We start from the raw sequence: 57671 nt of genomic DNA, 5'->3' as shown, positions 1-57671 counted from the left end.
GTATATGCAGCAGTTGATTGATAATCAAGATAAATATAATGTACCGCAAGTAACAAATGATTATTTAATTCAACACGCACCAAAGTCGTTAACTGAAGTGAAAAACGAAATTGTGGATGTAGCAAATATAAAAGGTGCAAAAATTACAAAATATGAGTCGCAATTCTTTAATACATTTACCGTGGAAGGCAAGTACACAGGTGGTACATCAAAAGGTGAGTCTGAAGATTGGAAAACGATGAGTAAACAAGTAAATCGAACTTTGGAGCAGTTATCCCAAAAAGGTTGGAGTGGTTATAAAACAGTTACAGCCTATTTTGTAAACTATCGTGTGAATGCAGCTAACCAGTTTGAATATGATATTGTTTTTCATGGTGTTGCAACAGAGGAAAAGGAAAAAACAAATACTATAGTAAATATGAATGGACCATACAGCGGGATAGTAAATGAAGAGATTCAATTTCATAGTGATGGTACAAAAAGTGAAAATGGAAAAGTTATTTCTTATCTATGGAACTTTGGAGATGGTACAACAAGTACAGAAGCAAACCCTACCCATGTATATGGAGAAAAAGGAACATACACTGTGGAACTAACAGTAAAAGATAGTAGGGGAAAAGAAAGCAAAGAACAAACAAAAGTTACTGTAAAACAAGATCCGCAAACAGGTGAATCCCATGAAGAGGAGAAGGTACTCCCGTTTAATACGCTTGTAAAAGGAAATCTGATTACTCCTGATCAAACAGATGTTTATACGTTTAATGTTACAGATCCAAAAGAAGTAGATATTTCTGTGGTAAATGAACAAAATATTGGGATGACATGGGTACTTTATCATGAATCAGACATGCAAAATTATGTAGCTTGTGGTGAAGATGAAGGAAATACTATAAAGGGGAAATTCGTAGCGAAACCAGGCAAATATTATTTGAATGTTTATAAATTTGATGATAAAAATGGTGAATATTCATTATTTGTAAAATAAATTCATATCCGATATGTATAAATGCTTATCAAAAAACAGTTACTGTAATTAAAAAGGACAGTTGAATGAAATAAGACCGTTCCTAATTATAGGAACGGTTATAAACTTATCATGTGCTGGAGGTCAATCCGAATGGCATGGAATACCTTCTCTAAACAGTATAGACATGAAAATTAATGAGTATACGTAATGATGACAAACAACAAAACGAAACGGTTACGCTATATAAAAGCGTAACCGTTTCGTTTTGTGACAGTGGCTCATTTATTACATGATATAGGATCTCGTTCCTGAGGCTCTATTTTTTTAGTATAAATGAAACTCAAAAGAAAATGATGTAGTTGGATTAACGATTGCAGAGTTTTTACCATGTGGTGCTATTAATCTAAAGAACATATTATGTAAGTTAGATATTTTTAAATAATAGATAGAAATGGATCTATTTTTAAGCAGCTCTATTTTTATTTTCTAGATTTTTAAGTTGAGTTTTTTTGCCGTGAATTAACAGAAGGACAAACGCACATTATCTTTTTTACTTTTATGAATTCAAAATAATCTATTTAAAATATTTTTTAACATCATATATATATGAAATTGATCCCCATATAACACATTATTTTTCAGTAAACACTAAAAATTCACTCTTATGTAAATTTTTAGTGTTTATTATTTTTCTCAATTCTATAACTTTATTTTTGAATTATACTTAATGCGTAATCCAAAAATTAGGAAAGGAGCTTTGGAATAGGAAATTTATCTTAAATGTTTATTTAGAGGAGTGTTTTAAGAAATCAATGCAGGTAATGTGGTTCTAGATTAATTAGAAATAGATTTTGAAGTGTTACTATGCCTTTTTTGTATTCATCCAAAAATATGAGCAGCATTGTTTAAAATAAGTGTGCATTTAATAAATCTCTTTTTGACATGTGTGAGAAAACTGATATTTCGTATGTAAGTAATAACGAATTTGAACGAAAGGACTGATTTATATGAACAGAAGAAAGAATGATAGATTACAAAAAACAATAAAGGTGTTTGCGACATCTACTATTTTAGCAACCACGTTATTTGCACCTATTATGTCAAACAATTTAGAGGTACATGCTGAAACTGCACAAACTGTAACTCAATATGAACAAAGAGAGTTCGACCTTCCAGGTACAGGAAGTTTTTGGGATGAAGCAAAAAGAGAAAAAAGAAGTGAGCAAAAAAATTATATGCCAACAGGCATATATGTGAAACCTAATGAACAGGTTACTATTACAGTATCAGGAACGCAAAAAATTAGAGCCATTATTGGGACACATCAATATGATAAAGAATGGGGAAAAGAAATTGATCTTTCTCCTGGCTCTAATACTATTTCTTCACCAAACGGCGGCGTATTAGGGTTAGATAATTTTCAGAACACAGGAACAGTTAAGGTGCAGGTAACGCAAGGCGGTAGTCCTATTCCTTTCTTTGTATTAGGGAAACACACAAAAGAAGACTGGATTGCCATGATGAACAACTATCCAAATGCACATGCGGTACAATTGAAATCAGAACGAGCAGTACTAACTGTAACTCGTGATAGTGCCAATAAATATATTGTAAATCAAGATCCTGTGCCTCTATTAAATAAATATGATGAAATGATTCGGTCGCAAGACAAGTTAGCGGGGCTATCTGAGACAGATCCTAATCCTTTACATCGTTCAACTCGTCGTATTTGGGCCTTTGTAGAAAATCCTAACGCACAAAGTTGGGGCATGTATGCAAGTTGGGATGGAGCCGTCTTTACGACTGCTGGTGAAGCTATCAAAAGTACGTTAAATGTCAATGAGTTTGGATGGGGACAAATGCATGAAGCGGGACATGCACGACAACAATATCCATGGACGTGGAATGATTTAAGAGGTATGGGTGAAGTAACTAATAATCTATATTCTTTAGTTGCTGATAAGAAAATATACCCAAATAAACCAACACGTTTAGAATCAGAGGGCGATTATAATAGAGCCTTTGCGTATTTAAAACAAACGAATAAAGAATATAAAAATATTGACGACTTGTTTGTAAAACTTGTTATGCTTTGGCAGCTTCATTTAGCATATGGGGATGATTTTTATCCAAATCTTCACAAATTATATCGAGAGACACCAGAGGATCAACTTCCCAAAACAGATGAAGATAAAATACAAACATTTATTTACAATACATCGAAAATAGCAAAACAAAATGTACTACCATTTTTTGATCAATGGGGATTGAAAGCAACCCAAGAAACAAGACAAAAAGTAGAAGCTTTAAACAATCCAAAATTAATTGCACCTTTATGGGAAGCGACGGATACTAAACCTGTTAAACCACTTGCTGCATTGTCAAAAAAAATAATGAAGGCAAGTGCAAATAGTGAAGAATCATGGCGTGATCCAGCAAGTAACGCAATTGATGACAATCCAAATACAATTTGGCATACCCAATGGAGCGCACCAAATCAATATCCATACAATTTAACGTTAGATCTGGGTAAAACACAAACTATCACCCAAGTAGCATATCTTCCAAGACAAGATTGGTCAGAAAATGGTATTATTTTCAACTACAATATTTATACAAGCACGGATGGTTCTAACTATAAAAAAGTTACGTCTGGAACATGGGAAAATAATAGGACGAAAAAATTCGCAACATTCGACCCTATTTCTGCAAAATATGTAAAACTGGAAGTAACGAACGGATTTAATGGGTTTGCTTCAGCAGCTGAAGTAGATATTTTAGGATATTAATCATTTACACAAATGGCTGGAAGATTATAGCACATCGCTATCAAACTAAACAAGTGTATCTTTAAAACAAAAAACGCTATTCTTTTTGTAGAAATATACAGAAAGGATGGTGTTTTGTATGGATTCATCGGTTCAAGGTGAGGTTCATTTGCTCACCAAAGTACTGCAGCGATATCTAGCTTCAAATATTCTTCAACAACTTGCACAAAATATAGGTTTTGGAAACAGTGAAAGTTATTATGGCGCACAAGATTTAACAGTTTTATAATTTTACAACTATTCACTGGGCTATACCCCTACATGCACCTTGAGGCAGGGGTCTTCTTGGCTAAAATGATAAAGTCAGAGCATGCTTTGAACAGTCAGCATTATAGAGGTATAACAGACGACATTCATTTTAAAATCATATAATCGGATTCACTTTTATCTTTAATGTTGAAATACAAAAATAAACAGGGTCAGAAAAATAATAGATAAAACTTATCTGCATAATTTTTCCTAACCAAATTTTATATTTATTAATATTTAAAGACAACCTTTATAATCGAATATACATATCGAATAATATAATTAACTATTCTGAATCCTTTTGATAAATATGTTATAGCAGTCACCTTTTATTACCTAATGTGTTAATATATTTATATACAATTTATTAAATGTATTTGATAGGGGTGGAAATATGATTAAACTCAAGAAATTATCTACATTATTACTTGCAAGCGCTTTATTGATACTACCTACAAGTGCAAGTGCAGCAAATCTGTATGGTGTTGTGAGTAATAAATGGGATGGAATTGGCACTATTCAGGAAGCTGTAGGTATCGATGGGGATACTATTTTTGTTGGTAATTCTACTGATTTAGCTGTATTAAGCACTGAATCTGGTGGATCAATGGTTTCACATGAAAAGAACAAACCTTCTTTTCCTACAAAAGGCATTGTAAAAACATCTGATGGTAACTTTTTTATTGCGGGTACATCAGGAAAATGGAAAGTTGTAGATTCATCTGCAGGTTTAGTTGAACAAGGGCAACTATCGGATAAACGTAATCCGAGATTTGTTAAGAAACTATTGGATGGAAGGCTTTTATTAGTTTACGATAAAGGTTATTATACTATCCTTGATGGTGATTCTTATGGCGTAACACGAACAGGAAAATGGCCAAATGATTGGAATATTAACGATTCAATTCAGTTATGTGGACACCTGATCTTGATGGTAGGTGATAAAGGGAAATATCAAGTCATGTCACTAACAAATGGAAACGTCATCAACTTTGGGGATTGGGGATCAACAAAACATGATATTAAGTCAATTGACAGACTTTCTGATGGTACTATAATAGCTGTTGGAGAGGGTGCAAAATTCGCACTTTTTAATAAAGAAGGGGAAAAGATTGAGAGTTCAGAACTGACTGATCAAGAAAGTAAAAATTATAAATGGAATAAAGTGGTGGCCCTCAAGGATAAACATGCAATAGTAATTAGTTCCACTGGTCAGATGCTTTTGGTTCAGATTGATGGAAATAATAAAATTTCTGTTAAAGCAAAAACAAAATTAAATAATTATACTTCTAACGGCACTGTAGTAAAAATTAAAGAGAATCAAGTATTCGTTACCCTTGCTAGTGGTCGATATATGGTTTATCAAGCAGATTTATAAAAATTCGAATTCAATAGTAAAACATTTGAAATACAACAACTGTATTATTTATATAATCTAATTAAAACATAAAAATAACCAGGGGGATTATTTTGAAAAAAATATACTTATTTGTTGGTTTTTTGATGGGGTTTATAGTATTTAATTTGGATGGTATTAAAGTTGAAGCTGCTGAGTTAAATGTAGAACAAATAAAACATTTAGAGTCTTTAGGTTTCACTAAAGAAGAAATTTCGGACATGCCTGAAATGGAAATAATGAAAAACTTAGAAATTGATGGCCAAGTTGTAGCTACCAAAGAAAAGTTTATTAAAGTTACTGAAAATGGAGTTAATAATTCAAGTAAAGAAATTGAAATTGATAAGAACACGTATTTAAATGAAGTTCAACTAGAAGAAGCAAATAGAGTACAAAAAAGCAATGGTGTGGCAAAACTTTCTAGCGATACGAATACCACATCTTATAAAAAGGTTACAACTAATATTGTCTCTTTAAAAGCAAAACAAAAGTACAGGGTAAAAACTTCAATAGAATGGAGTGTTATGCCTAGTAATAGAAAAATAGATGTTATAGGTACAGGTGTTAACAGTTCTTTTTGGGCTCCTTCTCCAGGATCACAATATGGACAACAAAAATGGAAACTAAAGTATGATTGTAATAAAACTAAATCTAAGAATGCAACTTATACCAAGGACAGCAACAAATGGTCAAAAGGCCCTTCTGGCTATGCTTTAAATATTGATTTACCTAATAATGTTACTAAATCCTATGCTTGTTATAACGAAAAAGTACTAACTTTATCCGCATTCTCTTATTATACAGTTGATAAATTAGCATCTACTACCCAGATAGATGCTTATGGTAAGTACTTGCATCAAGAAACAACATTCCAAGTTTCTCCGTCTATATCGTTTTCACCTCTTACGTTTGGAGTTTCAGCTAGTCAATCTGATAAATTTACAGAAACTACTACACATGCACAAGTGAAATTCTAAAAACTTTTAAAAAGATTAGCATATATTGCAAGGAGTACGAGGTACAGCTCCTATAGAAAACAGAATGAAAGAAGTACGAAAATCTAGTTAACTTTCTGAACAAAGTTTTAGTTTTGTTTCAAATACTTAACTGAATTTGAAACAAAACTAAATAATAAAAAAAGAGAGCTATGCTCTCTTTTTTAGTGCCCAGAAAAACCTTATTAAATTTGGAGTATAACTAAAATGTAATTTAATTCTACATAAGTAACAAAAGATATTCATGAAGGATCTACTTTCTCGTCTAAATTGTTTAGAGATCCATGTCTTTGTACTTAGGGGTAGTGAAAATTCTTAAGTTGATGGGCATGTATAGTGCCCCCTATTATTAGATTCTCCAAAATAAATATCAAATCAATTATTTGTTGCGTCCCTTTTACAATTTACATCTCCCATGTCTTCTACTACAAATGTATTCTTTACAGTACCATTAGGTATACCAAGAGCTCTATTTGTATTGATAATAGTCCCTCTTGGAAATCTAGTCCAGAGTAAACAAGGCTCATATAGATGGATGTACTGCAGCAGTATTATATTGACGCGGTGTTTGTGAATCCCTTAGGAAATACAAATGTTAAAATTTGCGTGCTACTCCCTATATTAAAACCCTATAAATGTTAATATATATTATATATGGTATATATTCGCTTTATGAAAAAGGGGGAATATTATGACTGAAACAAACAAATCTTCAGGAATCTATTTAAAAGAAGCTGTGAAATTTTCTATTATAATCCCTGCACACAATGAGGAAAAGTATATTAGAAAATGTTTAGATTCGATTGCAAAAGCATCAGAAGCATATAAAGATCAAACGGAAGTTATAGTTGCTTTAAATCGTTGCACAGATAAAACAGAAGAAATAGCAAAGTCTTATAACTGTATTATATTAAACAACAACGATAAAAACTTATCCAAAATTCGAAATGCAGGAGCCGAAATAGCCAGTGGAGAAATAATCATTACTATAGACGCTGATACCCTAATGACAGAATCTATGTTGTCTAATGTAGATAAATATTTAGCTTCAGGTAAATACATTGGCGGTGGGGTAACTGGGAAGTTTGAAAGAATATCTTTAGGAATATTCGTTTCCGCAATGTTAAAAATAATCCCCTTACTTTTAATGTATGGAGCTGTAACTGTAGGGATTTTTTTGTGCTATAGAAAAGACTTTATGGCAATCAATGGATTTAATGAAAATATGCTTATGGCAGAAGATGCAGATTTTGCTAAACGATTAAAAAAATGGGGGAAACAAAATAATAAGAAATTCGGTACCATTAAAAATGGAATGATAACTTCATGCAGAAGATTTGATATATATGGTGATTGGGCTTTACTTAAAAATCCAAAAATAATCTTAGCCTATCTAAGAGGAAATGATAAAAAATACGCAGATAAAACATATTATGATAACCAAGAAAGATAAAGGCGGAGAATAACAAACAAATCATCGTCAAGTGAACTAGTAAACTAAAATAAATAAAATTCAGCCAAACTAAAAGAATCTTATTTATTTAGGATTCTTTTAGTTTGGTTGAGTGTAGATCATTAACCATATGCTGAAGGTATCAAAAATAAAGGTGTGAAAGAATTATGAAACAGTACGCTAATGCTGAAGAATTAATTAAATCAATCGATAAAGCTTATAAGAAATTTATTGAAGAATTTAAGGTGATTCCTGAAAATTTGAGGGGTAAACGTATCTCTGAAGTGGACAAAACTCCTTCTGAAATCCTTTCTTATCAATTGGGGTGGATTAACTTGTTATTATCATGGGAAAAAGACGAACAATGTGGACTTGACGTACAAACACCTACTCCGGACTACAAATGGAATAACTTAGGTGGGCTTTATCAATCTTTTTATGAGCAATACGGTAAGTTAACCTTAAAACAGCAAGAGGAAGAATTAACAAAGTTAGTTCAAATGTTAATTGATTGGATAAACAATCTTTCTGAAGTAGAATTATTTCAACCAGAACAAAGAAAATGGGCCACAACAAAAGCAAAGTGGCCTATTTGGAAATGGATGCATATCAATACGGTTGCTCCATTTACGAATTTCAGAACTAAAATACGAAAATGGAAAAAAACAGTCTTATAAGTGATTTAAGCAAAGTAGATATCCAGACATTTAGACGAAAGATAATAAAGTCTATTTCTTATATATGGGTTAGCTTCAGAAAAATGTGGATTTACAACGTTAAGGAAATTCTAATATAAAAAAGCCTAACTTCTCAATTTAATGTGAAGAAATAGGCTTTTTTTATTTAGTGATGAAACCCATTATCACATTTCGTATCATGTGGTATAGGCCCATCCAGGGAATCCAGAAAGGCAACAGTCTGTTTGAGGTTTCTCAAAAATAAATGCGCAAGATCCATGGAAAATCCATTTCGAACCACAACTCGCATAATTGTCACCGCTTCCATATCTGGAGGCAATGGATAGGCGGGTACTTGCCAACCGAACACACGCAATTGTCGAGATAAATCATAAAGATTCCAGTTTGATGTGTAGCCATCTTTCAGTCGCCAAGCGAAAACCGGAATATCCGACCCATCGGACAAAAGTTCAAACGGTTCCATCTTCTGAATGGCCTTGCTTAGAAAAAGAGCGACTTTCTGAGAAGCCTTTTGGACATCATAGTACCCACTTTTCCCTAAACGCAAGTAATTGTAATATTGCAGGAGCACTTGTGCGCCAGGACGAGAGAAATTCAGGGCAAAGGTCGGCATATTCCCGCCCAAATAGGAAACGCGAAAGATTAGATCCTCAGGGAGATCTTCAGCTTCCCGCCAAATTATCCAACCCAACCCAGGATAGACTAATCCATATTTATGTCCGGATACATTGATGGACTTTACCCTTGGTAATTGAAAATCCCAGACTAAATCTGGTTGAAGAAACGGTGCTATAAATCCTCCCGAAGCTGCATCCACATGCATGGGAATGTCAAGACCAGTCTTCGCCTGTAAATCATCCAATGCTTTCGCAATTGCAGCAACCGGTTCGTAAAGACCGGTATAAGTCTCACCGAGAATCGGTACCACACCAATCGTATTTTCATCCACGGCTGCGAGGACCCCCTGAGGATCCAATTGAGGATGTTCAGGGCTAATCTTCACATAGCGTGGTTCAATCTCCCAATAATTCGCGAATTTTTCCCAAACGACCTGAACAGCAGAACTAAACACAATATTAGGACGATCCACCGGCTTCCCTTCGCTTTTACGTGCATTTTGCCATCGTCGCTTTAAAGCAAGCCCACCGAGCATACATGCTTCTGACGATCCAGTTGTTGAAACGCCCATAGTCGTAAGGGGGCTTGGCGAATGCCAGAGGTTGGCTAAGATACGGACACACCGCTCCTCAATTTCAGCTGTCTGTGGATATTCGTCCTTGTCAATCATGTTCTTGTCGAATGATTTTGCATATAATTTCTCTGCGGCAGGCTCCATCCATGTACTAACGAATGTTGCAAGATTCAGGCGGGCGTTGCCATCAAGAGCAATTTCATCATGGACAATCTGATACGCTGTTTCTGGTAGCATGCCTTCATGAGACATATGAAAGCGTGGAACGACGGATTCTCCTTCGCGGGCAAACAGAGGATTTACAGAAAATTCGTGAGGCAGCTCTTTTTGAATGTGATGCGGTAGAGACAGTGGATTATCTGGCATGATCTCTTTTCCTTCGTATGCATCGTTTTGAACCGCTGCTTTTCGATCCCGTGGCATATAAGCACCCCTTAATTAATTGTTTAATAAACATATTATTTACAAAAAATCATTTGTTAAACCAAGGGGACAATTCTATTGAACGACTTAACACACTACCTACTTTAGCTTGGTTTTCGCAACTTCGGCAAGTGAGGGGCGATAGAACGTTGAAGATTTTACGGTTGCAACGTTTTTCTGCAACCAAGCTCATATCTTTAGTTTTCGAATAGCAATCTGTACAAGTAAATGATAGTAAACATGTTGGCCTATGCCAATTGACATACATAAACCGTTACTTCACTATCTATTACTTTTAAAAACAAAAAGAAGAAGACCATCCGTCAGTCCCATAAGCGTGTTCATCATAAAGAGCTTGAATCAGTTCTTTTACCTCGCATTTGAATCAGGATGATTGATTTAGTGTATCAATTAAAAGATAATGCAAAAATGTTTTTTATGGTTACTATTATATATGCCGTTTCTTTCACTGCAGTGGGGACTTGTATGGGATTAGGAAATTCATCCATAGCTGAATCGGATAGCCCTTTTGCATTTTCTTATCACTCTTATAATAATAACCATTTAGAAAAAGAACATTTTAAAAAAAATAGAAAGCGAACTCCATGGTGGTGAGTTTAATTTCAAACAGGTGACTTATTCAATAAAATAAATTCAAGATACTCTCTATAACAGTAATATATTATCAACCGTTATAAAATTAAGTGATTATAATAAGTTAGCTAAGGCATTTGGTTTTGAAAAAGAAAGCTTAAAAAATGAAAATGATAGTCTTGTCATACCTTCAAAAAAAGTTGCTAATTCAAAATCGAATCAAAATAGCTTTCAATTGTTGTATAGAGATATAAAAAAAGATATGCATGTAAATAAAATATTTACTCTGAAAGAATTACAAGATACAAGAGTAACGATAATTATTGTACCAGACGCTGTATATAATCAAATGATAGTGGATCCAGAGAATTATTATTTTGAATACATTATTAATGGTTTTATTGTGAAAGATTGGGAGAAAACAAAAAAAGTTGCGGAAAATATTGTAGCTGCTTTTCATAAGGATAATAAAGGTATAAATGAGCATATAATAGACAACGAAAAATATACATTTTCGACTTTAATTCTTACATGGATAGGGATGAAACAAGGTTTTGGACTTGCATCCATTATGAGTGTATTAATAGGCATTGTTTTCTTTACATTTGCTGCAAGTTTTTTATATTTCCGATTATACACAGACTTAGAACGAAATCAGCAGCAATATAAAATGATAGTAAAAGTTGGTTTAAGTAAACTCGAATTAAAGAAAATTGTGTCACGTCAACTTGTATTACTATTCTTTTTACCCATTGTAATAGCAATTACACATAGTGTCGTAGCTTTTATGGCCTTGCAAAAGTTAGCTGATTTTTCAGTCTTGGGTAGTTCCGTTATAGTATTGGTTTGTTTCTTAGTTTTACAAATTATATACTTCTACTTTGTTCGTGCTCAATATTTGAAAAAATGTATAAAACAATCATTTAATTCAATTCAAAAAAATAAAAATAAGGAGAATATAGAATGAAAAAAAGTTTTGGGTTATTAATAGTAGCTGGTATTTCGATTACCGTGTTAGGAGCCTGTTCATTATTTAGTACAAAAGACTCTCCAGCAAATGGAATTTCAATAGAAGTAGGAGCGATAAACGAACAAACAAGAAGCTCTATAATTGACTCATACAAAGATATAACAAGCTCACAAGACCTATATCAATTAAAAGAAGGGACGATAATAATAACAAGCTCGACATAAAGCTACCGACTAATTTGGGGGATTCTATGGATACTGCTACTAGTAATTTACTACTTATTAGTAGAACAACTGCTGAAAAAATGAATAAAAAGGGGCTTATACGCGAAAGAGATAATAACGAGGGGCTTACATCATCAGTCCCTATTGGTTCGTTACCAAAAATAGAAAAAGATGAAACTATCTTATTTGCAAATAAAGAATATAAAGACTTGAAAAAACTAACATTTGATCAGAAAAAAATGAATGTTCAATATGAAGGGGATGTATGGCTATCTCCGCATCGTGGTGGATCCAATGTAATCCTATTAATTGTAGAGGATACATTATTCAAAGAAATAAATGGGAAAGAAAAAACTAGACAGATTCTATTTTTTAATAAATCTTTTGGAAATCTTAATTTAGTCAATCAAGGGAAAGCACCAGAATTAAGTAAGGAAATAGCTAAAGTGAATACGACGTTAGGTACTGAGGACAAGAGAGCCGTGAATTTTATAAATATTACAGAAAAGTAAAAAAGTCTATATGGGTAGAATCGCATCACCATTAAATTAAGAAAAACAAATCTAACTATTAACGACTCGAAGTGATGAAAATAACACTTATACCCTAAGTAATTTTTGATATTTATTGATATAGAATCCTTATTATTAGGATTCTATTTTTTGTATCAAAAATCTATAAAGAAAAAAGGGAAAATCGGCGAAAACGAACTAAAAGGTATTTTAAATGTATTTTTTCAAAACACCACTTATTAATGATAACGTTTGCTAAATATATGCGCTTCTTAAGCTTGTAAGAAGCTTACAAACCTCCTTCTTCCAATGCAACTTAAGCGTAAATTAATTTTTTTTATAAATATGGAACAATGTCATTACTTACACTGTCTATTAAACGTTAAAACATTTTTTTATTTAATAAATTAAGAAAGGAATCATCATTTTTAACTAAGGGAGAAGATTGAATTGAAAAAATTATGGATGCTGCTTTTCTTTTGTTTTGCAGTTATCTTGGTAGGATGTAATAAAAACGAATCGCCAAAACAAGCATTTGAAGAATATATAAATTTATGGAATGATAGAAAATTTGCAAATATGTATGATTATTTATCAGATCATGCAAAAAAAACGATTTCTAAAAAAGAATTCACAGAAAAATATCAAAAAATCTATGAGGGGATTGGAGCTAAGAATTTAAAAGTTAAAATGAAAGGAGAGAATGCTAAAGATAAAGAAGTTTTTCTTTTTGAAGTTAAGATGGATACGGATGGAGGACCAGCTTCATTTATCCATGAAGCAAAACTTGTGAAAGAAAAAGAATCTTGGAAAATAGATTGGAAACCAGATTTCATTTTTCCAGGTATGAAAAAAGATTATAAAGTACGTATGCAAATAGAACAAGGAAAACGTGGGGAAATATACGATCGAAATGGGAAAGGTCTAGCAACGAATGGTAAAGCGACTGAGGTTGGGATTATTCCAGAGAAGTTAGGTGAAACGGCGGCGCAAACAAAAGAAATAGTTGCACAATTACTTGATATGTCTACGGAAGAGGTCGAACAGAAACTCACAGCGAAATGGATAAAACCAGACTCCTTTGTACCAATTGGTATTTTAAAAGAGGGAACTAGACAGAATGATTATATTGAATTAGAAGGAGTTTCATCTCGACCAGTAAATATTCGGACGTATCCATTAGGTGAAGCAGCGGCACACTTAACGGGATATATAGGAAAGGTGAATGCAGAAGAGCTAAAATCGCTTCAAAAAAAAGGTTATCAAGCAGATGAATTAATGGGTAAGACCGGTTTAGAGAAAGTATTAGAGAAAAAATTGCGTGGTGAAAAGGGTGGACGCGTATTTATAGAAGATGAGAGTGGAAAAGAGATTAAAAACGTAGCAAAAAAAGAAGCGAAGGCAGGGGAAAATGTTACGTTAACAATTGATGCTGCAATTCAAGAAAAAATCTATAATGAGATGAAAAATGAAGCAGGCTCTAGTGCAGCGGTCAATCCTAAAACAGGTGAAACAATCGCGCTTGTAAGTAGCCCTGCTTATAATCCAAATACAATAGTTAGAGGAGCATCAAAGGTCCAACGAGAAGCATGGAATAACGACTCGAAACTACCAATGATGAATCGCTTCACACAAGCATTTGTACCAGGTTCCGTATTTAAAACGATTACGGGTGCAATTGGTTTGGAAACAAACACAATAAAACCTAAGGAAGAATTTAATATTCAAGGATTAAAGTGGACAAAAGATTCCTCTTGGGGGAATTATTATGTAACACGTGTGAAGGATGCAAGTCCAATTGATTTTGACAAGGCAATGAAGTACTCTGATAATATTTATTTTGCTCAACAAGCTTTGAAAATGGGAAAAGATAAGTATGTAAACGAATTTAAGAAATACGGATTTCATGAAAAATTACCAATTGAATATGAATTTCCTATTTCAATCATTGCAAGAGACGGGATAAAAAATGATATTCAATTAGCAGACACGGGATATGGACAAGGACAAGTATTAATGACACCACTTCATTTAGCACTAACATATGCACCGATTGTGAATGAAGGAAATATCCCGTCGCCTCATCTATTAAAAGAAACAAAGGTAGCGGGAAATTGGAAAGAAAATGTGGTTTCTAAAAAGAATCAAGACATAGTAAAGAGTGCATTAATAAAAGTCATTAATGACTCTGATGGCGCAGGGAGAGTTGCAAAGGTTGATGGTATAACTCTTGCTGGTAAAACTGGTACTGCAGAACTGAAAGAGTCAAAAGAAGCAGACGGAAAAGAATTGGGATGGTTTGCAGCTTTTGATGCAAATGAGCCAGACATGATTGTAACCATGATGATTGAAGATGTAAAAGGAAGAGGAGGGAGCAATGTTCCAGGCGAAAAAGTAAAACATGTTTTTCAGAGATAATACCTTATTATAAGGTGAAATCTTCTAGTAAATTCACTATATGTTTGCTTAGCTCAAAGGTATAAATTGTGTGAAATATAGAACAAATATATTTAAAAAAGCATTCTTGCTAATCGAGAATGCTTTTTTACTGTGGTTAGAGAAAGTTGAGAACTCATCATTATTTGACATTGCTAATAGTAAATAGAAGAGTAAAACAAATTGAAATGGACAAGTTTTAAAATTGAACAAAACAGTTATTTAGTAAAACATAAATAGAGCACACAAATAAGCATGCTCTAAGAAAAAATGTGATATAAGTGGAGTGTTGCGTGAAATGCACAAATAATAATCAGATTTTTATGAGTGTATTTTTAACATTGTATGCTTTACTTGTTTTTTAGGAGCCTGTCATGTAAGAGAATTTTTCTATAAAAAAAGATAAACAATGGAACAAATGAAACTTGTATCTTGTCTATATATTGAAACCATAATAAAAGTGAGGGTAGTTTTACGTTTATTCAAATAAGTTTGAGGTGTGGAAATGGAACAGACGTTTATTGAAAAGTGTAATCATGATGAGCTGGACGATGTTATAAAAGACTATTGGCAAGATGTATGGAATTATTCATTTATTATTACGAGAGATCCACACTTATCAGATGATATTACGCAAGATGTATTTATAAAGGTATTTAAAAATTGGAATTCATTTCGAAAGGAGTCATCTATTAAAACGTGGATATTAAAAATTACAAGAAATACTGCAATAAACTATTTGAAATCATCTTATTTTAAAAGAATATCTTTAATAGGTTTTTTTAGTGACGATAAGCAATCCCAGTCGGCAGAACAAGAATTTTTTAAGCAAGAAGAAATGAATGATGTGTGGAAGGTTGTATTAAAGCTACCAAAAAAGCACCGTGAAATAATAATATTGGATGCAAAATATGAATTATCTTATGAAGAAATGGCTGAAACGTTAGGAGTATCCATTGGAACTGTAAAATCTAGATTAAGCCGAGCAAGAAGTAAGGTTTCAAAATTAATAGGGGAGGGTAGTAGTGATGAAAAGTAAAAAAAATCCTGACTGGTATAGTAAATTAAAGAACGGCCCAATGGAACACCGTAAAGATGAAGATGAATATGTTTATAAAATAAAGCAATCTATATATGAAAGTAATGAGGTAGGTTCTCCAAAACATACAAGACCATTTCGTAAAAAAGCATTGCCAATTGTAGTGGTTTTAGCTTGTACATTTTTATTTTTTATTGTTCAACAACCTTGGCTTGATGATAATAAATCACCGGTACAAAGTAGTACACAAATTAAGCCTAAAACAAAAGATGAGTCTGCTCAAGATCCATCATTAAAACAATTTATGAATGAACTATATCTAAGTACGAGCTCAAAAAATGAAAATGACCTGTACAAAGCGTTAAATGATGAAGTTCTATTTAAAGGGAAGAGTTATAAGAAGGATGAATTGAAGTTTGATGAAGATATTTTTCATGAGTTGCAAGTCGCTCTTACAATGGGGGGAGAGTTTGCAAATGATACAAAACAAGTATACAAAGTACCAAGTGGTTTGACAGAAAGTAACCAACCAAAGCAAGCTCATTTTATTTATGCAACGGTTACTGGAAATAAAACAAAAATTTTAGCTGAACCAAAGCGAGAATCACAAGTTTTATATGAAGTATCAAATGAAATGGTAAAAGCTTGGATTCCAGAAAAAGTACAGAATGATGGATATATAAAAATATCGACAATTAACGGTAATACTGGATATGTACAAAAAGAGTATGTTTTAACTGATATTAAATATTCATTTATGCTTGAAAAGAATAATGAAGGTATATGGAAAATTATTAATATAGATTCTATATGGTAAAAGAGGAAGGTTCACTTTAATGAACCTTCCTCTTTGTTTATATTTTCTTTTTGAAGAGTATTCCAGGACTTTAATATTTCTGATGTAACGAGAGCAGCAATGTTTTTTTCTGAATTACTACCAGGAATAACGACAGAAACTGCAATTTGCGGATCTTCGGTAGGAGCATATGCAATGAAAAGAGAATGATTTATCATTCTTTCTTGCTCATTCGGAAAACCTGTAATACCTGTTTTACCCGCGACGTCAAAGGGCAACTTTTTAATCTCCTCTATATTTTGACTCATTCCTCCTTGCACGACACTCCAATAGTTCATTGGATAACGATTTGAACTTTCTAAAATTGGTTTAAAATTTTTTGTTTCCTTACCATCTTGACCGATAATAGCACTTACGATTTGAGGTTTATATTTATCACCTTTACTTGCCAAAGTTGCTGCATATTGAGCAAGTTGAAGAGGAGTATGCACTTCATTTCCTCCCCAAGAGGCATTTAATAAAGCGGAGATTCCATTTTCAAAATTATTAGAAGGATGGAATTCATATTGTCCGTCTTCTTCAAAGGGTAAATCAATCCCAGTTTTAGAACGTAGGCCAAACTGCATTAAATAATCAGTCCATATATGTGCTACTTTTTCTATATTTCCATTATTTTGGTTGAACAAGGGTAGAGCTACTTTTGCTGTCATAAATGTGTTAGATGAATTAATAATAGCCTGCCTCGGTGTAATCTCACCTGTGGGCGTTCCAGGTGCATTCGTAATGTTATTTTGATTATCATACTCAAAAGTACCTTTATCTAAATACGTATCTTCAGGTTGAAAAAGTTTTTCGTTTAATCCAATTAAAATAGTAAGTGGCTTTATAGTAGAAGCCATATTTACATAAGATTCACCATACTTTAATTTTTGAATTGCTTTATTTTGCGAAAGTGATTTTAAGTTATCTATTTTAGTTGATACATGAGTATGTAATATATTTGGATCAAAAACTGCTGAGTTGGCCATAGTTAAAATTGCGCCAGTTTTTGCATCACTCACTACAGCATAACCACCTTTAGCATCAGGTGTTTTCTTAATTTGAGATCTTAATGCTTCCTCTGTTTTTTGCTGCAATTCAGTGTCTAAAGCTAGCCGGACATCTTTTCCTTTTTGTACTTTTTGAATGTTCCATAAGAACTTTTTATTATTCAATTTAAAAATAAGAGTTTTACCTGGTTTTCCTTTTAAATCATTTTCATATTGCAACTCAATCCCGCTTTTTCCAACAGCTATATGCTTTGAATTAAGGTCATGTTCTATATACCCAATTACTTGTGAACCAGTTTCGTGTTTAGGATAATATCGAATCAATTCATCTTTGATTATTACATTATTGGGTTTGTTTTTGTTTATGAATGCAAGTTCATTCTCAGTTATGTCAGAGTATAACGGTATATCATTCATAGTCTTATTTTTACAAGATTGTTGTAATTGCGATTTTATAGCCTCTGTAGAAATATCATGCTGAAACTCGTTTGAAAATTGATTGAAAAAAGCTAATGTGTTTGATGTATCTTGATTCGATAAATTTTCATAATTAGAAGTGCAATAAAGAGACTTAACTTTCTTATTTGTAGCTAGTATTACACCATTTTGATCAAAGATTTTTCCTCTTTCGGCTGAAGAAGTTGCGATAGTAACTGAAATGAAGTTGATTTTAAATAAAATTAGTAAAATCAAACCTAGAATAGAAAGAACCGCAAAAAATCTCCATTTTTTTATTTTTATATGTAACATAAAACCCTCCCTTTTGTAGCCTATTTCATCTTATAGTTAATTATTTTTTTTGTAAATGTGGAACAACTTTATTATTTAGGTTGTCTATTAAGTATTACAGCATGAAGAAAGGAATAATCAGTATGAAAAGTTACTAGCAAGCCTATGTGTAAAATATAATATGAGTCACATTGCAAGCGACAAAAAACTAGAGAGAAAAGGAAGGGAGATTTATCAATTACGCGGCTATACCAAAAGGAATGGATGCTTACAAAGATTTAGGAAAAAAGATAAGACATTATTTATAATCGAATAATGGTTTCTAATATATAGGGAACGTTTAAGTATTAGTGAGAAGTTCCGGAAGAATTATATGGAGGATTTATGAAAGAACAAAAAGGAAAGAAACAGAAGACATATATATCTATTCGATTAAATATAATGTTCCTTTTCATATTTTTACTATTCTCAGCTATTATTATGCAGCTAGGGAAAGTACAAATCGTTGAGGGAGAGGCTTATAAGAACCAAGTGGAAAACAGTCAAAATGCAACAACTAGCATTCCAGTTCCGCGTGGACAAATTTTAGATCGAGAAGGGAAAACAGTCGTTAATAATAAATCTCTTCGCACGATTACGTATACAAGGGTAAAGGGGATTACGGGTGAAGATATTTTAAAAACAGCAAAGGACTTGGCGAAAGTACTTGAAATGCCCGAACAAGATATAAATAAGTTAACCGATATTGATAAAAAGGATTTCTGGATGCAGTTAAATACGAAACGTACGGAGACAAAGATTACTAAAAAAGATATAGAAACGTTTAAAGAAAAGGGAATTGAGGGAAAAGAGTTAGATAAAAAAATTGAAGATTTAAGACGAAGTCGCGTTACAGAAGCTGAATTGGCAGAATTAACAACACAAGACTTAAAGGTATTAGCTATTAAAAGTAAAATGAGTTCAGGTTATCAACTGACACCACAAATTATTAAAAAAGATGTAACAGATGAAGAGTATGCGCGGATAAGTGAAAAACTTGCGGATTTTCCAGGGGTAGATGCAACTGTTGATTGGGAACGTAATTATGTAAATGGTAATTTATTTCGTTCTGTATTAGGAAATATTACGAGTAGTGAAGAAGGATTACCGAAAGAAAATTTAGATTCTTATTTGGTACGTGGATATAACCGTAATGATCGTGTCGGAAAAAGTTATATTGAACAACGATATGAAGATGTATTACACGGCACAAAAGAAGAAGTGAAAAATATTACAGATAAATCAGGAAACATTATAAACACAGAAATCATCTCTAAAGGAAAAAGTGGTAATAGTTTAACATTAACGATTGATATGGAATTACAAAAGAAAGTGGAAGAAAGTATAGAGAAAAACTTGAGAGCTTTTAAGAGCTCAGAGCCACTGTTAGACCGAGCTTTTGTTGTCATGACGAATCCAAATAACGGACAGATTTTGTCTATGGCAGGCAAAAAGATTGTAGAAAAGGAAGGGGGAATAGAGATTGAGGATTTGGCATTAGGTAACATGACAACTTCGTACGAGCTAGGTTCAGCTGTAAAAGGTGCCACTTTATTAACTGGATATGAGACAGGAGCAATACAGCCAGGAGATCAATTTTATGATGCGCCGATGAAATTTAAAGGTACACAAGCTAAGAAATCGTGGAATGTATCTGGATTTGGTAATATTAATGATTTACGAGCTCTACAAGTATCTTCGAATGTATACATGTTTCAGACAGCTTTAAAAATTGCGGGAGTTAATTACGTACCAAATGGATCGTTGGATATTAAACAAGGGGCATTTGATACGATGCGCTATTATTTTAAACAATTTGGTTTAGGTGTCCCAACAGGTATTGATTTACCGAACGAAATAATTGGACAAACTAGAAAAGTAGATAGTCAACCTGGATTTTTACTAGACTTTTCCATCGGTCAGTATGATACGTATACGCCGTTGCAATTGGCACAATATATTTCAACGATTGCGAATGGTGGATATAGAATGCAACCTCAAATTGTACAAGAAATACGAGAACAATCAATAAAAGAAGAGGTTGGCAAAGTTATACGCTCCATAGAGCCTGTCGTATTAAATCGAGTTGATATGAAGACAGAACATATTGATCGGATAAAAGAAGGGTTTAGATGGGTATTCCAAGAAGGTGATGGAACTGGCGTAAAGCATTTCAAAAATGCTCCATATAAACCAGCAGGAAAGACAGGGACAGCCCAAACTGTGTATGGTGGAGATGATCCAATTGGTAGAAATGCAAAAGGAGAACGTATGGAATGTTACAACTTAACGTTAGTTGGATACGCTCCATATGATAATCCAGAAGTAGCATTCTCAGTAGTAGTTCCGTGGCTTCATAATGATAAAAGTGGAATTAATTCTATAATTGGAAAGGAAGTTTTAGATGCATATTTTGATTTAAAACAGCAACGTATACATGGTGAGGGTGCTAGTACAGATAGTCCTAATCAAAATTAGTGAAATTTGATTACTTTTCTCAGGGGAAGAGACCCTATTTTATATAAAGCATTTATAAGTAAAAAGATGAGGTGTGAAATAAGGGGTAGCGTCGATCATAGTTGCTACTCTTTATTTTGTTAATAACACCGATATTAGTTATAAAGTTTTTTAAGATAATGGAACAAATTTATTTCGGTGATTGTCTATTATATGTAAGTAAAAAAAGTGTTAAGAACTTGAAAGGAATGATGATTTTGAAAAACAAGAGGATGCTAAAAATAGGAATATGCGTTGGTATATTAGGTTTAAGTCTTACAAGCCTAGAAGCTTTTACAGGAGGATCACTGCAAGTTGAAGCGAAAGAAAAGAAAGGACAAATAAAACATAAAAATCAGGCGACGCATAAAGAGTTCTCTCAACTTGAGAAAAAATTTGATGCTCGATTAGGTGTATATGCGATTGATACTGGTACCAATCAAACAATTTCTTATCGACCTAACGAAAGATTTGCCTTTGCATCAACTTACAAGGCTTTAGCGGCAGGGGTATTACTGCAACAAAACTCTACTAAGAAATTAGATGAAGTTATTACTTATAAGAAAGAAGACTTAGTGGATTATTCACCTGTTACAGAGAAACATGTAGATACTGGAATGACAATAGGACAAATTGCGGAGGCTGCTGTTCGTTACAGTGATAATACTGCAGGGAACATTTTATTTCATCAAATAGGCGGACCGAAAGGATATGAAAAAGCGCTTAGACAGATGGGTGATCGGGTTACTATGTCTGATCGCTTTGAAACAGAGTTAAACGAGGCTATTCCAGGAGACATTCGTGACACTAGTACAGCGAAAACAATTGCTACGAATCTTAAAGCTTTTACGGTCGGAAATGCACTTCCAGCTGAAAAACGTAAAATTCTTACAGAGTGGATGAAAGGAAATGCTACAGGAGACAAACTTATTCGTGCAGGCGTGCCAACTGACTGGGTAGTTGCAGATAAATCAGGTGCAGGAAGTTACGGGACACGAAATGATATTGCGATCGTTTGGCCACCAAATAGAGCACCCATTATCATCGCAATTTTATCTAGTAAAGATGAAAAAGGGGCTACCTATGATAATCAACTCATTGCAGAGGCGGCTGAAGTTGTCGTTAATGCTTTTTAGTGATAATCTCTCAATTCTCTATGTAATGTAATTGAAAATATGAACTTGGAAAGCGATTCTTTTTAATGTGAAAAGAATCGCTTTTTTGTATTCCTAATACATTTATAATCCAGGTAACAAAAGAATTAAATATATTATATGTAGTATTACCAATAGCTATACTGGTTAAGATTCCTATGAAGGCGCTTTATCAGTAAGAGAAATATGTAATTATACATATTTCTTTTTTATAATGTTTTTATATGCAAAATCCTTTACATATGCATTATTGATTATATTCAAAATGTCACAGGCCTTGATATGTCTGTAAAAACGTATCAAAACTTTACTTTAAGACACACGGTATATAAATTTTTGATTGGGCAAATTCCTCTTTTTCAGGAAGAGTAAAAACACCTACTATAAAAATTTTCACAACAGAGCCAGATAACGTGATAAAGTATTTATTGCTGTGCATGTAAATATCAAAAAAAGCCTTACAAAATGATGTGGTAATAGTTTAGCTTATACGATTTTAGGAAATTAATAGCATTTTATGACGTTATTATTAACCTAGTTTTCAAGAAATAGAGGTGAATGTAGGATGACTAAACCTTTTAAAAAAAATAGTCGTTATATGGTAGGGTTGGACAGTCTAAGGGGTCTAGCTATACTAGGTGTTATTTTGTATCATATTAATTTTAATTGGATGCCTGGAGGGTTTTTAGGAGTTACAGTATTTTTTGTACTTTCAGGTTATTTAATTACAGATATTCTAGCCATGGAGTGGAAGAGAAATAAGAGAATTGATTTGAAAAAATTCTGGCTTAGTAGGGCAAGAAGATTGCTTCCAGGAATGCTTGTTATGCTCGTTATAACATTGGCATGGATTACGATTTTTCATAGCTCTTTACTTGAAAAGATGCGTGGAGATTCATTAGCAGCATTATTTTATGTTAGTAACTGGTGGTATATTTATCATAAATTATCGTACTTTGATAATTTTAACCAGATTTTGCCATTAAATCATTTTTGGTCGTTAGCAGTCGAGGAACAATTCTATGTTGTCTGGCCGTTTATTATTAGTTTAGGACTTTACTACATAAAAAAACAATCCCGTATGATTTTATTGATTTGTCTAGGAGCATTTGCTTCAGCTTTAGCAATGGCAATTTTGTATGAACCTGGAGTTGATCCGAGCAGAATATATTATGGTACAGATACGAGGGCCTTTTCATTACTTATCGGAGCGGTACTTGCCTTAGTTTGGCCAAGCAATAGGCTTGCTAATAAAATTATCCCGAAGGCGCGTTTCATTCTTGATGTAGTGGGTGGCATTGCTCTTATTATTATTTTGGTTATGTTTTGGAAGACCAATCAATATGATCCATTTCTATACAAGGGAGGAATGGTTCTCTTATCAATTGCAACAGCATTGTTAGTGGCAAATCTAGCTCATCCAGCTAGTCGCATTGCTCAATTTTTACGATTTAGACCTTTACGTTGGATAGGGGTAAGATCGTATGGCATATACCTCTGGCATTATCCAATTCTGACATTAACGACTCCAAAAGTAAATGCAGGGGATTTTTCAATAATAAGAGCAATCCTTCAATTTCTTCTGATAATATTGATTGCGCAAATTTCATGGAAGTTTATCGAAAAACCAATCCGACAAGGTGCGCTCCGGAACATTCAGTTTAAGAACTTAAGACTTCAAAATGTCACTTTAGGTGTTAAGTTAGCTTTAGTTTGTTCATTATTCTTTACGTCAATAGCAGTTTTAGGCTTATTAAATGCTAGTAAGGCTAAGGGGAATTATCAACAAGATAAGGTAGAAGCAGTACAAACACAACCGGCGCCACATCCAGTTGCTGTTTGGGAAAAACCAAATCAAGAAACGCCTCTAAGTCAAGGGGAATCAAAAGAAGCAAATTCTGCACACCCTAAAAATCCACTCACAGTTACTGCGATAGGCGATTCTGTTATGATTGATATTACTCCATATTTAAAAAATACTTTTCCTGATATCAGGATTGATGCGCAAATTGGCCGTCAGCTGTCAAAAGCGATTCCAGTAGTTGAACAGTTAAAAAATGAAGGGAATTTAGGAAACTATGTCATTATCGGATTAGGTACAAATGGAGCCTTTACTACTGAACAACTTGTTTCATTAATAAAATTAATTGGAAACGAACGTAAAATAATATTTATTAATACGAGAGTGCCACGTCCGTGGGAATCAATTGTGAACGAGAGACTGAAAGTAACAGTAACTAAATATCCTAATGTAACTCTAGTTGATTGGTATGCAGCAAGTGCTGGAAAGAAAGACTACTTTGCACCTGATGGTGTGCATTTAACCAATGTAGGTGCAGAAGCATACGCAGTCCTTGTGGCTAAAGCGGTTAATCAATAATTAATTATATTTGATCAAATTCTTTTGCACAGTTAGCTGAAATAAAAAAGATCTATGTTTGAAGAAATAAACTTTTGGCATTTAGCAATATTTCCTGTAATTCATAATACAATGACAAGCGAAGTTTGGTTGAAGACTTCGCTTTTTTGTACGGGACATGAATGGTGTCGATACCTTTTACTATACATATGGCATAACAAAAATGTTGAATTTCTGTGGTTTTAACAAAATGGTTGTCATTTTATATGTTAATAATCCTGTTCTGTAGGGCTCTTTAACGGGCTACTTATATTTTTCTTACAAGATAATGTATTAGTTCAGTTAGTAATCTTTTAAATGATTTTCTATGATTAAGTAAATATTTCATTTGTTAATATTGATGTATGTAATTTTATTATCTTTCGAAAATGTAATGTTGAAATCATGTTTTTGAATTTTTCTTCAAACGAAAACAGATTAAGATTACAGTATTATAAAAATCAATGAGGTGAACAATATGAAAAAATATATGTCATTTTTTAGTCTATTAGTTGTATTTGCAAGTCTATTAGTTGGGTGTGATATTAATCGTATCGTTAAAAATGAATATTACGTTCAAATTACAATGGATTGAAAAGAGGGAGTTTCAAAATCTATGAATGGTAAAGGGGTATGAATATGCATTATCGGGTTTTGATAAGGAAGGTAAGGAAAATGAGTTAGAATTTATTGTACAAAAGAATCTTCGTAAAGAAGCATTTCTACGTGTATATCATTCAGAGAAAAAAGGTGTAACGGCTTGGAAGGAAGTGCAGGAAGACGAGCTTCCTAAGAAAGCAAAAGAAAAACTAGGCGTGAAATAATCATTTATTTGTGATGGTGGATTCTCCTACGTGGAGGGTTCGCCGTTTTTTATTATATGTTATGTTGTAGTTTTTTATATAAAGCATATTAAAAAGTGAGCGTTTCTTTCTGATAAGTTTGGGGATTAATTTACTAAGGACTATGACAAATTTAAGAACAAGAAGAAAAGTATTTGATACTAGAATTCTGGAAGCGCTAGGATAGAAATTAAATGTTTTTGTAAAAAAAGAATTGACTTATATACTAGTTGTAACTAAAATGGTTACATAAAGATGTAATCAAAAAAGTTACATCGAGTGTCTGTTTTTTGAAAAAAATGTGCACAGTTATCTTTTGTTAAAAATCAAAGTTAATCTTTTTTGAAAGGGTTAGTTTTGAAAAATATATTAAGGTAACTCAAAAAAGAACAAGATATAAAAAGATGTACTTATATAAACCAGAAATTTAGCTGAGCTGGATAATAAAAATAAAGGTAGGAGATTTAAATGGAGACGAAACAAGATAACCTTATTTATGTATGGGACGCTTATTGTGGATGGTGCTATGGCTTTTCAGAAAGTATTAAAGGGTTTTACAAAAACCACACTGAAATGCCGTTAACCGTTTTATGTGGAGGTTTATTCTTAGATAATTTACCAATGAAAAATTTCTCATATATAGAAGAGGGAAATAAAAGAATTAATCAACTCACAGGTGCAGAATTTGGTCCTTCATATCAAAAATTGGTGGAAGAAGGTACTTTTAAAATGAATTCGAAAGATGCTGCAATTGGTTTTTCGGCATTACGCTCATTAGCTCCAGACCGTTTGTTAGAATTCACTTCGGCTATGCAAAAAGCGTTTTATTATGAGGGACAAAGTCTAAGTGATCCTGAGACATATCGTAAGATTGCAATCGAGCATGGTTTGGACCCTGAACAAGTATTAGACCGCTTAAACGCTCAAGAAACAGTAATAGATGTCCAAAATGATTTCAATAAAGTTCGACAGCTTGGTGTTAATAGTTATCCTTCATTACTTTTACAAAAGGATAATCAAATTATTCCTATTGGTGGCGGGGTAATGACGCCAGATAAAATCGAAGCACGTTTTAAAAGTTTATATTAAAAAATCTTAAGCTACAGTATATTGCATGTAACGTTTTAAGAAAAACTACTATAAGTAAATGGACTAAACCTTTTTTATAATAGTTGGTTTCAATTTGTATTTAAACAGTCCAATTTTATTATAGGTCATAGTAATAAACATATTATCTTACGCCAACTGACATTTATCTCCCGAATAATTGTTTGTGCTGTCACACTTTCAGGTGAATTGAATAGGGAGTTTCTATTTGTACAAGAAAAAAATGTGTAATTTATTTAATAACTTTAACAAAAGGAGAGAAACATTCTATGTTTAAAACAATCGATACAAATCAAAAAGATATAAAATTGACGGTGTTTAGTTCAGACGAAAAAAGTTTCATGGTCACTGCAACCTTAGTTGAGAAAGCAGGACATGCATTTTTAATAAACTCAAAATTTACTCAGTCTGATTCGAAAGAAATAATTGATTATCTGAAAAAAAATAACTTATCTCTAGATAAAATCTTTATTATTCATGGGGATCCAGACTACTACTTTGGATTAGAGAGCATTAAAGCTGCTTATCCAGAAGCTATAGCGTATGCTACAGAGTCTACGGTTGAACATATTGCTCATTCTGTATTAGGGAAATTGAAAGTTTGGAAAGATGCACTTGGAGAAAATGCACCAAGTAATGTGGTATTACCTCAAGTGTTTAAGGAAAAATCTATTGATTTTCAGGAACTAACATTTGAACTAGTAGGCTTAGACAATTACAGAACTAGCTTATTTAACAGAGAACTGAAATTATTAATTGGTGGTATAGATGTATTTAACGAAATCCATCTATTCTTAGCAGATACTAGTTCAAAAGCAGCGATGGAGGCATGGATTGAGAACTTGAGAGTGTTACAAGCATTACAAGCTGACGTAATTGTACCTAGCCATGGATCAATTGAAAAATCATTAGATAATCAAGCGATTACTGCAACTATGGATTATTTAAGAACTGCAATTCAAGCTTCTGAGGAAAGTAAGAATTCAAACGATTTTGTAGCAAAACTTGATGCAGCATATCCAGGCTATGCAAATAAAGGTGTATTAGAATTAAGTGCAAAAGTTGTAAAAAAAGAAATGCCTTGGGGTTAATGCTATGAATAAATATCAAAAACTATTACATGAAACGTATGTGTTAACTGGCGAAGGAAAATTAGATGCTTTTAAAACGTATTTAAGTGAAAATGTATCTTGGACAGAAGCTGCTGGGTTTCCATATGCGGGCACTTATGTAGGTCCTGATGAAGTAGTTAAAAATGTACATGAACGTCTTGGAACTGAATGGGATAACTATAGCGCTAAAGATGAAATTTATGCTTTTAATAACAATACTGTTATCGTGTATGGAAAATATAGTGGAACGTATAAAGTAACAGGGAAATCATTTGTTGCAGATTTTTGTCATCTTTATGAGTTTGATGAGAACGATAAGGTTAAGAAGTTTATCCAAATTGTAGACAGTGCAATTGTTAATGAGGTATTAAATTAGGATTACTAGTTTCTAATATGCCTCGTATAAGGAGTATTGTTAGGATAAATGTGTTTTCCTAACAATATCTCTTACATCACATTATGGGAAAGAGTTTTCCTGTATCAAGGGTGTTAACGAAGATGAATTATAAAATTAGAAGAGGTAGGTATATATGAAAGTAGAGAAAAATTTAATAGTAATAATTATTTCTGTGTTTATTTTAGGAATTGTGTCGACTTTGATATTTCAAGCTTCAACTGGTAATACCAAAGGCCATTCAATAAAGGGTGAGAATGCTGCATCGGTATCGAGAGATAATGTGACAGAAAAAGAAAAGAATAAAAAGATGGTAGTTGATTTCTATAATGAAGTTTTTAACAAACATAATATCGATATTATCCCTAAATATGTAAGTGAAGATTATAAGCAACATAATCCTTTTGTTGCTGATGGCCGAAAAGCCTTCATGGATTTCTTTAAGGAGGACTTTGTAAAAAATCCAAATTCCTCTGCAGAGATTAAACGTGTAGTAGCTGAAGGAGATACAGTTGCCCTCCATGTACATTCTCGTACTAATTCTCAAGATAAGGGAGTTGCTATAGTGGATATTTTCCGTATAAAGGATGGAAAGATTGTTGAACACTGGGATGTAATTCAAGAAATTCCAAATGAGGCAGCTAATAATAATACGATGTTTTAGGTAGAAGATATCTCTAATAATTGTTTAATTGTTAGAGATATATAGAATCTTGAAATTTAGACAAGTTATGTTTTAAGATGAGTAAAAATAAAGGGATGTCCTAGATATGTTACTAGGGCATCCCTTTTTGTTTTAATAAGATTTAATCTAATATGATGTATAGGGTACTTATTGTATGTATTTTTTATCATTAAATCACTTCATGATTAATGACAATCGCTTATGTCTTGAAAAACTATTCATTTATTTGAAATATAGTTTCATCAGGTCTGGAGAATCCATACAATTTCCTTGCGAACTTTAAAATACCTTCTTCGCTCTCTGTTAAAGTTTTAATATCGTTTTCATAATAACGTCCTATGATTTCTAATTCAGACAATCTTTTCTTTTCTTTATTTAGTGTAATTTGTTTTTCTTGAATCATTTGTTCTTGCTTATAAATGCAGATTTGAATGGAAATAACCATAGGTAGCATAAAAGCAAGTGCTAATAAAAGACGACGTCTTAGCTTTTTATTCGTTTGTAGATTCTTGTTAGAATTAATTTGTATTTTTGAGATGGATTGTTGTGGTAGTGAATTTGGGATACTCCCCATTTTAATGCCTCCATTACCTATGTATAGAATTTAAACTGCTTAAAAGTATTATATATGCTAAATAGATAATTTTGAACTTATATGTGTAAAGAGAAGTTTTATGAAATTTAAATAAAATCCCTATTTAGTTGCAAATAAAAAGCACCATAAAAGGTGCTCAATAACTACCACTGAGTTGATCATGATTATTTTACGTATGTTCCTGATAAATGTGCATTTTTGTATAAAAACTTTATTTTATCAATTTGTAGGTTGATACTGTTCCCAAAACGAAAAGAACCAAGTAAAAAAGTCTTTGTAGTAGGCCTGCAGGTAAGGGGAAAAGAAAAACAAGTGAGATAAGGATTGTTATTACTATTAAGCTTAGTAAACAGAAATATGTCCATTTTCCAGCTTTTTTAAGATTCTTAGCAAAAATAAATAATCCTGGAAATACAGTAAGCATACCTATCCAAACTAGAATAGAATGTCCAATTAGGTTTATATCTGCAGGAATTAATCCTGAAACTATAGTAGAGACTCCTATTATAAGTATAAAAAATGTTGCTATTTTATTAATTTTTGTTTTTTCTAGATGTTGTGAAATATATAGTACTCCAATACAAAATGTTATTCCATTAAGGATAAAGAGTAAATTCATCCAAAAGTGATTAGGGGAGCATATTTCATAAGGCGCTATTTCGTAGGTGAATTCTCCACAGGTTGTTACACCTAGGTCACTCATTGCATGATGCAAATAGTTATAAGGTGCTGTAGAAATGAAAATAAAGAAAGGTTCAATTAAAAAGTATAGGCAAGTTAAAATCCAGCTAAATAAGCCAATTTTATTTGATATATACATTAGATTCGCCCCTTGAAAAAGTATAGTTCCATTATAGATGGTTACATTATCGGAAGTGAAAAATTGTAAATCAAGAGTCGGTAATTCTGTTCAATAATATAGGATTTTCTGGACAAATATGCTTAGCGGAAAGACGTATAAAAAATGGATGGAGCAAAACTTAACTAAATAGTTATTTGAAAATAAATAACGGCAAAAACGTCAGGCAACCAATTAAGTTGCCTGACGTTTTTGCACGGTAAAGGATAGATTCCTCTAAAAAAGGGAGAAATAAAGAAAAATGTTTTTAAATGAAATTCATAAAAGATTGATAGGCACTACCGAGGGAAAATACCGTAGCTACCGCATGGGCAATCCATTTAGGCTATTTAATTTTAATATGGTGTTGTGTAAGATTCCGTATACGATATAAATGATCAATACAAATGCAATTAATTGAAGTGCTAACAAAAATAGTGGGTGTTCTAAAGCACTAAAGTCAAGTTGTTCCATTAATTTATCACACTCTTCATTTAATATAATTAAAATGAAGAGTGTGAAGGTTTTTACTATAAAGTTTCAAATCTGTATATATTTGACGGTAGATAAGTGAATGTTAACCAAAACCCTACTGTATAAAAAAGAGAAGCGCTTAATCCGGACGCTCCTCTTAATGCCAATATACAATAACTATTCCATTATAATGTATAAGCGTAAAATATTTAACAATTAGCTATGTGGTAAAAATTTTATTTTGTGTTAGTTTAAAAATAAAAAAGAGCACTTAATAAAGTGCTCTCGTGACGAGATTCATTTTGTAAAGACTATTTTATAAAGAAAGGAACACTGAATATTATATGTGCGTGCAGTTAATTGAGTTCGTTTTTTACAAAAAAAGAGCAGTTAGTAAAAGCTAACTGCTCCAATCATGGAATATGGTTCGAAATGGGTTGTCTATATTATTGACGGAATATTGAGGTTTATTTAGGGGTACCTAAAGGATTTCTTTTTAACTTAATCCATATACCACAAACAAAATAAGGGCTAAAAATACAGATAATGAAAATGTCAGAAAGACTGTTATTATACTCCTGAGCATCGCTTTCCAGTTGCTTACTTTAGTTGTGTTCTGCCATTATGGTGAGATTTGTAATTCTATTAAAAATAGTAACAGCTCGTCCAAACTTATCTAATCTATCTTACATAGTATGTAGTAATAAATTTAAAGGAGGAATCTAGTATGTCTTATTACTACGATGATTATTGTAAGGATTCCAAAAAGAAATATCATGACTGTCATAAAAGCAGTAAGAGTTATGACAAATGTGATAAAAAACATGAGGAAAAGCCTTGGTTTAATGTAAAAGTGAATTGTTGTTCTGATGATAGCGGATATAATCTTGTAAGAGCATCTGCTTTTAGAGCTGTGAGTACAGTTAATCAGAATTTGCCAGCAAATACATTTGTTAAAGTTTTATTCCAAAATGAACAATTTGATTTAGCAAATGAATATAACCCTGCAACATCCATTTTTATACCTAAGACAAGAGGTGTTTACTCTGTTATTGGAACAATTGCGTTCATTCCCAATAATCTAAATGTAAACTATAGAGCGCGGGTAGAAATTCGTGTTAATGGGAATCCGGCAATTGCAATAGATAATGATTTTTTTGGCCCAATAAACTTTGCTAATGTTGTAGCTGTTTCATCGATAATTCAATTGAATGCAGGGGATATAGTTGAGGTTTTTGCACAAAGTAGCGTAGCTGGAGTTATTTCAAATGTAGAAAATAGTACGCATTTTGAAGCTGCAAGATTCCCGTCTCCACAAGTATAAGTAGTATGAAATCTTGTCAGTAATTTTATCTAAGTAAAGTCCCTAATTTATACTTGCCCTGCATAAATGCAGGGCTTTTTTCTTTGTAAAAAAGTTATTCGAAGAGGAAAATAAACGAATTTCTTCCTAGTTGTATAGAAAGTGGTGGGTGATATGAAGTGAAGCAAAAACAAGTGTTAGCTCAAGAAGATTACATGAAAGGTATGAAGTGCAAGGAACTGGCTGAGAAAAAAAGCATGGTTGGAATCGAAAAGGGCTGCACCTAGATGTCTAAAGGTGAAAGAACAAATTGTTTGGCAGTAACATTGCAAACTTATCAATCTATTCTAGGGTTTGTTACAGGGTACGATGAGACTAAGAAGTTCTTAAAATTGAAAAAATCCTCTTAATAATGTTAAAGAGACCTTGCTCACGCAAATAATCTGTAAATCAATTCATTTTTGATATACAGATCATTTGTATGATAATATTTATAAAGAATTGCTAAAGAATGAAATTACATAAATGCTTTTAGAAGTTCTTGAATTAATGGGATTGCTCCACCAATAAATTTTAAAACTGCCATTGCGATTTCCATATTATTCTCTCCTCTGTTTTTGTATTAAGATGTGTGAATCTTTATAACCTTATTATAGTAAGCGCTTACAATTATAACAATGCATTTTTGTATGCAATATTGCATATTTATACGTTTAGACGAAAATTAGGCTCTATTAGTCATTCTTTAATGGTATCATATCGAGGGGTGAGTCTTTAAGGGTTTTCACTAATAGGAGGAAATATGGAAAGAGTACAAGTAATTTACAGTAATCTGAAAATTAAAATTTGGGCTAAACAGGTATTAGCTGTAGGAGGAATATTAGGTTTCTGCTACTTGGTGTTATATGTTTTTAGTTTCTTAGTTGCTATGTAAATATTATATAACTAAACTAGTAGAGTCTTGCCTAGATAGGTAAGGCTCTTTTGTTTTTATCTGTGATGAGCAAACTACATACAAAGCCTCTCAAGTTTGTCAGATACTATGTATGGTGCCTTATTTCTCTATGTTTTAGAACGGCTAACCCCTATCATTGAAAGTAAATATACTTCTATTTAAAAGTTTCCATTTATATTGAAAACACAATTGTATTGATAAAAAATGTATTTTTACTAGATACATCTTAAAAAGACAAGCATAAGTTATATTACGTTTTGATAAAATCTTTTTATCTTTGAAAAGGATTTTAATCTTAAAAATAAATTTGATCCCTTTCTGTATACATTAATTTTTATATTACCATATAAATATAATATACTGAAAATAATTTAAAGGCAAGAATATTAGTAGAGGTCTGCCACATGCCCATCAACTTAAAATTTTAAAGTAGCCCCTAAACGAAGAATTTTTTTAAAATTGATTGATAGTAAACAAGAAAGGTTGGCAAATCACTAACTAAAGAAATTTCTTCAGGTAAGCTAATCAGTAATATATCAAAAGATTCTTTACAAAATTTAGAGATATATTTCGTAGGTGTTTATCTTTCTATTTGTAGATTGGAAATGCTGATATAATCCTACCAGTTGATTTATCAAGAGATATCTGGATTTGCATTCCGTTCATTGATTTTTTAATATATGTATTTTTAGTTCCTTTGACAAATTGGGCGTTTTGATAAGCATTCATTAATGCACTTCAAAACTTGTATTCTATTCCAGGAAGAGCTATATATATGAAAGTAAACTCCGTCGTACTGCAAGTGCCGTATATTGACGACAAGGTTATGTGGAAAATATGAGGTGGAAAAACATGAACATCCAGAGTCACATGAAAATCAACCGTCAGATGGCGATACTTGCGACGATTAGAAAGCTGTAGTTTGCAACGAGAAGACATTTGATGAGTGTGCATAATATGGGGGCATTCGAAATGCAAACAGGATTATGAACGATTTGCAATTATACGTAAGTAAGACGATGCAAGGGGAAGAGTATGTGTACTATCTCAATAAAGAAGGGCATGCCATGTTTGGTGACGACGGTAAGGTTGTTTTGAGAGGAAAGCTTGCGCATGCAATATTACGTAATGATGCATGGTTACATTTATTTTGTCCGGACGATTGGCAAATTGAAATTGATATACGTTATAAAAAGAATGGAGAGAAAAAGAAGATTGTCCCAGATATGAAGTTTCGGGATGAAGAGGGGATACTTCACGCAGTTGAGGTAGATCGCTCACAAAAAATGAAAATAAATGAATGGAAGTAATTAAGGAAGCATTAAGAGTATTAAAACCTGGCGGTGAATTTGTCTTCTTAGATTTGTTTATGGATGAAAAAATGTTTGGGGAGAAAAAAGAACTCTTAAATATTTTAAAAGAATATGATGTATCTGAAGTTAATGGCTACAAGCTTGCTGAAGAAATGAAGCTACCAAGGATTTTATTGAACAAAAAAGTATTAGGAAATGCAATGATTTTGAGTGGGAAGAAATAAAAATGTATTTAATTTAAATCCCGTATACATCTTTTGTACTAGTAGTTCTAAGTCTAAAAGTATGTACAATTATACCATTTGACTAATGGGTAAACTTTACAAACTGATATATACTAGTATTGTGTCTTGCCTTTTTAGGTGCAGTACACAGCCGGTGATTGGCTAGTGGATGTTCTTCCATTTTGCCAGTGCCGGTTTTTTGTTGGATAATAGAGAAAATGAAGTTTTTATAAAGAAAGAAGGGGTTGTTTTGAAAGATGTAAATTCTATCTTTATGAGAGAAAAGATTGCTAGTACTTATCTTTATTTTATTTCTTTTCTTGGTTTGGTTACTATAACTATATCTTTACTTGAAATTAAAATCCCTTCTCATCCAACAATACTAATATTGTTGTTACTATTTATGGGGATTGCAGAGTATTTTCCTGTAAGATTTTGGAGAGGAACTAGCTCGCTTACCTTTCCGATCATTTACGCTATGAGTTGGCAGTTTGGAATCCATATAACTATTATTGCTATTGTACTCGTAACGCTAATTATTCACCTGCATCGTCGTTCACCGATACAAAGGATATTATTTAATAGTACTCAGCATGCACTTAGTTTGATTTTGGCCGAATGGTTTTCAAACAAATGTATGTCCTTATTACTTAATAAGATAGTTATGTCGGTTCTATATGAAAATTTAATATCTTTGTTATTATTTTGCGTGTTTTTTTGTTTTTTCAACAATCGTTTTTACGATTTGTTGATGATACTTCTTCCACAGCCATATTCAATATATCAGTGGTATAAAAAAACTGTAACGGTATTTCTTTGCGAAACTTTTGGTTTCTCTTATGCGGCCCTGATGCATGTATTAATTAGTATATATAGTGTGGAAATAAACGAGATTACAGTACTGTTTTTCTTTTTTCCACTTGTAGCAGCTTCCGTTATTAGTTCTTTTTCTGTACGGATAAGGATGGAGAAGGAACGATTATATGAGTTATTTCTTATTACGACCGAAATTAGTCGAGGATTAACTGGAGGAAACTTGAAACATATTAAAAAAGCACTTAAAGGTTTTTTTGGCATACAAGCATATGTAATATGGACAAAAGATGATGGGAACTGGAGTATTCTATTAAAAGATGGGAAAGTGCGCTCTTGTATTTCTGATGATTCAGAAAAAATAAGGGCGTTTGAGGAACTTTCTAAAAATCTTGTATTTAATGATTGGAAAATTGGTACGGCTCCTAGAGATGAAATATTTGATAGTGTTATACGCTCACTTGTATATTTTCCTCTTATAGTAAATGATGAATTAGTCGGAATGTTTGTTGCAGGGAAAAGTAGAAATGCGGGTTTCTTTCCGGAAGATGTACAGTCGTTAGCTACATTTTCTAACCAATTAGCTAACGTAGTTAAAACAAGGATATTGATTTCTGAACAGGAAAAAAGAATGATCTTAGAAGAAAGAAATAGAATCGCCCGTGAAATTCACGATGGTATTGCGCAAACATTAGCGGGGGTAATATTCCAACTAGAATCCGCACAGAAAAAATACCGTTATAAACCAAAAGATATGCAGCAAGTAGTTGAGAAAAGCATAAAAGATTTAAGAGGAAGCCTAGGAGAAGTTCGCTATTCAATTTATGCTTTAAAACCATATCCGACACAACAATTAGGCCTTAAGCAGGCAATAGCAAGTAAAATAAAATCTTTAAAACAAGAATATGAACTAGACATTACCTATCATGAAAGAGGTCATGCACGTGCGCTTAGTTTTTCAAAAGAAAGAGTTATATTTGATACATTACAAGAGAGTTTGCAAAACATTGTAAAACATGCACAAGCAAAAAAGGCTGATGTTTTACTCAGTTATCAAAGTGAACACGTTCTTTTAAGGGTTAAGGATAATGGAGTTGGCTTTTCACTATTTGAGTCTATGGTTAAAACAAAGAATGAGCCACATTATGGTATATTACATATGAATGAACAAGCTGACCAATTAGGGGCTACTTTACAGATTGATAGTTCTATAGGAAAAGGGACAGAAATTACACTGTTAATTCCAGATTCACAAACAAGGGGTGCGTAAAATGATTAAAATATTAGTAGTAGATGATCATGCTTTTTTACGGGATGCAATTCGGAGCATACTAGAGGATGAATCTGATATGAAAGTGGTTGGAGAAGCTAGCTGTGGGGATGAAGTATTGGGAAAAGTAGAAGAATGTGGACCAGATTGTATTTTGATGGATATTAACTTGCCAGGGAAAAATGGGATTGAAGCTACAGAGTTAGTGAAAAAAATTTATCCGAGTTGCCGCGTACTTGTGTTTACAATGTATGAACATGATGAGTATTTAATGGATGCACTTCAGGCCGGTGCTGATGGTTATTTATTGAAGGATTCCTCATCAGAGCAGGTAGTAGCAGCAATTCGAATGTTATATCGAGGCGATTCAGTTATTCATCCGCGTATGACTAAAAAATTAATTACATATCATCAGCAAAAAATGAAAGTAGAATCAAATGAAAATGAACTGACGGAACGTGAAAAGGAAATTCTCTTTGAACTAGTAAAAGGACTTAGTAATAAAGAAATTGCTGAAGTTTTATATATTAGTGATAAAACAGTTAAAATACACATCAATAAAATTTTTAAAAAACTAAATGTGAAAAGTAGATCGCAAGCAGTGATTTATGCAGTACGAAATCAATTGGTTCCGCTAGATTAAATAAGAAATCTATCAAAGAACTATCGTGTCGCTTTATTCTGTATTACAAAGAATAAAGGACAAGGTAGTTCTTTTGTACTATGTAGGCATAGAATCCTTAGGGAAAAGATACTCCTTTTGTTTAATTTTCAGAATAATCTAAATGTGGAATAATAAAAATAGAATTACATTTTAATCTTGTTAATAATTCATTTTGTGAAAATCTTTTATTGGGAATAAATGATGGGGGGCTCTTATAGAAAGAGTAAAGTGAGTGGTTAGCTATATGTGGTATGGGGATGGTAGTAGTGTTGGAAATCTTTCATGATACAAAAGATTAAGATTAATAGAGTTTCCAATGCTACATGAGAATTTAAGAATCAATTTGTTTCAAAAAATAATATTAATAATGGGGAGATGCAATATGAAACGAGGGAAATTTGGAAAGGTTCTTATTGGAACGTTAACAGTTGGAATGTTATTGTCTCAAGGGATTCCATATAACGTACTAGCGGAAGAGGTAAATACATCTACTTTAACTGGAATTGATGATGCAAATGCTATCTTAAAAGGCCTTACAAAGGAACAACGTAATGCCTTAAAAACGTTAGATACAAAACCAGGCTTTGTTATTTCGCCAGGTATCAATACAGCAAGTCCTAATAATGTGAATGTGATTATAGAATTTAAGCAAGCACCTAGCAAAATTGAGGTATTAAAACAAGCGGCTAAAGGGAAAAAGGTAGCTCTTTCAAATGCGGAACAAAAGGTAGAGGCATCACATAAAGGATTTAAAGCAGAGCTTGAACAGCTTCAAAAGAATAAAGAGAAAGGGACAAATGTAAAATCTGCAAAAATAACAAGAGAATATAAGAATGCTTTTAATGGTGTAGCGATTTCTTTACCAGCGAATATGATTGAAGACTTAGTTCGTACTGGTATCGTTAAGCGCGTATGGGAAGATCATGAGGTTAAAATTGATTTGCCGAAAGACACAGCTAAGACTGCTGTTGAACCGAAAATGGCAGATAGTGTACCGCAAATTGGTGTAGACAAGCTGCATGATGAAAAAATAACAGGTAAAGGAATTAAGGTAGGTGTACTGGACACGGGTATTGATTACAACCACCCGGATTTGAAAGATGCATATAAGGGATATCGTGCAAAGCAAGGTGAAGATCCAAGCAAAATAGATCCGAACTCAATAAAAGGATGGGACTTTGTTAATAATGATGCCGATCCAATGGAGACAACATATAAGGATTGGCAAAATTCTGGAGGATACCCTGAGATTTATGATGGAAGTGCATATTATACATCCCATGGTACGCATGTAGCTGGGACAATTGCTGCAGACAAACAGAATAGTGTAGATTATGCAGTGAAGGGCGTTGCTCCGGATGTAGATTTATATTCATATCGCGTACTAGGTCCGTATGGAAGTGGACAAACAAGCGGTATTCTTGCTGCGATTGATAAAGCAGTGAAAGACGATATGGATGTTATCAATTTATCACTAGGAGCGTCTATTAATGATCCTTTATATCCTACTTCTGTTGCAGTGAACAATGCGATGTTAGCTGGTGTTGTTACAGTAGTAGCAGCAGGTAATAGTGGTCCGGGAGAAGGTACCATTGGATCACCTAGTGCAGCAGCACTTCCAATTACAGTTGGAGCAAGTGACGCTGCAATGACTATCCCAACGTTCTCCGCCGATGTAGGTGATGTACATGTGGATAAGATGATGCTACTTGGAAAAAGCTTTACTGATAAGATTGAAGATTTGAAAGGGCAATCCTTATCGGTTGTATATGCAGGGCTTGGGAAATCAGGTGATTTTACAGGGAAAGATGTGAAAGGGAAGTTAGCTCTTATCCAACGCGGTGAGATTACATTTGATGAAAAAATTAAAAATGCTAAGGAAGCAGGCGCAAAAGCGGTAATCGTATACAACAATGTAGATGGTGAAATTACAAGTTATCTTGGGGAAAGTAATTCATCCATTCCATCGTTCCGCTTAACAAAAGTAGATGGTGAGAAATTACAAGCAAAAGCTGTACAAGGAGATGTGTCGTTAGCGTTTGGAGAACTTAGTAATATAAAAACAGAGGGAGATCACTTGGCTGATTTCAGCTCCCGTGGTCCTGCAACTAAAACAGATGATATTAAGCCGGATATTGTAGCACCAGGTGTGTCTATTTTCTCAACTGTTCCTGAATATATTAATGATCCAAAAGATGGAGAAAATTATCCAGTAGCGTATGGACGTATGTCAGGTACATCTATGGCAACTCCTCATACTGCAGGGGTAGCGGCACTTATTTTACAAGAACATCCAAACTATAGTCCATTTGAAGTAAAAGAAGCACTTATGAATACCGCAGTTGACCTAAAAGAAGAGCGTTCTGTATTTGAGGTGGGCTCTGGACGAATTGATGCATATCGTGCAGTTCATGCAGATACATCTATCGAGGTTATCGATAAAACATCAAACGTTGTAGATGATGAAGAAGTAGAAATTGAAGAAAAAACAGGTTCTATTGCGTTTGGGTATAAAAATCAAATTGAAAATGGGCCTATTAAAGATAGTCGAAAAGTCTTAATTAAGAACAGCGGTAAAACTGATGGGAAAGAGTTTAAATTAGAAGTAGAGTTTTCACCTACAAGTGTAGGTGTGCAAGATGCAGCGAAGAATGGTGTGAAGCTAAATTTACCAGATTCTATTAAAGTAGCTCCTAGTACATCAGAGGAAATTAGCCCTGAAATTATCATTCCAGAAAACGCTGAATTTGGTAGATATGAGGGCTATATTCATATTTCAAATAAAAATAATGAAAAAGAAGTATATCAAGTACCATTTGCAGTTAAATTCACAGAAAAAGGGATTGCGTCTGTAGATTTACTGAGAGATGCAATGGCAACAGATGCATCTAAATTCCATCCGTTTATGGAGAGACCAAGTTCGCCTTTGACATTTAAACTAAATAGTCCTCTTGAAACTATTGATGCAGTTGTGAAGGACCGAAAGACAGGGAAGGCATTAGGAGTCGTTGGTACACTTGATGCAAGTAGTCTAACACCGAATCTTGAATATATGATGTTTTCTGGTATGGGAGGGTATGTACTTCCATTCACAGGAGATCCAGCTCATCCAATTGCGGATAAGCCTGTTATGTTGCCTGATGGAGATTACGAATTGAACTTCGTTGGATATGATAAAGAAGGAAAAGCGTATACAAAAGGCGATAGCATTATCATTGATAATGTAATACCTGAAATGAAATTTAAGGATGTACAACCTGGTATACACGAAGTCAATGATTCCATGTTTAAAGAAGAAGACGGCCAACGTGCATTATGGGTGCATGGTAACATTTATGATTCTACAGTAGATGCATTAAAGGCAAAAGGCTTGCAGTATGATCAAAAAGCGAATCAAATTGTATATTATCAAAATTCTGCCTTTCCATCAGGTTGGCTGAATACAATTCAAGCAAATGGTGATTTTAAATTTGGAGTACTTCCAGAGGAAATAAATGAGCCGTTAAATTTAAAATTATTTGGATATGATCTTGCAACTGCAGGGAATATGGCAACTGGATATAAAGATTACGTCTTTGTAAAGGAAGGGACAGAATACGCTGTTCCAAGTTATGACAAAGATAAAATCAAATTAGGAGAGAAAATTACGTTAACTTTGAATCTTAATAATGTAAAGCAGCTTATGTCAGGTACATTTGAAATTCCTTATTACAAGCAGCTATTTAAATTTACAGATGTGAAACCAAATCCAGCATTTGCGGAATATGTAAAACAACATGGACTGAACCTTAAATTAGAAGATCCGAAGATAAGTGAAGAAGGAGCTTGGGAAAACAAGGTGAAAGTTGGCGCATCATTGGAAGGAAAAGAATTTAAAGGATTAGATGGAGATACACCATTTTTAGATGTTACATTCGAGATGACGAACGATGAATATTTTAATGATTTAACTGCATTTGGAGTAGATAAGTTCTCTTATACAAAAGCTGGTGCATCAGAAGGAACTGAGATTCCTGCGTTTAAAGATAAATCTTTTGCTATTGTTTCGAAACATTCAACAGTTACAGGATATATTGGACCGGAAGCTTTCTTGAATGAAGAGGGGTATTTAGGTAAGAAAGACTATACAAAACTAGGAGCAAAAGTGTACGTAGTTGGCAAGGATGGAAAGAAATATACAGGAACGATTGGTGATAACGGGCAATTTGAAATTCATAGTGTCCCAATAAGTGATAAAGAATATGATATTTTCGTAGAAATGCCAGGTCATTTAAATAGTAAATTAACAACAAAAATAGGGAAAATGCAGGATGGAGAATTAGTGGGACAAAACTTTAGAGCTGACATGGATGATAACCTTGCAGGTGATGTAAACGGCGATAAAATGGTAGATATTCAAGATGCTAGAATAGCAGCTTTATCGTATGGAAAAGGAAAAGTATCTGTAAAAGATGGAGATATAAATCAAGATGGTGTTATAGATGAAACAGATATTCGTTTTATTGAGAAAAACTTCTTGAAAAAGGGTCCAGATGCCAAAGAAAATCAGAAGCCGAAAGAAAATGTAGGGCCAGTGACGTTAGATAAAATCTTACGATCTATCGGTTTAGAACCAAAAAAATAAGTGGACAAACTTCTAGAGTAAATAAAGTAATCAGACAATGAATAGTAAATGAAATGAGATTGGCTAACAAATGACCGGTAATGATTCATGGTAATATTACCGGTCATTTTAAAAGTAATAGTTGTTTAGGCACAAGCAGTAACTAGTTTGAAGTTAGTTTGCTTTCGTTATGGGACAAGGTAGTTGTTTAATTATTATTGTTTGTGGGATGGAAATAAGGTTTGTAGTTTGAACTTTAAAAATAGGGGGACTTGTGAAATGGGTATGAAGAAAAAACTTGGTATGGGTGTCATAACTGCAGCGCTGGGCTTATCTTTAATTGGTGGGGGAACATATGCGTATTTTAGTGATAAGGAAGTATCACAAAACACGTTTGCAGCGGGTACTTTAGATTTGAGTGTGAATCCTGAAGTTGTTATTAATGTCGACAATCTGAAACCAGGTGATGAAATGGAGCGCGGTTTTCAATTAGTTAACAAAGGAACCTTAGCAATAGGAGATGTGAAACTCCTGACAGATTACAGTGTAATTGATGCGAAAGGCGATAATGGAAATGCTGATTTTGGTGATCATATCCGTGTAGATTTCTTGTGGAATTTGGATAAAAATGAGGTTCCAATTTGGTCTACTACATTATCTGAATTAAAGGTAGCTACGCAAAATGGAAGTATTCCTGATCTTGTACAAAAAGGTGTCGTAGACCGAGAAGGAAATGGACTTGCTCCTGGTGATGATGATACTTTCTATGTAATGTTCACATTTGTAGATAATGATGCAGAGCAAAATGTATTTCAAGGAGATTCATTAAAATTAAATTGGACTTTTAATTCCATGCAAGCAAGTGGAGAAGAAAAATAAGTGTAATAATTTGTATACTCTATGTTTAAAATTGTAACAAGAAGCATAAGATGGCCGTTTTGATTAACTTGGCCAACTTATGCTTCTAATATGTATACAACAAAAATAACAACTAGCCCCTTGTAAGAGATGCTAGTTGTTGTAAAATTCGTTATTGGAAGTCAATTTATTTTATTTAGTTCTGTATCGTACAACACCGAAATGTCATTCCAACCATAAGCTACATCGTCTACTACTGTTTCTCCAAACGTGCTGGTTCTGCGAATATATTCCTTTCCACTCATTCGTTTATAAAAACCAAGTCCAGACTTATTTTGCTCCATGACCCATACTAACATAGAATGTATACCCTTCCTTAATTGTAAATATGTTTGATTTTATTGGTGAAGAGGGAGGAAATCTCTCTTCTTTTTTTGTTCCTTCTAAAGTTCGAAGGTGCCTTGAGCAATAAAATTTGATTTTTTTAAAACAGTTGAATTACACGCGTTCACTTTATTTAGAATCGAGAGTGGGGGAGTTCAAAGAAAGATGGGGAAATAAAGCTCTGCCTCTTGATAAAAACTTATAGAAATAAAAATAAGATAGTTACTGTTGGACAGATAGTAAATCACGATTAATATACTAGGTCTTACGAGTACGATAGAAAATATATAACTTCATAAAAAGAACTCCTATGTTACTTAGGAGTTCCTTTCGGATGAAGTTAACAAATTTATAGAATGTTGAACATTAGTTTGTTTTTTCAACAATAGGAGAGATAGCTTTCACAGGAACACCAGCAAGTAAAATAGGGCTAAACTCAAAAGATGCAGCATAAACGTTCACCGTATTACCGATTACAATATCTTGTAATACTTCGGTTGAAGTTTCAACTTTATAAGTTATGTTGTTACTTGAAACTAAGATTGAGTTATCCGATTTCCCTGTAACATTTCCTTTGATTTTTTTGTATTGATTCTCTAAAATATTTTGTTCATTTCCTTTTTGAATAATCGCGTTTCTTGCCTCGAAAGGTAAGTCCTTTAGAAGGATAGGGGCCATTTCAAATGCTTGAGCATAAACATTTACTGTATCACCTATCTGAATGTTTGGTAGTACTTTTGGATTAACATGGGCACGAATGGTTTGATTTTCACTTGAAATTTCTAGACTATCTTCGGATTTTTTTGTCACTGTACCAGAACGCTTTTTTAGTTGTGCTAAGAGTTTTTGTTCTTTATCTTTACTCATTACATGGTTTTCTTGTTGTTTGTTAGATTCGTCGTTTATTTTAGAAATAGAACTTACATCAGTGTAAAATACAGTTTGTCCATAGAGTTTTTGATGTTTCCATTGATCTTTGTTAGCAACTTTAACTTTGTCACCGTTTTTAAAGTTAGAGTTACTACCATTTGGGAAGTCTATAGTCACTTCTTGACTATTTCCATTAGCATCTTTATATGCAACAGTCACATAATAAGGGTCTGCATCATTTATTACACCAACTACAGCATTTTCTTCTACTTTTGTTTGTTTGTGGATTTGATCAGATTTTGCAATAAATTGTGCAGCTTCTGCACGGGTAATCGCTCTATTAGGGGACCAGCTATTTCCGTCTTCAGTGCCCTTAGAAACTTTTGTTTGTATTAAAATATTTGCATATCTTTCTCCCCAATGCCCTTTTAAATCCTCAAATGTAGTTACACTATTTTTAGTAACTTTATTTTCTAATTTATAAGCATTTGCCACCATTGAAGCCATGGATGCACGATTAATCAAACCTGTTGGAAGGAAGTTACCATTTCCATCTCCTTTAATAACACCTGCTTTTTCAACAGCTGCAATGTAAGGTGCTGCCCAGTGGTTTTGAGCATCTCGGAAAGATGGTTTAGCATTCTTATTAATTTCTAATCCAAGCATTATAGCCATTATTTTGGCAGCTGAACCGCGGTCAATTGTTTCAGCAGGAGCAAAAGTACCATCGGGTTTTCCGTGTAATGCGCCTTTTTCAACTAGGTAATTTACAGAAGGGCTTGCCCAATTTGGGACATCTGGAAATTTATGAGTATTTGCAAATGCACTAGATGAGTAGGATAGTAGACTTCCAGCAAGAATTCCTGTAGCAATTAATTTGTATTTCAAAATGTAACACTCCTAAAAAATATTATAGCTTGGTAAATCAATCATTTATAGTGAATCTTATAAGTAATATGAATTAGTTTAAATAATAGAGTAGGTTGGCAATTTCGCTATATTACAGGTGAATAATAATTAGTTAATTTAAATTATTATTTCGAAAAAAATCTATAGGCATACACTTATAATAAGGGGCTATTTGATATATTTATCAAGCTTGTGTAACCAGTATAGTTACTTATATATATGAGTGTCAATTAAAAAAGAATTACATTTTTGTAAGATAACCATGTTAATAACATAGTAAGTAATTATTATATAAGGTGAATAATTAATCATTATAATAACTATAAGGATAAATAAATTTGTTTTTAATCCTATGTAATGAGAGGGCTCTCTAGATTAAATAATTTAGATTTATATGTGGGGTATTTTTGTACATCTCCTGAAAAAGGCGAATAAGAAGTACGCTCTTAAAATTTCTAACGAAGTACTTCGTATATACTATTTACTGTATTTTAGATAGTAACTTTGATTGCAGTAATTCTTGAATAAATGCATCCATGTCAACAAACTTTTGTTGTTTATTAAACTTAAATTGCCATAAAGATTAATAAGTTGCCATGCAAACGGAAATGTTTGTTTTAATTTATCTCTAAATATTGGCTATTTTCTTTCCTGTAAGTCAGCAAATTAGTAAAAATATAGGAATTATAATAAATGATACGATTCGCTAATAAACAGTACAATCAACCAGATAGGTGGATTATTATCATTTTTAGCTTATTATAAACATAAAAAAATTTACTTCGTGTAAAAGTTACTTGCTATATTATTAACCTTATTACCTTACAAAAGTGTAATAATCTTTTTGTTGACGTTCTTTAAAAGATGTAACTATAATGATTACATGATGATTGATAATGGAAATCAGTTGGTGAAATGTATATACCAATTCAAAAAGTCTTGTAATATGTTACAAGGCTTTTTTGAATTAGTTACTTTAAAACATTATATTCTGTTTCATTTTTATTAGCTGCTTGCAAAAATGTCATATTTCTGTCGTGGACACTCATTCCTATAAGTAACTATAATTGCTCCATCAATTGGGTATATGTTACATTTATATAATTTCTCAGAGATACATGTTTATATAATGATTGTCCTGTTTATATTCTTTTGACTGGAAAGTCTATACATACACTTAATTTCGTGAAATTTTTTTATAGAGATATAAAAACTTTTTTTGTTGATAATATTTAATGTATCTACTCAGTATAAGCCTTTCTGTATTTTATTAATTTTGGAATCATGATGTTAGCATTTTAGCATTGTCCAATCCATTTGGAAGCATGCTAGAGTACTAGAAATATTTGTGGCTTTTTATGAGAAAAAGGATGCAGAGAAATATGGTGATTTATCATTTTCCGACAGAAGATTCCTTTCGTTTCATATGGTTAGAAACATTTTTATAATTCCTGTTCTATAATTGTTGAATATTAACAGGTGTAATTTGAGGTTGCTTTATTTTGAAAGAAATCTTTTGAAATGGTCATAATAGAAATAATAATTAGAAACAAATTTAATAAAAAATGATGAAAGACTTAAGAAGGTGAATATATTGAGTAAACATTCACATGTGCAATTTTATGTATTGATATTGGCTCTAATAGCTTATTTAAGCTTTTGCTTTATATTTTTATTTGTTTTTCCGAATCAGTATTTTGTATCAGATTTTAATATACGACTCTCATCTTTAGTTGTTGAAACTATTGTACTTATTTCATTACTCTATTCTATAGTATCCAGAAAAGTTAAGTTAGGATTGTTTTGGGCTTGTATTACTATTGCAATAGGGTGTTTCTTGATAGGGAATTTTATATCTGCTTTTCAAGTACTTAATATAGAATTACCAATACAAAATTTTAATATCTCTGATGTATTTTTGTTGTTTTTCTTATTCTTCTTTCTCTTTGCGTTCTTTTATAAAATCATGATGGAATGTAACAAATGGGAGAAAGCGTATTTGATTTGTGATTTATGTATTGTTGTTACTGCTATTTTCACCTTAGAGTGGTACCTATTTAATAAACCTTCTGCAAATATTTTATTCTTATCAATTGGAGATGTTTTTCTTTCATTTATTTTCCCGATTATAGATCTATTGCTTCTTTTACTAGGAGTTAGCCTTATCTTTCGACCAGCAATTTTTAATGCGAAAAGTAAATTGTTTATTTTCATCTTAGTATTAACTGGATTGTCTATTACAGACTATTTATATTTCTATTTACAAGATGATTTATCACATCGTTCACTCATATTATTAAGGTGTTTGTATAGAGTTTTTCTATTATTTATTGCCATTGCCGCTACTATCCCAAGGAGTGCATCTTCTAGAAGAAATTATTTTATTATTAATCCGACATTTGGAAAGAAACTTCTTGTCATATTTCCTTATCTTGCAGTTGCAATCTTAATTGGTTTTACTTTAAAAGAGCAAACTTCTTCAGCTACACTGATTAAGGGCAATTGTATTGCCTTTGTATTTGTACTGATTCGTCATACAATTGCACGAATGCAAAACAAAGATTTAACTGAAACATTAAAAGTGTTTAATAATCAATTAGAGCAAAAAGTATCTCAAAGAACAGCGGATTTAATAAAAAAATCTAATGATTTGGTGAAAAATCAAGAGAGGTTTAAGTCCTTATATGAGTACCATCCAGATCCTATTTTAACGATTGATTCAAATGGTACCGTTTTAAATATAAACCAGTCTGGAAGTATATTATTAGGGAAAGACAGTGCTGCATTAATAGGGAAAGAGTGCTTCTCTATTTTTTTAGATGAAGATAAATCTGAATTGGAATCGGCTATAAAGAAAGGGAAACGATGTAGTTCATCTTCGTTACAGTTACGTGTGAAAAATAACAATGAGAAGGATATACTTTTTTGGTATGTCACTATAGTTCCTATTATGATAGAAGGACAAGCCTTTGGGAGCTATGTAATGGTAAAAGACATAACGAGGATGAAACAACAACAGGAAGAGATAAATTATCTTGCATTCCATGATACGGTGACGGAGATTGGAAATCGTATATTCTTTCAACAAGAATTAGATAGATCCATTAAGCGTGCACAAAAAACAAAGGATAAGTTTGGCCTCTTGTATATAGATTTAAACCGTTTTAAGACTATTAATGATACACTGGGTCATTCGATTGGTGACAGGGTTTTAAAAGAAGTTGCTAAACGTTTTAGGACATGTCTGTCACCGCCTATTCCTCTAGCAAGAATAGGTGGAGATGAGTTTGCAATCATTGTCCATAACCACACGGAACAACAGCTATTGGATTTGTGTAAAAATCTATTTCGTATAACTGATGAACCATTTGTAGTAAATCATCATAGTTTTTACTTATCTCTTAGTATAGGAATAGCAGTGTATCCGTTTGGAGGAATAAATACTACTACACTTTTACAACACGCTGATATCGCTATGTATAGTGCAAAGGAAAAAGGTAACAATGCTGTTTGTATGTATGACGAGACATTATCTCAAAAAGTAACTCGTCGATTACGATTAGAACAGGATTTACCAAATGCAATTGAAAATAATGAATTGTTTTTATTGTATCAACCACAAATTGATAGTAAGGCAGGTAAGGTTATTGGTGCAGAGGCTTTAATACGTTGGCAACATCCAGAGCTTGGGCTGATTTCTCCTTTTGAGTTTATACCTATAGCAGAAGAAACGTCGCAGATTATTTCAATTGGGAAGTGGACGTTACAGAAAGCGTGTCGACAACTGAAAGAATGGCATTCTGCGGGCTTTTCAAATCTAAAGATGGGGATAAATTTATCAGCTATAGAGTTTGAACAGAAAGATTTTATTCAAACGATTATTTCTACCATAGAAGAAATAGGAGTACCAGCTAACTTGATTGATTTGGAATTAACAGAGCGAATTGCCATGGTAGATGAGAAAGAAACTTTATCGAAGTTAAAAGCCTTGAAATCATATGGTGTACATTTATCAATTGATGATTTTGGTACAGGATATTCTTCATTAGCGTATCTACCCTTGTATCCAATTGATACTTTGAAAATTCCAAGAGAATTTGTGAATAGAATTGGAACTTCAAATGATGGAGATGAAATTATTCAAACAATTATTTCGTTAGCCCATACTTTAAATATGAAAGTAATAGCAGAAGGGGTAGAAACGAAGGAGCAATTAACAGTGTTACAACAAAATGCATGTTATCTAATTCAAGGTTATTACTACAGTAAGCCTGTAAATGAAGATGAATTTATTAATTTTTTAAATACGACACAAAATAAATAAGTCCCAAAAAATATATGAATTAAAGTGAGAAGACGTTCTACTCATATGGAGTAGAACGTTTTTCTTATGTTTACTTTCAGAAGGTATGCAGTTAAGTTTCTGTTTTTGAGAGTAAATTTAGTATCCATATTCTCATTATTAGATTTGTTTTGAACTACACGCTTATTTAAGTGAATAAAAGTTAGAATAATTAAGGAAAAGGATAATTTTGTTCTTAATTAACATAATTTTCAAAAATAAAATCTGCGGATGTTAATATTTGTTATATAATATAGTTGTCAAAGTACTACCCCTGTAGTTTCTATGATGAATCGGTAAGATAGTTTGTTTGTCCCATATATTCACGTGATATAAAAAAACTTGTAGAGATTCCTGCAAGTTCTTTTTTTAAGGATTAAATGTGAATCTGAAATAAAGTAACGAGTTTTTGAGGGGAGAAAAGTAAATGTTTATAAAAGCAGAAAGATTACTAATACGAAAATTTGAATTCAAGGATTGGGAAGCTGTTCATGAGTATACATCAGATAGCGATGTTATGAAATACATACCTGAAGGGGTTTTTACTGAAGAAGATACAAGAAACTTTGTAAATAAAAATATGGGTGAAAATGCTAAGAACTTTCCTGTGATACTTATAGGTGAAAATATCCTGATTGGTCATATTGTTTTTCATAAATATTTTGGTGAACATACTTATGAGATTGGGTGGGTATTCAATCCTAAATATTTCAATAAAGGATATGCTTCTGAAGCAGCACAAGCTACATTGAAATATGGGTTTAAGGAAATGAAATTACATAGAATTATAGCTACATGTCAGCCAGAAAATACCCCATCATATCGAGTGATGGAGAAAATTGGAATGAGGAGAGAAGGCTATTTCAAGAAGTGTATCCCCCATGGAAATGAATGGTGGGATGAATATTATTACGCTATTTTAGAAGAAGAGTAGTGTCTCAGAACGTATTATTAAAATCAAAATCATAATCATAATCATAATTAAAATTGTGCTATCATTTTTTGAGAATTGCTTGGTCTATAAAATAATTAAAATGTGGGTGGTGCTCTATGCCTATCAAGCTAACATTATACAAGTTTAATTTCATGTAAGATTTTTTCTTTTTTCTAAAGATCCAGTGTAAGTTCTTTAAAAATTTGCATACTACATAAACCCTATCGGGCTTCATTTTTTTGATTACGCTATCTGATTGTGGGACATAGAAAAATTATATACGATGCCTAAGATATCAATGACTGTTTTCTTCTTATACCTATGGAATTTTCGTCCGTTTTTTTGTAAGAGATTAAACAGACGAAACAATATCTTTGTTAATTCTTAGGTGTCTTTTGTAAAGATTGATAAAGAAGTGAAAAATAATCTTTTATGATATAAATCGCTTTATATTTGCTTAATTCTCGTTCCTTCTTGCTGAGGATTAATTGGCGTATTTGAAATATGGTGGAGGAATATAGAAAGGTACTAATTAATTGTTCATATAAATGACATTCAAGTTGTCCTTAATTGATGTACACCCCAAATGTTAGACACCAACAACAATTGGGGTGTACTTTTTTATAGTTAAATTTTCACGAGAGGAAAATGTAATGGTAGTAAGAAGGTATTTAGATGGAAATGATGGAGCGAAGAGACGTGCAAAATCTATAAAGGTTCATCCAAGTGTAATTCAGCAGTAAGGTAGTTCAAAACAGTTTATTTCGCAAAATACATATGGATTGGTGCTGTTATTCATTTGAATCTTAGTAATACCCTGATCTAGATGCTAGCCCAAAAAAGTTCGCAATCTATTATTAGTAATTCATGAAGATAAGATAATGAAAAAATATTTTTTCATTTTAATATTTAAAACTTATGTATACGTGTTACAATGAAGTTCTCCGATTTATTTTATTCTTCTATTTAGAATTTATGGTTTAGTTTCCAATAATACAAAAGTGGCTGTAGTAAATAGATAAATGAATGAAGTGAAGCGATTAGAGTGGTTAAAAGGCTGTTAAGCATAATTATCAAAAAAATAAATTCACTTAGTTAAGTTTTAGGGGTTTATTATGGTAAGGATTTCATCAAATTTGAATAGTTCTAGATTAAACTTTTGATCCAATTAAAGTCAAAAATAATCTTTTAAATGAAGTCTATGTTTCATCCAGGTAATTTAGAATAATTCGTAGCCTTAACATTGCTTAATATAGCAAAATAACATATTCGAAAGGTGGATAGATAAAACTCCGCTTGTAAAAACTAAATTGTTATATGAGAAGATATACGTAAAAGGATATAACGGTAATTTCATTTCGAATGATACCATAAATGAATGTAGAAAAAATAAAGGAGCAAACAATTAAATAAACTATATCAGTTGTAAGAATGAAAGGGAGAAGTATCTAGTGTTTAATATAAAAGAAAGATTGGAACAAATGAAGCTTAAAACGAAGTTGTCTATGGCATTTATTGCAATATTAATTATACCAAGTCTTATCGTAGGAGTATCGTCTTATGATAAAGCAAAAACAGATCTTAATGAAACAATTCTACAAACTGCGAAAGATAATGTGAGTATTTTAAATAAGATAGTTGATGATGAATTAGAAAATAAACATGTAGATGTAACTCATTTTGCAAAGATACTTACACAAGGTGATTATAACGCTGACCAATTGCAAAATGTGCAAGGTAAATTTGATCAATATATACAGTTACATCCAGAGATAGAAACAATTTATACTACATCTAGTAATAATCAATTTATTCATGCGCCCGTTGGAAAAATACCTGAAGGATTTAACCCATTAGAAAGTAGTTGGTATAAGGATGCAGTAAAAGCTAATGGAGAGATTATTGTTTCGTCTCCCTATAAATCAAAGGCTACAGGCAATATGGTAATAGCAATTGCAAAGCAAAATGCTGATAAAAGTGGTGTCATTGGTGTGGACTTGAATATTAATGATATCGTAAAAACTTCTAAAATGATAAAAATAGGAAAACAAGGATTTGTATCTATAGTAAGTCAAGATAAGACTATAGTTGTTCATCCTACACTTAAGCCAGGTGAGAAATTAGAGAAATCATTAGCAGATGAACTATACAAGAAAGAAGATGGAGTAATTACTTATAGCCTTAATGGTGAGGATCGAAACATAAGCTTTAAAACAAACAAAAAAACAGGCTGGAAAATAGCTGGTGTAATGCCTATTAAAGAAATTGAAGAAGCTACCAATCCTATTTTTTATAAAACGCTCACTATAATAGGGGCTTCATTGTTGTTAGGTGGAATTGTTATTTTCTTCATTCTTAAATCTATTATTAATCCATTAAGACAATTAGTTATTTCAGCTCAAAGAATTAGTCAGGGAGATTTAACTGAGAAAATAGATATTCGTTCAAAGGATGAACTTGGTCAATTAGGAGGTAGTTTCAATACAATGGCAGAGTCGTTACGTAATATAATTTCTCAAATTAACACATCTGCAGGACATGTGGCTGCTTCGTCTGAGGAACTAACTGCTAGCGTCGAGCAAGCCAGTGTTGCGACAGAACAAATTACAAAAGAAATGGAAGAAATATCGAATAGTGCAGAAGTTCAAAATAATGAAGTTGCGTCTGGAGCGAAATTAATTGGTGAGGTAACACGAAACATTCAATGCGTAGCTGATAATGCTTCTGAAGTATCGGCTTCATCCTTATACACAAAACAAAAAGCCAATGAGGGTGAACAATTAGTAGAACAAACTGTAACGCAAATGCAGTCAATCCATCATTCTGTTTCTCAATCTGATAATGTAATTAAATTATTAGATAAGAAATCGCAGCAAATCGGAAGTATATTAGAAGTAATTCAAAATATTGCAGCACAAACAAATTTATTAGCATTGAATGCAGCGATTGAAGCGGCAAGGGCAGGAGAACAGGGGCGTGGCTTTGCAATTGTTGCCGATGAAGTCAGGAAGTTAGCGGAGCAATCATCCGAATCTTCAATGGAAATTGGAAGTTTAATTAATGAAATACAAGCAGATGTACATGAGACTGTAAAAGCTATGAATGAAGTAGGAGTTGAAGTGCAGTCAGGGATTCAGGTTGCGAATGATACAAAACAAAGTTTTTATGAAATCTCAAAATCTGCAAATGATATCGTGTCAAAAGTACATGGTATGGTGGAATTATCAAATAAAATGACAAGTGATGTAATGGAAGTCGATACATCAATTAATCAAATATCTATGGCTGTGAAAGAGAATTCTTCAAGTATGCAAACGATAGCCGGTTCATCTGAAGAACAACATGCTTCTATGGAAGAGATAAATTCTTCAGCAGTACAATTAGCACAGATGGCCGAAGAACTTCAAGAATTAATTGGTGGATTTAAGATATAAGTTCAGATTCTAAGATAGAATCCTAGATAGTGAGTTTAAGGATAGAAGTTAAAAATCTTATAACGATAAAAGGAGCAAATTAATTTGCTCCTTTTTCACTTGCATTCTACATGAAATTTAGTATCATATTAACTTTGTTGTGGTGCACCACCATGATCGCCAACACTATATGTAGGAGCAGGGTAATGTCCATGAGTAGCAAACTGATCCGCTTTAGAAAATGGAGAAATTCCCACCGTTAGAATCCCAATAAAAGCAATACCCGATAATAATAGGCTGATTTTTTTCATTATTTTAACACTCCTTTTTCGATTGATTTTCGTCTTGCTTGATAACAAATATGGAAATAATTACTTACCTTTTGGTGGTTCTCTAATTGTCTACATTTTGTGGCAAATAATTCGGCGTATTCGACAACACATTCCCATAATTCTTCTTGCTCAAAGTATAAGATTCCTTCTTGAATGATTTTTTCTAATTCTTCCAGTGGAATATTTTTATTTAATCTTTTTAAAATAGAGAAGTGGTGTGTGTATTCTTCGTTATGAATTCCTCTGCAGATCTGTAATCCCCTATCAATGAGTTTGCTAGCTGCGGATTGTTCTCCTAATTTATAATGTCCCTTAGCTTGTAGGAAGATAGCTTTGAAGTGTGTAGGGATTTTTTCTGTTACTTCTGAAAGGTGACGAATAGCTAGCGTAGACATACTTTGATCAGAATACAACCACCCCATAGTACTTTTTACGTATAACAAGGAATCTTCTTCCTTATTCTTCTGTAGTAATTCAATTGCACAATGTAGATATTCTTCTGCTTGTTCGTACTGATTTAAATAGATACAGCAACCCCCTAACAAACTATTACAAAAGGCTGTTTTTACTTCATAACCTTCATACTTCGAAAAGATTGCTCTCGATTTATTTGTGTATTCGATAGAGGCGAGCATGTTATAGGTATGGTGATAAAAAGTAGCAATTCTATAGTAAAATTCAGCGTGTTCAATTTCATCTGGAATGTCTACTAATATCTTTTCTGCCAGTTTATAATGTTCTTCTGCCTCAGTAAAACTTGATATAAAAGTAGAATGAATGGATTTGAAAAAGTGATAGTAGAAGCGTAGAAAATGGTCTGTAGGCATATCGTAATCACTAATAGCATCAAAACTATTTTGTTGAATACCGAGGCTATCTGTTAAGACTGTGTAACGAAATTCAAGTAATGAGTAATATAGTAACAAATTTTGATCCTGACGTTCTTAATTTGACTCAATGCTTAACTTAATAATTTTTTCATCAATTTTCTTTTTTAGATTAGTAGCTTTTACAACTTGTTGAGATAGTATAGATCGATACCAGTCGTTCAATAGAGAGGTTAATTGCTCATTTCCCTTTACTGGAACACTCACTATATACTCCCCCATCCTATAGAAATATCTTAATCCTATTTAATTGTAACTATCATAGCAAAATAGAAGGAATATTGGAGGTATTTTACAATGTTTTTCAATAAAATTCATAGAAAATAATCAATTCATGTCGAATGTACCTAGAATTCAAGAAATTTCCTTTTCGTCAAACAGATTAATTACGTATTCATTTTTAAATTAATTCATTGGGTACTATAGTATATATTACTAATAAATGTATAAAATTGCGTATATAAATTAAGAAGAGAATAAAGGAAGTAAAAAAACTTGTAGGCATTCCTACAAGTTTTTTAGAAAATGTAAAAAGGTGAAACAGAATATCTCATTACTCGTAACAGGGAAACTATCTTACTTATGGCTTGATTTCATTATATAACGAGTATTAATATTTAGAGTTTAGGTATTTGGAAATTTTGTGAATTAATAAAGAAGTTTTTACTATTTTAAGGATTTTTTTGTAGTTGATTAAAGGGGAATTAAAGGCTGGTAGAGGGGAGACAAGGTGCATAAAAGAGAAAATCTCCTTTAATTGTTCTAAAAAGATGATTTTAAAAGCTATTTGGGTATAGAATAAGCAGTTCATGAATTTATCACCATTTGTGAAAGTAAACGAGAGACCCGATATATAAGCAAGAGATTTGGTGAAGTAGCTATAAGAAGGGGATAGGTATAAATTTGTTAAAGTTCAGTGTAATTATCGGGATTTTAACCTTGTTTGCTTTTCTAATAGGGTAAGTTAAAGAAGATAGGAAGTTTTCCTTTAAAATATGCTTTTTTGATGGGAAAGGATTTTTTCATAACCAGAACAAATAAATGAATAAGTTCATATACTGTATTGTCGTTAAAGTAAGGCATTATTCTCTCTGGACAAAGGAATCACTAGAACAATATGTGGTTCCTTTATTCTTAAGTATAATGTCTATGAGTAATTTGAAATAACCGAAGAAATAAAATCTTTGTTAATGGGCAGTCACATGATTCTAGGTATAGTAAGTTCACAATTTAGACTATAAAAGTTAAAGTGTCTTTAGCTAAGAAGACTCCCACCTTAAGAAACAAGCAGTGATTATGAGTAAGCGGAGATAGTTCAAAGTGTGGAATATTGTTTGATTTGGTTAACACATAAATTTAGCATCTCTGTACTGGTGTAAGAATTATAATGTTTATACCATTCTATTGTATTTTCTAAAGTCTGTTGTAGGGACCACTTCGGTTGCCAATTAAGCTTGAATTTTGCTTTACTAATGTCAAGGTTTAGTAAATTTGCTTCATGAAAATTCATTGGACCCTTATTTTCTGATGTCCAATCTCCGCAACCCCAAATATCTAGTAAACTCGTCACTAATTTTTCTACTGGAACAATATTGTCTAGGGATGGCCCAAAGTTCCATGCACCTGAAAAAATAATACCACTATTAATAATTTTTTCTGTGAGGAGTAAATACCCGTTTAAAGGTTCTAGTACATGTTGCCAGGGTCTAATAGCAGTAGGGTTTCTAATAATAATCTTTTTATTCGATTCTAGTGATCGTATACAATCAGGAATAATCCTATCTATTGACCAATCACCACCACCAATTACATTACCAGCTCGAACGCTTGCAATTATTTTCTTGTGGTGAGAAAATTTCTCTTCTGAAAAATAAGAATTTCGATAGGAAGAAATTAAAAGCTCACAGCATCCCTTACTTGAACTATATATGTCATGACCGCCCATAGGATCAATTTCACGATAACCCCAAGGCCATTCTTTATTTTCATAGCACTTGTCACTTGTCACCATAATTCCTATTTTAGCGGATTCATGTAATCGAATTGCTTCTAGTACATTCATAGTTCCTACAACGTTTACCTCGTATGTCTCTCTAGGATATTCATATGAATATTTAACTAGAGGTTGTGCAGCTAGATGAAATACAATTTCAGGATTATAATCTGTAAAAACTTTATTTAGTTTACTAAAATCTCTTATATCTCCGCGAATATCTATTATATCATTTTGAAGATTGGTAACATTAAAGTTATCATGTTTATTCTTAGGATCTAATGAATATCCAATTACAGTAGCTCCCAATTCCTTTAACCATAGGGATAACCAAGAACCTTTAAAACCAGTATGTCCTGTAACTAAAATTTTCTTTCCGTAAAAAGCATTATTAAAGTTTTTGTTTAACAATTAATCGACCTCCTTTAGTACAATGTTTTCAGGGGATTAGGTATAAATGTGTATTATTTTTATACCAATTAATAGTTTTAATAATTCCTTCTTCAATATTAATTCTAGGTTCCCATGAAAGAGATTCTTTAATTTTGTGAACATCTGCTTCAGGAATCCATCTTTCATTTGTTCTAGAGGAAATTGCACCGTAATTCGGTCTGGAATTGGTGTTCAAATGTTTGAATAATAATTCTACATAATACTTTAAAGGATGAATGGTACCACTCCCGATATTAAAGATATCATTTTGTACAGTAGTATTTTCTACCGCTAGGATACAGGCATCTATTATATTTTCTATATAACAATAATCTCTTAATTGATTGCATAAAGTTAAATTTACATCTTTGTTTTGTAATACTTGCAAGATAATATAGCTGAATATTTTATGTGGCTCCTCGGCCTCTCCGAATATGCCAAAAGGTCTTAGTGTTATAAGATTAATATTGTTTTCGCTAGCAATTTGA

General features: G+C 32.6%; 35 protein-coding genes and 11 pseudogenes (2 of these 46 cut by a window edge). 32 read left to right on the top strand and 14 right to left on the bottom strand.

Going from position 1 to position 57671, the window contains the following annotated elements; all coding sequences use genetic code 11:
- From colA to DN390_RS17500, 7 genes are all read left to right on the top strand, one after another.
- Positions 1-985: the end of a collagenase ColA gene (gene colA / locus DN390_RS17525; RefSeq protein WP_147807944.1), read on the top strand. It extends 1898 nt beyond the left edge of the window; only the last 985 of its 2883 coding nucleotides appear in the window; the start codon falls outside the window, past its left edge; the stop codon is at positions 983-985.
- Positions 986-1974: 989 nt separating this feature from the next.
- Positions 1975-3756 carry a M60 family metallopeptidase gene (locus tag DN390_RS17520; RefSeq protein ID WP_147807943.1) on the top strand — a complete coding sequence of 594 codons (1782 nt, stop codon included), beginning with the start codon at positions 1975-1977 and terminating at the stop codon, positions 3754-3756.
- Between the two features lie 118 nt (positions 3757-3874).
- Positions 3875-4024: a hypothetical protein gene (locus DN390_RS30690; protein WP_167498178.1), complete on the top strand. Its 150-nt coding sequence runs from the start codon at positions 3875-3877 to the stop codon at positions 4022-4024.
- 414 nt (positions 4025-4438) lie between these two features.
- Entirely contained in the window at positions 4439-5422 is a 984-nt protein-coding gene (locus tag DN390_RS17515) for a hypothetical protein (protein WP_147807942.1), read from the top strand.
- A gap of 92 nt (positions 5423-5514) precedes the next feature.
- Positions 5515-6417, top strand: coding sequence for a hypothetical protein (locus tag DN390_RS17510; RefSeq protein ID WP_140969843.1), 903 nt, complete (start codon positions 5515-5517; stop codon positions 6415-6417).
- 709 nt (positions 6418-7126) lie between these two features.
- Complete coding sequence (locus DN390_RS17505; RefSeq protein WP_147807941.1) at positions 7127-7888, top strand: glycosyltransferase; 762 nt, start codon at positions 7127-7129, stop codon at positions 7886-7888.
- 167 nt (positions 7889-8055) lie between these two features.
- Positions 8056-8565 carry a ClbS/DfsB family four-helix bundle protein gene (locus DN390_RS17500; protein WP_147807940.1) on the top strand — a complete coding sequence of 170 codons (510 nt, stop codon included), beginning with the start codon at positions 8056-8058 and terminating at the stop codon, positions 8563-8565.
- Positions 8566-8731: 166 nt separating this feature from the next.
- On the opposite strand, the gene DN390_RS17495 is transcribed toward DN390_RS17500, so the two are convergent.
- On the bottom strand, positions 8732-10201 hold the full coding sequence (locus DN390_RS17495) for a glutamate decarboxylase (RefSeq protein ID WP_147807939.1): 1470 nt from the start codon (positions 10199-10201) through the stop codon (positions 8732-8734).
- 396 nt (positions 10202-10597) lie between these two features.
- Here DN390_RS17495 and DN390_RS17485 point away from each other — a divergent pair.
- The 5 genes and pseudogenes from DN390_RS17485 to DN390_RS17465 all read left to right on the top strand — a co-directional run.
- A pseudogene (locus DN390_RS17485) lies at positions 10598-11762 on the top strand (ABC transporter permease); the annotation flags it as partial.
- Positions 11759-12501 (top strand): annotated as a pseudogene (locus DN390_RS17480) (lipoprotein BA_5634 family protein). The pseudogenes DN390_RS17485 and DN390_RS17480, both read left to right, overlap by 4 nt.
- A 450-nt stretch (positions 12502-12951) precedes the next feature.
- Positions 12952-14919, top strand: a complete 1968-nt coding sequence (locus tag DN390_RS17475) for a penicillin-binding transpeptidase domain-containing protein (protein ID WP_147807937.1) — start codon at positions 12952-12954, stop codon at positions 14917-14919.
- A gap of 523 nt (positions 14920-15442) precedes the next feature.
- Positions 15443-15976, top strand: a complete 534-nt coding sequence (locus DN390_RS17470; protein WP_142327623.1) for an RNA polymerase sigma factor — start codon at positions 15443-15445, stop codon at positions 15974-15976.
- Complete coding sequence (locus DN390_RS17465; RefSeq protein ID WP_147807936.1) at positions 15966-16793, top strand: SH3 domain-containing protein; 828 nt, start codon at positions 15966-15968, stop codon at positions 16791-16793. Before DN390_RS17470 ends, DN390_RS17465 begins: the two co-directional genes overlap by 11 nt.
- Positions 16794-16804: 11 nt before the next feature.
- Here DN390_RS17465 and DN390_RS17460 read toward each other — a convergent pair whose 3' ends face one another.
- Positions 16805-18571: a peptidoglycan D,D-transpeptidase FtsI family protein gene (locus DN390_RS17460; RefSeq protein ID WP_147807935.1), complete on the bottom strand. Its 1767-nt coding sequence runs from the start codon at positions 18569-18571 to the stop codon at positions 16805-16807.
- A gap of 363 nt (positions 18572-18934) precedes the next feature.
- Here DN390_RS17460 and DN390_RS17455 point away from each other — a divergent pair, with 363 nt between their 5' ends.
- Together DN390_RS17455 and bla are read left to right on the top strand one after the other, a co-directional pair.
- Positions 18935-21067 carry a peptidoglycan D,D-transpeptidase FtsI family protein gene (locus DN390_RS17455; protein WP_147807934.1) on the top strand — a complete coding sequence of 711 codons (2133 nt, stop codon included), beginning with the start codon at positions 18935-18937 and terminating at the stop codon, positions 21065-21067.
- 230 nt (positions 21068-21297) lie between these two features.
- Positions 21298-22221, top strand: a complete 924-nt coding sequence (gene bla, locus DN390_RS17450) for a class A beta-lactamase Bla1 (protein ID WP_472926135.1) — start codon at positions 21298-21300, stop codon at positions 22219-22221.
- A 10-nt stretch (positions 22222-22231) separates the two neighbouring features.
- Here bla and DN390_RS17445 read toward each other — a convergent pair.
- Positions 22232-22399: pseudogene (locus tag DN390_RS17445) on the bottom strand (undecaprenyl-diphosphatase); the annotation flags it as partial.
- Between the two features lie 405 nt (positions 22400-22804).
- On the opposite strand from DN390_RS17445, the gene DN390_RS17440 reads away from it, so the two are divergent.
- The 6 genes and pseudogenes from DN390_RS17440 (at position 22805) to DN390_RS17410 (ending at position 28756) form a co-directional block, all read left to right on the top strand.
- Positions 22805-24619 carry an acyltransferase family protein gene (locus DN390_RS17440; RefSeq protein WP_147807933.1) on the top strand — a complete coding sequence of 605 codons (1815 nt, stop codon included), beginning with the start codon at positions 22805-22807 and terminating at the stop codon, positions 24617-24619.
- Between the two features lie 496 nt (positions 24620-25115).
- A pseudogene (locus DN390_RS17435) lies at positions 25116-25461 on the top strand (YxeA family protein).
- 486 nt (positions 25462-25947) lie between these two features.
- Positions 25948-26568 carry a DsbA family protein gene (locus DN390_RS17425; protein ID WP_060630888.1) on the top strand — a complete coding sequence of 207 codons (621 nt, stop codon included), beginning with the start codon at positions 25948-25950 and terminating at the stop codon, positions 26566-26568.
- Positions 26569-26855: 287 nt separating this feature from the next.
- Positions 26856-27677, top strand: a complete 822-nt coding sequence (locus DN390_RS17420; RefSeq protein ID WP_147807932.1) for an MBL fold metallo-hydrolase — start codon at positions 26856-26858, stop codon at positions 27675-27677.
- A 4-nt stretch (positions 27678-27681) separates the two neighbouring features.
- Positions 27682-28074, top strand: coding sequence for a nuclear transport factor 2 family protein (locus DN390_RS17415; RefSeq protein WP_060630890.1), 393 nt, complete (start codon positions 27682-27684; stop codon positions 28072-28074).
- A 154-nt stretch (positions 28075-28228) separates the two neighbouring features.
- The gene (locus DN390_RS17410) at positions 28229-28756 is read left to right on the top strand and encodes a nuclear transport factor 2 family protein (RefSeq protein WP_098289363.1); all 528 of its coding nucleotides are present in this window, start codon (positions 28229-28231) and stop codon (positions 28754-28756) included.
- Between the two features lie 235 nt (positions 28757-28991).
- On the opposite strand, the gene DN390_RS17405 is transcribed toward DN390_RS17410, so the two are convergent.
- From DN390_RS17405 to DN390_RS17395, 3 genes and pseudogenes are all read right to left on the bottom strand, one after another.
- Positions 28992-29351: an FtsB family cell division protein gene (locus tag DN390_RS17405; protein ID WP_098609110.1), complete on the bottom strand. Its 360-nt coding sequence runs from the start codon at positions 29349-29351 to the stop codon at positions 28992-28994.
- A gap of 232 nt (positions 29352-29583) precedes the next feature.
- Positions 29584-30192 (bottom strand): DUF998 domain-containing protein, encoded by a 609-nt coding sequence (locus DN390_RS17400; protein WP_147807931.1) that lies wholly within the window; start codon positions 30190-30192, stop codon positions 29584-29586.
- A gap of 286 nt (positions 30193-30478) precedes the next feature.
- Positions 30479-30684: pseudogene (locus DN390_RS17395) on the bottom strand (hypothetical protein).
- 727 nt (positions 30685-31411) lie between these two features.
- Between DN390_RS17395 and DN390_RS17390 the strand changes: the two are divergent.
- Positions 31412-32008 (top strand): ABC transporter permease, encoded by a 597-nt coding sequence (locus tag DN390_RS17390; protein ID WP_060630892.1) that lies wholly within the window; start codon positions 31412-31414, stop codon positions 32006-32008.
- 496 nt (positions 32009-32504) lie between these two features.
- Here DN390_RS17390 and DN390_RS31190 read toward each other — a convergent pair.
- Positions 32505-32690: pseudogene (locus DN390_RS31190) on the bottom strand (hypothetical protein).
- Positions 32691-32789: 99 nt separating this feature from the next.
- Here DN390_RS31190 and DN390_RS31185 point away from each other — a divergent pair.
- The 8 genes and pseudogenes from DN390_RS31185 (at position 32790) to DN390_RS17345 (ending at position 42708) form a co-directional block, all read left to right on the top strand.
- Complete coding sequence (locus DN390_RS31185) at positions 32790-32921, top strand: hypothetical protein (protein ID WP_254904408.1); 132 nt, start codon at positions 32790-32792, stop codon at positions 32919-32921.
- A 763-nt stretch (positions 32922-33684) separates the two neighbouring features.
- Positions 33685-33853, top strand: a pseudogene (locus tag DN390_RS31660) (FtsK/SpoIIIE domain-containing protein); the annotation flags it as partial.
- A 31-nt stretch (positions 33854-33884) separates the two neighbouring features.
- Positions 33885-34249 (top strand): annotated as a pseudogene (locus DN390_RS17370) (replication-relaxation family protein); the annotation flags it as partial.
- Positions 34246-34479, top strand: a pseudogene (locus DN390_RS17365) (class I SAM-dependent methyltransferase); the annotation flags it as partial. The pseudogenes DN390_RS17370 and DN390_RS17365, both read left to right, overlap by 4 nt.
- A 250-nt stretch (positions 34480-34729) precedes the next feature.
- The gene (locus DN390_RS17360) at positions 34730-36562 is read left to right on the top strand and encodes a GAF domain-containing sensor histidine kinase (protein WP_147807930.1); all 1833 of its coding nucleotides are present in this window, start codon (positions 34730-34732) and stop codon (positions 36560-36562) included.
- A gap of 1 nt (position 36563) precedes the next feature.
- Positions 36564-37205: a response regulator gene (locus tag DN390_RS17355; protein ID WP_060630894.1), complete on the top strand. Its 642-nt coding sequence runs from the start codon at positions 36564-36566 to the stop codon at positions 37203-37205.
- Positions 37206-37608: 403 nt separating this feature from the next.
- A complete protein-coding gene (locus tag DN390_RS17350) occupies positions 37609-41850 on the top strand; it encodes a S8 family serine peptidase (protein ID WP_147807929.1) in 4242 nt (1413 codons plus the stop codon).
- Between the two features lie 258 nt (positions 41851-42108).
- Complete coding sequence (locus tag DN390_RS17345) at positions 42109-42708, top strand: TasA family protein (protein ID WP_098199142.1); 600 nt, start codon at positions 42109-42111, stop codon at positions 42706-42708.
- 161 nt (positions 42709-42869) lie between these two features.
- On the opposite strand, the gene DN390_RS30685 is transcribed toward DN390_RS17345, so the two are convergent.
- A complete protein-coding gene (locus DN390_RS30685) occupies positions 42870-43046 on the bottom strand; it encodes a hypothetical protein (protein WP_179955761.1) in 177 nt (58 codons plus the stop codon).
- 391 nt (positions 43047-43437) lie between these two features.
- Positions 43438-44829, bottom strand: coding sequence for an S-layer homology domain-containing protein (locus tag DN390_RS17340; RefSeq protein WP_147807928.1), 1392 nt, complete (start codon positions 44827-44829; stop codon positions 43438-43440).
- 1615 nt (positions 44830-46444) lie between these two features.
- Between DN390_RS17340 and DN390_RS17335 the strand changes: the two genes are divergently transcribed.
- On the top strand, positions 46445-49174 hold the full coding sequence (locus tag DN390_RS17335; RefSeq protein WP_147807927.1) for a sensor domain-containing protein: 2730 nt from the start codon (positions 46445-46447) through the stop codon (positions 49172-49174).
- Positions 49175-49619: 445 nt separating this feature from the next.
- Positions 49620-50126 carry a GNAT family N-acetyltransferase gene (locus DN390_RS17330; RefSeq protein WP_060630906.1) on the top strand — a complete coding sequence of 169 codons (507 nt, stop codon included), beginning with the start codon at positions 49620-49622 and terminating at the stop codon, positions 50124-50126.
- A gap of 243 nt (positions 50127-50369) precedes the next feature.
- Here DN390_RS17330 and DN390_RS17325 read toward each other — a convergent pair.
- Positions 50370-50689: pseudogene (locus DN390_RS17325) on the bottom strand (IS4 family transposase); the annotation flags it as partial.
- Between the two features lie 888 nt (positions 50690-51577).
- Here DN390_RS17325 and DN390_RS17320 point away from each other — a divergent pair.
- Positions 51578-53560 carry a methyl-accepting chemotaxis protein gene (locus tag DN390_RS17320; RefSeq protein ID WP_147807926.1) on the top strand — a complete coding sequence of 661 codons (1983 nt, stop codon included), beginning with the start codon at positions 51578-51580 and terminating at the stop codon, positions 53558-53560.
- A 128-nt stretch (positions 53561-53688) separates the two neighbouring features.
- Here the strand turns inward: DN390_RS17320 and DN390_RS30680 are convergent, their stop codons facing one another.
- The 4 genes and pseudogenes from DN390_RS30680 to DN390_RS17305 form a co-directional block, all read right to left on the bottom strand.
- Positions 53689-53850 carry a hypothetical protein gene (locus tag DN390_RS30680; RefSeq protein ID WP_098198849.1) on the bottom strand — a complete coding sequence of 54 codons (162 nt, stop codon included), beginning with the start codon at positions 53848-53850 and terminating at the stop codon, positions 53689-53691.
- A pseudogene (locus tag DN390_RS17315) lies at positions 53850-54965 on the bottom strand (response regulator aspartate phosphatase). Before DN390_RS17315 ends, DN390_RS30680 begins: the two are co-directional and overlap by 1 nt.
- A gap of 1108 nt (positions 54966-56073) precedes the next feature.
- Positions 56074-57162: a CDP-glucose 4,6-dehydratase gene (rfbG, locus tag DN390_RS17310; protein ID WP_147807925.1), complete on the bottom strand. Its 1089-nt coding sequence runs from the start codon at positions 57160-57162 to the stop codon at positions 56074-56076.
- 28 nt (positions 57163-57190) lie between these two features.
- Positions 57191-57671, bottom strand: partial view of an NAD-dependent epimerase/dehydratase family protein gene (locus DN390_RS17305; RefSeq protein WP_097845000.1) — the 3' portion only. Its footprint extends 479 nt past the window's final position; only the last 481 of its 960 coding nucleotides appear in the window; the start codon falls outside the window, past its right edge — the gene reads right to left on this strand; its stop codon occupies positions 57191-57193.

This window comes from Bacillus sp. SH7-1, from assembly GCF_008042405.1.
GTDB classification, from domain to species: domain Bacteria; phylum Bacillota; class Bacilli; order Bacillales; family Bacillaceae_G; genus Bacillus_A; species Bacillus_A thuringiensis_N.
This window is presented reverse-complemented; position numbering and strand designations above follow the sequence as displayed.

Bases quoted from the DNA above. Each gene is read 5' to 3' on its own strand.
- DN390_RS17520 (WP_147807943.1), top strand. From the start codon at position 1,975: ATGAACAGAAGAAAGAATGATAGATTACAAAAAACAATAAAGGTGTTT.
- DN390_RS30690 (WP_167498178.1), top strand. From the start codon at position 3,875: ATGGATTCATCGGTTCAAGGTGAGGTTCATTTGCTCACCAAAGTACTG.
- DN390_RS17515 (WP_147807942.1), top strand. From the start codon at position 4,439: ATGATTAAACTCAAGAAATTATCTACATTATTACTTGCAAGCGCTTTA.
- DN390_RS17505 (WP_147807941.1), top strand. From the start codon at position 7,127: ATGACTGAAACAAACAAATCTTCAGGAATCTATTTAAAAGAAGCTGTG.
- DN390_RS17500 (WP_147807940.1), top strand. From the start codon at position 8,056: ATGAAACAGTACGCTAATGCTGAAGAATTAATTAAATCAATCGATAAA.
- DN390_RS17495 (WP_147807939.1), bottom strand. From the start codon at position 10,201: ATGCCACGGGATCGAAAAGCAGCGGTTCAAAACGATGCATACGAAGGA.
- DN390_RS17470 (WP_142327623.1), top strand. From the start codon at position 15,443: ATGGAACAGACGTTTATTGAAAAGTGTAATCATGATGAGCTGGACGAT.
- DN390_RS17465 (WP_147807936.1), top strand. From the start codon at position 15,966: ATGAAAAGTAAAAAAAATCCTGACTGGTATAGTAAATTAAAGAACGGC.
- DN390_RS17460 (WP_147807935.1), bottom strand. From the start codon at position 18,571: ATGTTACATATAAAAATAAAAAAATGGAGATTTTTTGCGGTTCTTTCT.
- DN390_RS17455 (WP_147807934.1), top strand. From the start codon at position 18,935: ATGAAAGAACAAAAAGGAAAGAAACAGAAGACATATATATCTATTCGA.
- bla (WP_472926135.1), top strand. From the start codon at position 21,298: ATGATTTTGAAAAACAAGAGGATGCTAAAAATAGGAATATGCGTTGGT.
- DN390_RS17440 (WP_147807933.1), top strand. From the start codon at position 22,805: ATGACTAAACCTTTTAAAAAAAATAGTCGTTATATGGTAGGGTTGGAC.
- DN390_RS17425 (WP_060630888.1), top strand. From the start codon at position 25,948: ATGGAGACGAAACAAGATAACCTTATTTATGTATGGGACGCTTATTGT.
- DN390_RS17420 (WP_147807932.1), top strand. From the start codon at position 26,856: ATGTTTAAAACAATCGATACAAATCAAAAAGATATAAAATTGACGGTG.
- DN390_RS17415 (WP_060630890.1), top strand. From the start codon at position 27,682: ATGAATAAATATCAAAAACTATTACATGAAACGTATGTGTTAACTGGC.
- DN390_RS17410 (WP_098289363.1), top strand. From the start codon at position 28,229: ATGAAAGTAGAGAAAAATTTAATAGTAATAATTATTTCTGTGTTTATT.
- DN390_RS17405 (WP_098609110.1), bottom strand. From the start codon at position 29,351: ATGGGGAGTATCCCAAATTCACTACCACAACAATCCATCTCAAAAATA.
- DN390_RS17400 (WP_147807931.1), bottom strand. From the start codon at position 30,192: ATGTATATATCAAATAAAATTGGCTTATTTAGCTGGATTTTAACTTGC.
- DN390_RS17390 (WP_060630892.1), top strand. From the start codon at position 31,412: ATGTCTTATTACTACGATGATTATTGTAAGGATTCCAAAAAGAAATAT.
- DN390_RS31185 (WP_254904408.1), top strand. From the start codon at position 32,790: ATGGAAAGAGTACAAGTAATTTACAGTAATCTGAAAATTAAAATTTGG.
- DN390_RS17355 (WP_060630894.1), top strand. From the start codon at position 36,564: ATGATTAAAATATTAGTAGTAGATGATCATGCTTTTTTACGGGATGCA.
- DN390_RS17350 (WP_147807929.1), top strand. From the start codon at position 37,609: ATGAAACGAGGGAAATTTGGAAAGGTTCTTATTGGAACGTTAACAGTT.
- DN390_RS17345 (WP_098199142.1), top strand. From the start codon at position 42,109: ATGGGTATGAAGAAAAAACTTGGTATGGGTGTCATAACTGCAGCGCTG.
- DN390_RS30685 (WP_179955761.1), bottom strand. From the start codon at position 43,046: ATGTTAGTATGGGTCATGGAGCAAAATAAGTCTGGACTTGGTTTTTAT.
- DN390_RS17330 (WP_060630906.1), top strand. From the start codon at position 49,620: ATGTTTATAAAAGCAGAAAGATTACTAATACGAAAATTTGAATTCAAG.
- DN390_RS30680 (WP_098198849.1), bottom strand. From the start codon at position 53,850: ATGAAAAAAATCAGCCTATTATTATCGGGTATTGCTTTTATTGGGATT.